48 protein-coding genes, 4 tRNA genes and 3 pseudogenes (1 of these 55 cut by a window edge) are annotated in these 57,523 nt (G+C 72.8%); 42 read left to right on the forward strand and 13 right to left on the reverse strand.

What is annotated here, in order from left to right; all coding sequences use genetic code 11:
- The first annotated feature begins 96 nt into the window (after positions 1-96).
- The 6 genes and pseudogenes from A6A27_RS26105 to A6A27_RS26130 form a co-directional block, all read left to right on the forward strand.
- On the forward strand, positions 97-2,079 hold the full coding sequence (locus A6A27_RS26105) for a hypothetical protein (RefSeq protein WP_443190003.1): 1,983 nt from the start codon (positions 97-99) through the stop codon (positions 2,077-2,079).
- 46 nt (positions 2,080-2,125) lie between these two features.
- A pseudogene (locus A6A27_RS26110) lies at positions 2,126-3,100 on the forward strand (alpha/beta fold hydrolase); the annotation flags it as partial.
- Between the two features lie 137 nt (positions 3,101-3,237).
- Positions 3,238-4,146: a DUF3152 domain-containing protein gene (locus A6A27_RS26115; protein ID WP_073837304.1), complete on the forward strand. Its 909-nt coding sequence runs from the start codon at positions 3,238-3,240 to the stop codon at positions 4,144-4,146.
- Between the two features lie 87 nt (positions 4,147-4,233).
- Positions 4,234-5,121, forward strand: coding sequence for a DUF3152 domain-containing protein (locus A6A27_RS26120; RefSeq protein WP_083672870.1), 888 nt, complete (start codon positions 4,234-4,236; stop codon positions 5,119-5,121).
- 107 nt (positions 5,122-5,228) lie between these two features.
- Entirely contained in the window at positions 5,229-6,410 is a 1,182-nt protein-coding gene (gene moeZ / locus A6A27_RS26125; RefSeq protein ID WP_073837305.1) for an adenylyltransferase/sulfurtransferase MoeZ, read from the forward strand.
- Positions 6,411-6,489: 79 nt separating this feature from the next.
- Positions 6,490-7,350 (forward strand): annotated as a pseudogene (locus A6A27_RS26130) (hypothetical protein); the annotation flags it as partial.
- A gap of 372 nt (positions 7,351-7,722) precedes the next feature.
- Here the strand turns inward: A6A27_RS26130 and A6A27_RS26135 are convergent.
- Together A6A27_RS26135 and proB are read right to left on the reverse strand one after the other, a co-directional pair.
- Complete coding sequence (locus A6A27_RS26135) at positions 7,723-8,985, reverse strand: glutamate-5-semialdehyde dehydrogenase (protein ID WP_338013311.1); 1,263 nt, start codon at positions 8,983-8,985, stop codon at positions 7,723-7,725.
- A 23-nt stretch (positions 8,986-9,008) separates the two neighbouring features.
- On the reverse strand, positions 9,009-10,166 hold the full coding sequence (gene proB / locus A6A27_RS26140) for a glutamate 5-kinase (RefSeq protein WP_073837307.1): 1,158 nt from the start codon (positions 10,164-10,166) through the stop codon (positions 9,009-9,011).
- Positions 10,167-10,179: 13 nt separating this feature from the next.
- Between proB and A6A27_RS26145 the strand changes: the two genes are divergently transcribed.
- The 3 genes from A6A27_RS26145 to A6A27_RS26155 are packed head-to-tail and all read left to right on the forward strand — an operon-like array spanning position 10,180 to position 13,410.
- The gene (locus tag A6A27_RS26145) at positions 10,180-10,491 is read left to right on the forward strand and encodes an MGMT family protein (protein WP_073837308.1); all 312 of its coding nucleotides are present in this window, start codon (positions 10,180-10,182) and stop codon (positions 10,489-10,491) included.
- 32 nt (positions 10,492-10,523) lie between these two features.
- A complete protein-coding gene (locus tag A6A27_RS26150; protein WP_073837309.1) occupies positions 10,524-11,903 on the forward strand; it encodes an MFS transporter in 1,380 nt (459 codons plus the stop codon).
- 34 nt (positions 11,904-11,937) lie between these two features.
- Positions 11,938-13,410 (forward strand): pyridoxal phosphate-dependent decarboxylase family protein, encoded by a 1,473-nt coding sequence (locus A6A27_RS26155; protein WP_073837310.1) that lies wholly within the window; start codon positions 11,938-11,940, stop codon positions 13,408-13,410.
- A gap of 53 nt (positions 13,411-13,463) precedes the next feature.
- Here the strand turns inward: A6A27_RS26155 and A6A27_RS26160 are convergent, their stop codons facing one another.
- The 4 genes from A6A27_RS26160 to A6A27_RS26175 all read right to left on the reverse strand — a co-directional run bounded on the left by A6A27_RS26160 (position 13,464) and on the right by A6A27_RS26175 (position 17,502).
- Positions 13,464-14,420 (reverse strand): hypothetical protein, encoded by a 957-nt coding sequence (locus A6A27_RS26160; protein ID WP_083672872.1) that lies wholly within the window; start codon positions 14,418-14,420, stop codon positions 13,464-13,466.
- Positions 14,421-14,586: 166 nt separating this feature from the next.
- Positions 14,587-15,540 carry a hypothetical protein gene (locus A6A27_RS26165; protein ID WP_073837311.1) on the reverse strand — a complete coding sequence of 318 codons (954 nt, stop codon included), beginning with the start codon at positions 15,538-15,540 and terminating at the stop codon, positions 14,587-14,589.
- A gap of 206 nt (positions 15,541-15,746) precedes the next feature.
- Complete coding sequence (locus A6A27_RS26170) at positions 15,747-16,949, reverse strand: hypothetical protein (RefSeq protein ID WP_073837312.1); 1,203 nt, start codon at positions 16,947-16,949, stop codon at positions 15,747-15,749.
- The gene (locus A6A27_RS26175) at positions 16,942-17,502 is read right to left on the reverse strand and encodes a SigE family RNA polymerase sigma factor (RefSeq protein ID WP_073837345.1); all 561 of its coding nucleotides are present in this window, start codon (positions 17,500-17,502) and stop codon (positions 16,942-16,944) included. Before A6A27_RS26175 ends, A6A27_RS26170 begins: the two co-directional genes overlap by 8 nt.
- Positions 17,503-17,639: 137 nt before the next feature.
- On the opposite strand from A6A27_RS26175, the gene A6A27_RS26180 reads away from it, so the two are divergent.
- Both A6A27_RS26180 and A6A27_RS26185 read left to right on the forward strand, forming a co-directional pair.
- On the forward strand, positions 17,640-18,215 hold the full coding sequence (locus A6A27_RS26180) for an NADH-quinone oxidoreductase subunit B (protein WP_073837313.1): 576 nt from the start codon (positions 17,640-17,642) through the stop codon (positions 18,213-18,215).
- Positions 18,216-18,244: 29 nt separating this feature from the next.
- The gene (locus tag A6A27_RS26185; RefSeq protein WP_073837314.1) at positions 18,245-19,561 is read left to right on the forward strand and encodes a DUF2252 domain-containing protein; all 1,317 of its coding nucleotides are present in this window, start codon (positions 18,245-18,247) and stop codon (positions 19,559-19,561) included.
- 20 nt (positions 19,562-19,581) lie between these two features.
- Here the strand turns inward: A6A27_RS26185 and A6A27_RS26190 are convergent, their stop codons facing one another.
- Complete coding sequence (locus A6A27_RS26190; protein ID WP_073837315.1) at positions 19,582-20,628, reverse strand: glucose 1-dehydrogenase; 1,047 nt, start codon at positions 20,626-20,628, stop codon at positions 19,582-19,584.
- Positions 20,629-20,842: 214 nt separating this feature from the next.
- Between A6A27_RS26190 and A6A27_RS26195 the strand changes: the two genes are divergently transcribed.
- A complete protein-coding gene (locus tag A6A27_RS26195) occupies positions 20,843-21,661 on the forward strand; it encodes an NADH-quinone oxidoreductase subunit C (RefSeq protein WP_073837316.1) in 819 nt (272 codons plus the stop codon).
- The gene (nuoH, locus tag A6A27_RS26200) at positions 21,661-22,623 is read left to right on the forward strand and encodes an NADH-quinone oxidoreductase subunit NuoH (protein WP_073837317.1); all 963 of its coding nucleotides are present in this window, start codon (positions 21,661-21,663) and stop codon (positions 22,621-22,623) included. The genes A6A27_RS26195 and nuoH overlap by 1 nt, the downstream gene beginning before the upstream one ends.
- A 36-nt stretch (positions 22,624-22,659) precedes the next feature.
- On the opposite strand, the gene A6A27_RS26205 is transcribed toward nuoH, so the two are convergent.
- Positions 22,660-23,706 (reverse strand): glutathione S-transferase family protein, encoded by a 1,047-nt coding sequence (locus A6A27_RS26205; RefSeq protein WP_073837318.1) that lies wholly within the window; start codon positions 23,704-23,706, stop codon positions 22,660-22,662.
- A 279-nt stretch (positions 23,707-23,985) separates the two neighbouring features.
- Here A6A27_RS26205 and A6A27_RS26210 point away from each other — a divergent pair, with 279 nt between their 5' ends.
- Positions 23,986-24,393, forward strand: a complete 408-nt coding sequence (locus tag A6A27_RS26210; RefSeq protein WP_073837319.1) for an ester cyclase — start codon at positions 23,986-23,988, stop codon at positions 24,391-24,393.
- A 69-nt stretch (positions 24,394-24,462) separates the two neighbouring features.
- Here the strand turns inward: A6A27_RS26210 and A6A27_RS26215 are convergent, their stop codons facing one another.
- A complete protein-coding gene (locus A6A27_RS26215) occupies positions 24,463-26,991 on the reverse strand; it encodes an MSCRAMM family protein (protein WP_073837320.1) in 2,529 nt (842 codons plus the stop codon).
- A gap of 104 nt (positions 26,992-27,095) precedes the next feature.
- Entirely contained in the window at positions 27,096-29,621 is a 2,526-nt protein-coding gene (locus A6A27_RS26220; RefSeq protein WP_073837321.1) for an MSCRAMM family protein, read from the reverse strand.
- 232 nt (positions 29,622-29,853) lie between these two features.
- Between A6A27_RS26220 and A6A27_RS26225 the strand changes: the two genes are divergently transcribed.
- The 8 genes from A6A27_RS26225 to A6A27_RS26260 all read left to right on the forward strand — a co-directional run bounded on the left by A6A27_RS26225 (position 29,854) and on the right by A6A27_RS26260 (position 38,911).
- A complete protein-coding gene (locus tag A6A27_RS26225) occupies positions 29,854-30,444 on the forward strand; it encodes a NuoI/complex I 23 kDa subunit family protein (protein ID WP_393077832.1) in 591 nt (196 codons plus the stop codon).
- Positions 30,441-31,031 (forward strand): NADH-quinone oxidoreductase subunit J family protein, encoded by a 591-nt coding sequence (locus A6A27_RS26230; RefSeq protein WP_073837323.1) that lies wholly within the window; start codon positions 30,441-30,443, stop codon positions 31,029-31,031. Before A6A27_RS26225 ends, A6A27_RS26230 begins: the two co-directional genes overlap by 4 nt.
- A complete protein-coding gene (gene nuoK, locus A6A27_RS26235) occupies positions 31,028-31,435 on the forward strand; it encodes an NADH-quinone oxidoreductase subunit NuoK (RefSeq protein ID WP_073837324.1) in 408 nt (135 codons plus the stop codon). Before A6A27_RS26230 ends, nuoK begins: the two co-directional genes overlap by 4 nt.
- A complete protein-coding gene (locus A6A27_RS26240) occupies positions 31,432-33,357 on the forward strand; it encodes an NADH-quinone oxidoreductase subunit 5 family protein (RefSeq protein WP_073837325.1) in 1,926 nt (641 codons plus the stop codon). The genes nuoK and A6A27_RS26240 overlap by 4 nt, the downstream gene beginning before the upstream one ends.
- Before the next feature lie 58 nt (positions 33,358-33,415).
- Positions 33,416-34,915 (forward strand): complex I subunit 4 family protein, encoded by a 1,500-nt coding sequence (locus tag A6A27_RS26245; protein ID WP_073837326.1) that lies wholly within the window; start codon positions 33,416-33,418, stop codon positions 34,913-34,915.
- 76 nt (positions 34,916-34,991) lie between these two features.
- A complete protein-coding gene (locus tag A6A27_RS26250; RefSeq protein WP_073837327.1) occupies positions 34,992-36,455 on the forward strand; it encodes an NADH-quinone oxidoreductase subunit N in 1,464 nt (487 codons plus the stop codon).
- A gap of 151 nt (positions 36,456-36,606) precedes the next feature.
- On the forward strand, positions 36,607-37,485 hold the full coding sequence (gene htpX, locus A6A27_RS26255) for a zinc metalloprotease HtpX (protein ID WP_073837346.1): 879 nt from the start codon (positions 36,607-36,609) through the stop codon (positions 37,483-37,485).
- 163 nt (positions 37,486-37,648) lie between these two features.
- A complete protein-coding gene (locus A6A27_RS26260; RefSeq protein ID WP_073837328.1) occupies positions 37,649-38,911 on the forward strand; it encodes an MFS transporter in 1,263 nt (420 codons plus the stop codon).
- Positions 38,912-38,963: 52 nt separating this feature from the next.
- On the opposite strand, the pseudogene A6A27_RS47185 reads toward A6A27_RS26260, so the two are convergent.
- Together A6A27_RS47185 and A6A27_RS26265 are read right to left on the reverse strand one after the other, a co-directional pair.
- Positions 38,964-39,062: pseudogene (locus tag A6A27_RS47185) on the reverse strand (DUF1275 domain-containing protein); the annotation flags it as partial.
- A gap of 149 nt (positions 39,063-39,211) precedes the next feature.
- On the reverse strand, positions 39,212-39,706 hold the full coding sequence (locus A6A27_RS26265; RefSeq protein WP_073837329.1) for a YajQ family cyclic di-GMP-binding protein: 495 nt from the start codon (positions 39,704-39,706) through the stop codon (positions 39,212-39,214).
- A gap of 148 nt (positions 39,707-39,854) precedes the next feature.
- On the opposite strand from A6A27_RS26265, the gene A6A27_RS26270 reads away from it, so the two are divergent.
- Both A6A27_RS26270 and A6A27_RS26275 read left to right on the forward strand, forming a co-directional pair.
- Positions 39,855-39,938, forward strand: a tRNA-Tyr gene (locus A6A27_RS26270).
- A gap of 201 nt (positions 39,939-40,139) precedes the next feature.
- Complete coding sequence (locus tag A6A27_RS26275; protein ID WP_073837347.1) at positions 40,140-40,790, forward strand: class I SAM-dependent methyltransferase; 651 nt, start codon at positions 40,140-40,142, stop codon at positions 40,788-40,790.
- 72 nt (positions 40,791-40,862) lie between these two features.
- Here A6A27_RS26275 and A6A27_RS26280 read toward each other — a convergent pair whose 3' ends face one another.
- Positions 40,863-41,423, reverse strand: coding sequence for a DUF3592 domain-containing protein (locus A6A27_RS26280; RefSeq protein WP_241825474.1), 561 nt, complete (start codon positions 41,421-41,423; stop codon positions 40,863-40,865).
- A gap of 407 nt (positions 41,424-41,830) precedes the next feature.
- On the opposite strand from A6A27_RS26280, the gene A6A27_RS44415 reads away from it, so the two are divergent.
- The 18 genes from A6A27_RS44415 to A6A27_RS26365 form a co-directional block, all read left to right on the forward strand.
- Positions 41,831-41,989, forward strand: a complete 159-nt coding sequence (locus A6A27_RS44415; RefSeq protein ID WP_158074047.1) for a hypothetical protein — start codon at positions 41,831-41,833, stop codon at positions 41,987-41,989.
- A gap of 62 nt (positions 41,990-42,051) precedes the next feature.
- Positions 42,052-44,580 (forward strand): putative bifunctional diguanylate cyclase/phosphodiesterase, encoded by a 2,529-nt coding sequence (locus A6A27_RS26285; RefSeq protein WP_073837330.1) that lies wholly within the window; start codon positions 42,052-42,054, stop codon positions 44,578-44,580.
- Positions 44,581-44,676: 96 nt separating this feature from the next.
- Positions 44,677-44,749, forward strand: a tRNA-Thr gene (locus tag A6A27_RS26290).
- 25 nt (positions 44,750-44,774) lie between these two features.
- Positions 44,775-44,847, forward strand: a tRNA-Met gene (locus A6A27_RS26295).
- A gap of 130 nt (positions 44,848-44,977) precedes the next feature.
- A complete protein-coding gene (gene rpmG / locus A6A27_RS26300) occupies positions 44,978-45,145 on the forward strand; it encodes a 50S ribosomal protein L33 (protein ID WP_013288652.1) in 168 nt (55 codons plus the stop codon).
- A gap of 122 nt (positions 45,146-45,267) precedes the next feature.
- Entirely contained in the window at positions 45,268-45,714 is a 447-nt protein-coding gene (locus A6A27_RS26305) for a MaoC family dehydratase N-terminal domain-containing protein (RefSeq protein ID WP_073837331.1), read from the forward strand.
- A 3-nt stretch (positions 45,715-45,717) separates the two neighbouring features.
- A complete protein-coding gene (locus A6A27_RS26310; protein ID WP_073837332.1) occupies positions 45,718-46,110 on the forward strand; it encodes a MaoC family dehydratase in 393 nt (130 codons plus the stop codon).
- 126 nt (positions 46,111-46,236) lie between these two features.
- A tRNA-Trp gene (locus A6A27_RS26315) sits at positions 46,237-46,309 on the forward strand.
- 215 nt (positions 46,310-46,524) lie between these two features.
- A complete protein-coding gene (gene secE, locus A6A27_RS26320) occupies positions 46,525-46,926 on the forward strand; it encodes a preprotein translocase subunit SecE (protein ID WP_073837333.1) in 402 nt (133 codons plus the stop codon).
- A gap of 35 nt (positions 46,927-46,961) precedes the next feature.
- Positions 46,962-47,678 carry a transcription termination/antitermination protein NusG gene (gene nusG, locus A6A27_RS26325; RefSeq protein WP_073837334.1) on the forward strand — a complete coding sequence of 239 codons (717 nt, stop codon included), beginning with the start codon at positions 46,962-46,964 and terminating at the stop codon, positions 47,676-47,678.
- A 184-nt stretch (positions 47,679-47,862) separates the two neighbouring features.
- Positions 47,863-48,294, forward strand: coding sequence for a 50S ribosomal protein L11 (gene rplK / locus A6A27_RS26330; RefSeq protein ID WP_073837335.1), 432 nt, complete (start codon positions 47,863-47,865; stop codon positions 48,292-48,294).
- Between the two features lie 83 nt (positions 48,295-48,377).
- Positions 48,378-49,094 carry a 50S ribosomal protein L1 gene (gene rplA, locus A6A27_RS26335; protein WP_073837336.1) on the forward strand — a complete coding sequence of 239 codons (717 nt, stop codon included), beginning with the start codon at positions 48,378-48,380 and terminating at the stop codon, positions 49,092-49,094.
- A gap of 77 nt (positions 49,095-49,171) precedes the next feature.
- Positions 49,172-50,104, forward strand: a complete 933-nt coding sequence (locus A6A27_RS26340) for an ATP-binding cassette domain-containing protein (protein ID WP_073837337.1) — start codon at positions 49,172-49,174, stop codon at positions 50,102-50,104.
- Complete coding sequence (locus A6A27_RS26345) at positions 50,101-50,790, forward strand: hypothetical protein (RefSeq protein ID WP_073837338.1); 690 nt, start codon at positions 50,101-50,103, stop codon at positions 50,788-50,790. The genes A6A27_RS26340 and A6A27_RS26345 overlap by 4 nt, the downstream gene beginning before the upstream one ends.
- 445 nt (positions 50,791-51,235) lie before the next feature.
- The gene (gene rplJ, locus A6A27_RS26350) at positions 51,236-51,781 is read left to right on the forward strand and encodes a 50S ribosomal protein L10 (protein WP_073837339.1); all 546 of its coding nucleotides are present in this window, start codon (positions 51,236-51,238) and stop codon (positions 51,779-51,781) included.
- 54 nt (positions 51,782-51,835) lie between these two features.
- A complete protein-coding gene (gene rplL / locus A6A27_RS26355; RefSeq protein ID WP_073837340.1) occupies positions 51,836-52,222 on the forward strand; it encodes a 50S ribosomal protein L7/L12 in 387 nt (128 codons plus the stop codon).
- A 572-nt stretch (positions 52,223-52,794) separates the two neighbouring features.
- Positions 52,795-56,226: a DNA-directed RNA polymerase subunit beta gene (rpoB, locus tag A6A27_RS26360; RefSeq protein WP_073837341.1), complete on the forward strand. Its 3,432-nt coding sequence runs from the start codon at positions 52,795-52,797 to the stop codon at positions 56,224-56,226.
- An 81-nt stretch (positions 56,227-56,307) separates the two neighbouring features.
- On the forward strand, positions 56,308-57,523 hold the beginning of the coding sequence (locus A6A27_RS26365; RefSeq protein ID WP_073837342.1) for a DNA-directed RNA polymerase subunit beta'. The gene runs 2,672 nt beyond the window's last position; only the first 1,216 of its 3,888 coding nucleotides appear in the window; its start codon is at positions 56,308-56,310; its stop codon lies beyond the right edge, outside the window.

The following is a 57,523-nucleotide window of genomic DNA, read 5'->3' on the forward strand; positions in this document are numbered from 1 at the left end:
CGCGGCTGGGCTCCGGCCGACTCGCCGGCCGAGCCGCCGTCGCTCTCCCGGGGCTGGGCCGAGCGCCCCTCGTCGGCGCCGCCGGCCGGGCCGGCCGTGGACCCGCCCGAGGAGCCGCGCACCCCGGCAGCCGACGACCGGCGCGCGCCAGCGGACGAACGCCGGCCGTCGCCGGCCGAGGAGCCGGAGTGGTCCGAGCCCGGCTGGGGCGGCGGCTGGGCGCCGGCGTGGTCGCGCGAGGCGGAACCGGCGGGCCGCCGGGCCCGGGAGGACGAGACAACGGGCCGCCGCGCCCACGAGGAGGAGCCGGTCGGCCGCCGCGCCCGCGACGAGCGCGCCGCCGAGTGGGCACCCGAGCCGGCCGAGCAGCCCACGCCCTACGAGCCGCCGCGCGGCGAGCCGACCCGCCCGCACGAGCCGGTCCGGGCCGAGCCGTCGTCCGGGTACGGGCCACCGCGCCCCGAGCCGACCCGGCCGTACGAGGTGTCCCGGAGCGACGCCGAGACCCGCCCGGCGTACGAGCCGGTGGCGCGGGAGAGCCGCGAACGGACCTCCTGGGCCGGGCCGTCGGTGCCGGTGACCCCGTTCAGCGCGCCGCCGCACGCCGCTCCGACCAGCGCCCCACCCGTGCCGCGCGCCGCTCCGACCAGCGCCCCACCGGTGCCGCGCGAGGCCCCGGCCAGCGCCCCGCCCGCCGGGTACGGCCCGCCGGCCGGCGCCCGGGCGGAGGAGCGCGAGGGCGTGTCGTACCGGCCACGCACCGACGAGACGCCGGGCCCCGTCGCCAGCGGTGGGTCCCGCGTCGACCGCGTGCCCGCCCCGGCGAGCACGCCCCCCTACGCGGCCCGCCGGTCCGCCCCCGAACCGGTGCCGACGGCCGAGCCGGCCGCCGAGACCCGGCCGGCGGACCCTACCGCGGCGATGCTGCCGCAGCGCGTCCCCGCCGAACCGGACGTGCCCGTCGTGCCGGAGCCGCCAGCCGTGGAACCGTCCGCCGAAACCCCGGAACTCGCCCGCATCGCCACCCACCTGCGCCGTGACGACGAGCCCGCGCCGCTGCGCGAGCGGCCCGAGGGCTTCGACGTCAACGCCATCCTCGACGCCGTCCGGGAGGTGGCCGGCGTCCGGGACGCGGCGCTACGCCGTACCCCGGCCGGGGCGCACAGCCTCCGGCTCGACCTCGCCGACGGCGCCGACCCGGCGGAGGTGAGCCGGATGGTGGCCCGCCTGCTCCAGGAGCGGATGGGGCTGGCCGCGGCCCCGCAGAACCTGCCCGGCGCTCCGGCCGCCGCACCGCCCCCGGTCCGTCGCCGGTCGGCCCAGACGCGCCCGGAGCGGGCCACCGGCGAGCCGCGGGTGGCCGAGGACCGACCGGGCACGCCCCGACCGGTGCCGAGCCGGTCGGAGGGCCGGTTCGGCGCGCCTGAGGCGCGGGCCGGCCGGCCCGCGGAGCTGCCGGCCGAGCGCGCCGAGCCGGCTGCCGAGCCGCCCCGCCGGCGCCGGCAGGCCGCGACCCACCGGGGCCGGGCCGCGGTGGAGGAGTCGTCGCTCGCCGCCGCCCCAGCCGGCGCGGCCACCGGAAGCCCGGTCACGCTCGGTACGTCGTACTCGGGCGGGCAGATGACCACGACGGAGACCGCACCCTCCCGACCGCTGGACACCAGCGGCGCGCCGGGGCCCCGGGTGCTGATCGACCACGTCCAGATGAGCACCTTCGGCCTCGACGCCACCGTGGAGGTACGCCTGATCGCCGGGGACCGGACGGCGGAGGGGCACGCCACCGGGCCGGCCGTCGACGGCTACTTGCTGCGGCTCTGCGCGGTGGCCGCCGCGGCGGCGCTGGACGAGCTGCTCGGCCGCGCGGCCTCGACCGGGGAGCGGGGACGCTGCTTCGTCGAGCACGCCGCGGTGGTGCCGTTCGGCAACTGCGAGGTGGCGACCGTGGTGGTGCTGCTGGTGTGCGACGGCTGGGTGGAGCAGTTGGCCGGTTCGGCGCTGGTGGCCGGCGATCCCCGGCAGGCGGCGGTCCGGGCGACCCTGGCGGCGGTGAACCGCCGGCTGGAAGCGCTGCTCGCCTGAGCCGAAGACCGGTGTCGGGCAGCCCGGGCACGGGAACGCTGGAGTTATGAAACGCGCCGTCCTCTGGCCGGATCATCTCCTGCCCGCGCACCACGTCCCGCCGCCCTGGCCGGGCCGGGGCGTACGCCTCGACGGCACGGTGACGTACGTGCGGGAGACCCCGGCCACCGGCCCCGGCGCCGAGCCGGCGCTCTACGTGCACGGCCTGGGCGGCTCGTCGCAGAACTGGACGGACCTGGCCGGCCTGCTCGCCGACCGGCTCGACGGGCAGGCGATCGACCTGCCCGGCTTCGGCCGCAGCGAGCCCGGCCGGCGATACACCGTGCCGGCCTTCACGGATCGGGTGATCCACTGGATCGAGCACAGCGGCCGGGGCCCGGTGCACCTGTTCGGCAATTCGCTCGGCGGGGCCGTCTCGGTACGGGTGGCGGCGCTGCGGCCGGACCTGGTCCGGACGCTGACCCTGGTCTCCCCGGCGTTGCCGTTCCTGGACTTCCGCCGTTCGTTGCAGGGGCGGATGCTGCCGCTACTGGCGATTCCCGGAGGGGAACGGGTGGCCGCCCGGCGGCTGACCCAGCTCGCCCCCGAGATGCTGGCCCAGGAGGTGATCGAGGCGTGCATCGCCGACCTGACCCGGATCTGTGACCAGCGCCGGCAGGAGGCGATCGAGGAGATCCGGATCCGCTACGAGGCGAACCACTACGCCGCCGTGTACGTCCGGACGTTCCGGGGCCTGGTCGCCAGCTTCCTGCGGTCGTACCTGCCGGGCACCGGTTCGTTGTGGCGGCTGGCGGCGGCGGTGCGCGCGCCCACCCTGGTGGTCGGGGGACGGCAGGACCGGCTGGTGGACGTCCGGGTGGCGCCGCAGGCTGCCCGGGCGATCCCGGACAGCCGCCTGCTGATGCTCGACGGGGTCGGGCACGTGGCCCAGTTGGAGGTGCCCCGGACCGTGGCGCGGGCCGTCCTGGCACTGCTCGCCGAGACCCGGGCCGACGCGGCGGCGGCCGGGTCGCGGGCCGGAGCACTGCCCGCCGAGCCGCGGGGCAGCGGATTGTCCGCCGAGGCCCGGGGTGGCGCGGCGCCCGCCGACCCCCGGGACGGCCTGCTCGCCGGAACGGAGGACAGCGCCCTCCACCGGGACATGGCAGGCTGAGCGGGATGTCCTCCTCCCCCCGTCCGCGTCGCGCCGCCGCGCCGGTTGCCGCCCGTCGCCCGGCAGCCCGCTGGCGGTCCGTGATCGTACTGCTCGCGTTCCTGAGCGCCGCCGGGATCGCCGTGGCCGCCGCGGTGCAACGGCCGTTGGCCTGGGCCGAGGTGCTGGTCGGCGACGAGGGGTTGATCCAGCCGCCGGCGCCGTCGAGCACCGGGTCGACGCCGTCCGCCCCGACGAGTCCGGCGCCGACGCCGTCCGCCCCGGTAAGCCCGTCGCCGACGCCGAGCCCGGTCAGCCCGGAGCCGGTGCTGAGCCTGCCCGGTCCGGTGCCCGCCCACGGGCGGGGCAGCTACGCGTACGACGACCGGCCGGGCGAGGTGCTGGGCCGGGCAGGAGTGCTGCGGCGCTTCCGGGTGGCGGTGGAGGACGGCTCCGGCGAGGAGGTGCCGGTCTTCGGCGACGCCGTGCAGCGAGCCCTGGCCGGGCCCGGGAGCTGGGTGGACAGTGGCCGGCTCCGGTTGCAGCGGGTGGCCTCCGGCGAGCGGTACGACTTCACCGTCTACCTGGCCACCCGGGACACCGCCGGCCGGCTGTGTCTCGCCGGCGGAATCGACATCCGGGTGGGCGGGCGGCCGTACACGTCCTGCCGGGTGCCCGGCAAGGTGGTCATCAACCTGGACCGCTGGCGTACCTCGGCGCCGCATCTGGTCGCGGCGAAGGTCCCGCTGGACACGTACCGGCTCTACGTGATCAACCACGAGGTCGGCCACCAGTTGGGGCACCATCACGAGGGATGCCCGGGGGCGGGGAAGGCGGCACCGGTGATGCAGCAGCAGACCCTCTTCCTCAACGGCTGCCGGCCGAACCCGTGGCCCTACCTGAACGGCAAGCGGTACACCGGCCCGTCGCTCTGAGCGCGCCCGGACAGCAATGACGAGAACTATTCGCGTGCCTTGCAGCAAAGGCGGCCGATCACCCGAATTGCATGACACGCTGGCGGTATGACCTCCCCGTCCGCTTCCGGCCCGAATGCCGAGCCCCGTCAACCGCCGCCCGGCGGTCCGGCCCGGCTCGACTTCGACCGCCCGCCGGCCCATCCGGGGACCATCGCCCCGGCTCCGTCCGGGCCGCGCCGGCTGCGGTGGCGGCGTCGCCGTACCGCCCTGCTCCTGGTCGCCCTGCTGGCGGCGGGTGGCAGCGCGGCCGGTCTGCCGGTCCTGGTCCACCGGTCCGCCGACCGGCCCCCGGTGGCCACCTCGAACCAGCGGTCGGCGAACGGCGGGCGCGACGAACCCCGGGTGGCGCCGAGCGGCTATCCGACCGTCGGCCCCGGCAGCTTCGCCGCGGCCGACGGCCGCTCACCGGTCCGGGGGTACGAGGGGCCGGTGCGCCGCTACCGGGTCGCGGTGGAGCAGGACACCGGGCAGGACGCGGACGAGTTCGCCGCCACGGTGGACGCGGTGCTCGGCGACTCCCGGAGCTGGATCGCCTCCCGGGAACTGCGGGTGCAGCGGGTGGCCGAGGCGTCCGCCGCCGACTTCACCATCTACCTGGCCACCCCGGCCACCTCCGAGCGGATCTGCGCCGACGGGGGCCTGAGCACCCAGCGGTACACCTCCTGCCGGCTGCCCGGCCGGGTCGTCATCAACCTGGCCCGCTGGATGGAGGCGGTGCCGGACTACGGTGCGCCGCTCGAGGTCTACCGGACGTACGTGATCAACCATGAGGTCGGGCACGAGTTCGGCGAGCTGCACCAGGCCTGCCCGGGGTCGGGCGATCCGGCCCCGGTGATGCAGCAGCAGACGTACGGACTGGACGGCTGCCTGCCCAACGCCTGGCCGTACGTCGACGGGGTTCGCTACGAGGGGGAGTTGACCGAGGGGGTCTGAACTATTCCCGCTCCCGCATGTCGGGCTACGTGTCGCTCATCATGGCCGATCCCTACCGCGGCGAGTGACAATTACCCGGTCCCGCCGCCGATCCCGGGGAGTCCACCGTGTCGCTGCCCCCGCTCGTCGAACCCGCCGCCGAGCTGACCGTAGACGAGATCCGTCGCTACTCACGCCACCTGATCATCCCCGACGTCGGGGTCGAGGGGCAGAAGCGGCTGAAGAACGCCCGGGTGCTCTGCGTCGGTGCCGGCGGTCTCGGCTCGCCGGCACTGCTCTACCTCGCTGCCGCCGGCGTCGGCACCCTCGGCATCATCGACTTCGACACCGTCGACGAGTCGAACCTCCAGCGGCAGGTCATCCACGGCGTCTCCGACGTCGGCCGGTCGAAGGCCGAGTCCGCCGCCGCGTCGATCCGCGAGATCAACCCGCTGGTCACCGTGGAGATCCACAACACTGCGCTGGACCGGGACAACGTCAAGGAGATCTTCTCCAAGTACGACCTGATCGTCGACGGCACCGACAACTTCGCCACCCGCTACATGGTCAACGACGCGGCGGTGCTGCTCGGCAAGCCGTACGTCTGGGGTTCGATCTACCGGTTCGACGGCCAGGCGTCGGTGTTCTGGGCCGAGCACGGCCCCTGCTACCGCTGCCTCTACCCGGAGCCGCCGCCGCCCGGCATGGTCCCGTCCTGCGCCGAGGGTGGTGTGCTGGGCGTGCTCTGCGCGTCCATCGGGTCGATCCAGGTCAACGAGGCGATCAAGCTGCTCGCCGGCATCGGCGAGCCGCTGGTCGGCCGGCTGATGGTCTACGACGCCTTGGAGATGAGCTACCGCAAGATCAAGGTCCGCAAGGACCCCAACTGCGTGCTCTGCGGCGAGAACCCCACGGTCACCGACCTGCTCGAGGACTACGAGGACTTCTGCGGCGCGGTCTCCGTCGAGGCGCAGGAGGCGGTGGTCGACGCGACCATCACCGCGCTGGAGCTGAAGGAGTGGCAGGACGCCGGCAAGGACGTCTTCCTGGTTGACGTCCGGGAGCCCGCCGAGTACGAGATCGTCCGGATCCCCGGCGCGACCCTCATCCCCAAGGGCGAGATCATCTCCGGCGAGGCGCTCGCCAAGCTCCCGCAGGACCGGCAGATCGTGCTGCACTGCAAGTCCGGCGTCCGCTCCGCCGAGGCGCTCGCCGCGCTGAAGGCGGCCGGCTTCAAGGACGCGGTGCACGTCCAGGGTGGCGTGCTCTCCTGGATCAAGCAGATCGACCCGTCGCTGCCCACCTACTGAGTCGGACCGAGCGGGCCCTTCCGCGATGCCGGTAGGGCCCGCTCGTACCCGCCGGTGAGCCGGGCCCTCCTCATCCGAGATACCGAGGCGGGAGCACGTTCCCGCAGGTAGCGTCTCCGTCGTGGTCGATCTGGACGCCGCCATCGGCTTCGTCGTGGCGCATGGGGACGCGGTGGACCGCGCCCGTCTCTCCCGGCTGCGCACCGGTGTCCCGGTGCCGGCCGAACTGCTCGACGCGGCGGAGGCCGGGCAGGCACCCGGCGGTGGTTGGCCTGCCCTGCTCGACGGCGAGGTCGCCTCGGTCGACGCGACCTGCTTCCGGCTGTCCGAGCTGGACGACCTCGGGGGGCTGAGTCGCCCCGCCGCCCGGCACGCCCTGGACTGGCTGGCCGCCCGACAGCTGCCGGACGGCGGCTGGGACGAGGACCCGTCACTGGCCGGGTTCGCCCCCGAGTGGGCCACCCCCGGTGACCCGGAGGCGCAGCTGTACCTGACCGCCAACGCCGGGTTCTGGCTGACCGTCGCCGGGCTGGACGCCCGCGCCGCCGGCCCGCTCGACCACCGGGTCGGTGGGGCGTACGCCGGGGTGGTGCAGGCGGCGGCGCAGGCGCTCGCCGCGCAGCTCGCCCCCGACGGGAGCTGGCCGTCCTTCCTTTCCGCCGGCTGGCTGGCCGCGGCCGTGCTGCACCGTCAGCAGATGTACTACGAGTCGGCCCGGATCCAGGCGGTGCTGGCCGAGCGGATCCCGCAGCTGTCCCCGGCCGATGTGGCCTGGCTGGCCGCCACGCTGCGCCGGGTCGAGGTGGGCGAGGAGCAGTGGCTGATGGTGGCGGCGCGCCAGCGGCTCGCCGAGACCCAGCGCAGTGACGGCGGCTGGGACAGCGACGACGGCCACCAGTTCGACGTGCACACCACGCTGCGCGCGATCCGGGCCTGCCGGCCGAGCACCCCCGAAGCGCTGTTGTCCGGCAGTCCGTTCGTGTCGCCGCAGCTGGCCGCGCTGCCGAGCCCGCCCGCGGTGCCGGCACCGCGCCCGGCACCCCCGGCGGACGCCGTGCCGCCGCCGGCTCTCCGGCCGCCGGCCGCGCCGGCCATCGAGCTGCCCTCGGATGTCGTGGCGCCGTCCGCCCCGCTGGCCCGGCCGTTCGTACCGCCGCCCGGCACGCCGCCGTGGTCCGCCGACCCGTCGTCAGCCGCCGGCGCGCCGGTGCCGCCGCCCGTCGTGCCGCTGTCCGGGCCGGAGCCGGCGGGGCCGCCCGCGCCGCCCGAGCCGGCCGCACCGACTGTCTGAGCGGGTCGGCGCCCAGGCGGGTCAGCGCAGGTGGCCGTCCCCGGTGACCACGTACTTGGTGCTGGTCAGCTCGGGCAGCCCCATCGGGCCCCGGGCGTGCAGCTTCTGCGTGGAGATGCCGATCTCGGCGCCGAAGCCGAACTCGCCGCCGTCGGTGAACCGGGTGGACGCGTTCACCATCACCGCCGCCGCGTCCACCCGGGCCACGAACTCCCGGGCCGCGGACTGGGAGTCGGTGACGATCGCCTCGGTGTGGCCGGTGCCGTACCGCCGGATGTGCCGGACCGCTGCGTCGAGCGAGTCGACGACGGCGACCGAGATGTCGGCGGAGAGGTACTCGGTGGCGAAGTCCTCCTCGGTGGCCGGGACCACCGCGGCGGAGTGGGCGGCGACTCGGGCGTCGCCGTGCACGGTGACCCCGGCGTCGGCGAAGGCGGCCAGCATCGCCGGCAGGAAGGCGTCCGCGACGTCCGCGTGGACCAGCAGCGACTCGGCGGTGTTGCAGGTGGAGAGGCGCTGGGTCTTGGCGTTGAGGGTGACCGCCACGGCCTTGGCGACGTCGGCGGCGGCGTCCACGTAGACGTGGCAGTTGCCCACCCCGGTCTCGATCACCGGCACGGTCGACTCCTCGACCACGGTCCGGATCAGCGAGGCTCCGCCGCGCGGGATCAGCACGTCGACCAGGCCCCGCGCACGCATCAGTTCCTTCACCGAGTCCCGCGAGGTGGCGTCGAGGAGCTGCACCGCGTCCGCCGGCAGGCCGGCCGCCGCGATCGCGTCCTGGAGCACGGCGACCAGCGCGGCGTTGGAGTGGGCCGCCGAGGAGGAGCCGCGCAGCAGCGCCGCGTTGCCGGACTTCAGGCAGATCCCGGCCGCGTCCACGGTCACGTTCGGCCGGGCCTCGTAGATGATGCCGACCACCCCGAACGGCACCCGGACCTGTCGCAGGTCCAGCCCGTTCGGCAGGGTCGAGCCGCGGACCACCTCGCCGACCGGGTCGGGCAGCGCGGCCATCTGGCGCAGCGCGTCGGCGATGCCGGCCACCCGGCCCGCGTCGAGCGCCAGCCGGTCCAGCACCGCCGCGGTCAGCCCGGCCTCGCGCCCGGCCGTCAGGTCCGTCGCGTTCGCGGCCAGGAGCTCCGGGGTACGCGCCACCAGCGCGTCGGCCATCGCGTGAAGCGCGGCGTCCTTGACCGTACGCGTGGCGACCGCGAGGGCCTCCGCCGCATCCCGGGCCCGCCGGGCCTGCTCGACGACGCTCATCCTGCACTCCTCAGTCGTCAGTGGGACGGCCACCCGTCCCGGATTCACAGCAGCACCAGGTCGTCGCGGTGGACGACCTCCCGTTCGTACGCCGGGCCCAGGGCCGCGGCGAGTTCCGAGGTCGAGCGGCCCAGCAGCCCGGGCAGCTCCACCGCGTCGTAGTTGACCAGCCCCCGGGCCACCGGCGCGCCCGCAACGTCCACCAGGTCGACCGGGTCGCCGGCGGTGAACGCGCCGTCCACGGCGGTGATCCCGGCCGGCAGGAGGGACTTGCGCCGGCCGACCACCGCCTGCACCGCGCCCGGGTCGAGATGCAGCCGGCCCCGGGGCGCGGTGGCGTGCGCCAGCCAGAACAGCCGGGCGGCCGGGCGGCGGCTGCTCGGGTGGAAGAACGTGCCGACCGGCTCGCCGGCGAGCGCCGCGGTGGCCAGCGGCGCGGCGGTGAGCACCACCGGGATGCCGAAGCCGGTGGCGATCCGGGCCGCCTCGACCTTGGTCACCATGCCCCCGGTGCCCACCCCGGCCCGGCCGGCGCCGCGGACGTCGACGCCGGCCAGGTCGCCCTCGCCGTGCACCTCGGTGATCCGGGTGCTGCCGGGACGGGTCGGGTCGCCGGTCCAGAGCGCGTCCACGTCCGAGAGCAGCACCAGCAGGTCGGCGTCGACCAGGGCGGCGACCAGGGCGGCCAGCCGGTCGTTGTCGCCGAACCGGATCTCCTCGGTGGCCACGGTGTCGTTCTCGTTGACGATCGGCACCGCCCTCAGGTCGAGCAGCTTGCGCAGGGTCCGGTACGCGTTGCGGTAGTGCGCCCGCCGGGTCACGTCGTCCACGGTGAGCAGTACCTGGCCGACGGTGCGCCCGTGTCGCGCGAAGCTGGTCGCGTACCGGCCGATGAGCAGGCCCTGCCCGACGCTGGCGGCGGCCTGCTGGGTGGCCAGGTCGCGCGGGCGTCGGGCCAGGCCGAGCGGGGCGAGACCGGCGGCGATCGCGCCGGAGGAGACCAGCACCACCTCGCGGCCGGCGCCGGCCAGTGCGCCGAGGGTGTCGACCAGGGCGTCGACCCGGGTGTCGTCCAGGCCGCCCGCCGCCGTGGTCAGCGAGGACGATCCGATCTTGACGACGATCCGGCGGGCCGAGGTGACTGCTTCGCGCACCCGACCATTCTGCGCGTCCGGGTCCCCCGGGCCCGGACGCGTTCCCATATCGTGGCCGGTCATGACGCCTGAGGAGTACGTCGAGGCGGTGCTCGACCTGGTCGAGCGGATCCCGCCGGGCCGGGTGATGTCGTACGGGGCGGTGGCCGACGCGCTCGCCGAGCGCTCGGGGCGGGCCTCGGCCCGGCTGGTCGGCTCGATCATGGCCCGGCACGGGGGCGGAGTGCCCTGGCACCGGGTGGTGAACTCGGCCGGGCGGCTGCCACCCGGGCACGAGGTGGAGGCGCGGGCCCGGCTGCGGGCCGAGGGCTGTCCGCTGCGCCCGTCGGGGGTGGACATGGCGGCGGCCTGGTCGCCGGAAGAGGGGGTGTGATCCATGTCATAACGTGAGTAGCATTCGGGCCCATGGACGGGAGGGGGTCGCAGCCGAGCGGGCGACTGCCCCGCCGGGTGCACCTCGGGTACGCGCTGGGCTCGCTGGTCACCGGGGCGTTCGGGACCGTGCCCGGGCTGCTCCTGCTGCCGTACCTCACCGACACGCTGGGCGTCGCGGCCGGGGCGGCCGCCCTGCTGGTGCTTCTGCCCAAGGCGTGGGACGTGCTGGTCAACCCGGTAGCCGGGCGGATCTCCGACCGCACCCGGTCCCGCTGGGGTGCCCGCCGGCCGTACCTGCTCGGCGGCGGGCTGGCGCTGGCCGTGCTCTTCGCCGCGATCTTCGCCGCGCCGTTCGGGGCCGGCCCGGCCGCCGGGGCGTACGTGGCGGTGGCGTTCCTGGCCACCGCGACCGCGTTCGCCTTCTTCCAGGTGCCGTACGTGGCGATGCCGGCCGAGCTGACCGGTGACCCGGCGGAGCGTACCCGGCTGATGAGCTGGCGGATCGCCGTGCTGGCGCTGGCCATCCTGGTCTCCGGCGCGGTGGCCCCGGCCGTGGTTACCGCCGGCGGCGACGGCGTGCCGGGACACCGCTGGATGGGCCTGTTCGTCGCCGCGCTGATCGTGGCCGGCGCGGTCGGCGCGTTCCTCGGCACCCGGTCCGCGCCCACCGGGACGGTGGGGGAGAGCGAACCGAGCCTGCGTGCCCAGCTCGCGGTCGCCGGCCGGAACCGGCCGTTCCGGGCCCTGCTGGTCTGCTTCGTGGTGCAGTCCGCCGGGGTGGCGGCCGTGCTGGCCGGGGTGAGCTACTTCGCCGGCCAGGTGCTCCGCGCCCCGGAGACCGGGCCGACCCTGCTCTTCGCCTGCTTCGTCGGGCCGGCGCTGCTGGTCATGCCGCTCTGGACCCGGGTGGGCGCACGGGCCGGCAAGCGGGCCGCGCTGGTTGTCGCGTCGCTGCTCTTCGCGGCCGGCGCGCTGGCCCTCGTCGCCGCGCCCGCGCTGCCGGCCGCCGGGGTCTACGCCGTGGTCGCGCTGATCGGCGTCGGGTACGCGGGCCAGCAGGTCTTCGCCCTCGCCATGCTGCCGGACTGCATCGCGTACGACACCATGCGCACCGGGCGGCGGCAGGCCGGGGTGTTCACCGGGCTGTGGACGGCCGGAGAGACGTTCGGTCTGGCCCTCGGCCCCGGTATCTACGGCCTGGTCCTCCAGCTCTCCGGCTACGTGTCGTCGTCGACCGGGGTCGCCGCCGACCAGCCCGCCGGCGCCCGCCTCGGCGTGCTGCTCGGTTTCACCATCCTCCCGGCCCTGCTGGTCGCCGCCCCGGTGCTGCTGCTGCGCGCCTACACGCTGACCCCCACCCAGCTCGCCGCCGGCCCGCCACAGCAGCCTGCCGCGACCGCGGGCGCATGAGCCGCCGAACCGCTCACCAGGAAGGGCGCCATCGATGACCGAGGAAGGGACGGGCGCGCTGCCCGTCGAGGGGGTGCCCGCGGAGCGGGTGCTGGCGGAGATCCGGACCCTGCGCGCGGCCGACCGGCCGACCCACGGCGGGCGGCTGTTCGCGTACGTCTACGACCCCGGGGTGGCCGGGCTGGACGAACTGGCCCGGGCCGCGTACGCGGAGAGCGCCCACGTCAACGGGCTCGACCCGACCGCCTTCCCGTCCCTGCTGGCGATGGAGAACGCCCTGGTCGGAGCGGCCGCCCGGTTGCTCGGCGGCGGGCCGGGCACGAGCGCCCCGGACGTGGTCGGCAGCGTCACCGGCGGCGGCACCGAGTCACTGATCCTGGCCGTCAAGGCGGCCCGGGACGACCGGCCGGATCTCGCCGAGCCGCGGCTCGTGGTGCCGGCCAGCGGGCACGCCGCGTTCGCCAAGGCGGCCCACTACCTGCGGGTGGCCCTCGACACCGTGCCCGTGGAACCGGTCACGCTGCGGCCGGCGGTGGCCGACATGGCCGCCGCGATCCGGCCGGAGACCGTGCTGGTCGCCTGCTCCGCCCCCGCGTACGCGCACGGTGTGGTCGACCCGGTCACCGAGATCGCGGCGGTGGCGGCGGCCGCCGGGGTGCGCTGCCACGTGGACGCCTGCTTCGGCGGCTGGACGCTGCCCTGGCTGCGGCGGCTCGGCGAGCCGGTGCCGGCGTTCGACTTCGCCGTCGACGGGGTCACCTCGATCTCCGTCGACCTGCACAAGTACGCGTACGCCCCGAAGGGGGTGTCGGTGCTGCTGCACCGGGATGCCGCGCTGCGGGCGCCGCAGTACTTCGGGTACGCGGACTGGCCCGGGTACACGATGGTCAACCCGGTGATCGCCTCGACCCGGTCGGGCGGCCCGATCGCCGCCGCCTACGCCACCCTGCGCCACCTCGGCGAGGCCGGCTACCTGCGGCTGGCGGCGCTGACCCGGGCGGCGGTGTCCGGGCTGGCCGACGCGGTACGCGCGGTCGACGGGCTCCGGCTGCTGGCCGAGCCGGCGTCCACCGTGGTCTGCTTCACCAGCGACGACCCGGGACTCGACCTGTTCGTGCTGGTCGACGAGCTGACCGCGCGCGGCTGGCACACCCAGTCCCAGCTCGGGTACGCCGGCCTGCCGGCCAGCGTGCACCTCACGGTGACCGCGGCGGTGGCCCCGCGGGTGGCCGAGTTCGGCCCGGCGCTGGCCGACGCGGCGGCGGCCGCGCGGGCGGCCGGTCCGGTCGCGCTGCCGCCGGAGCTGCGCGCGCTCGCGGCGTCACTGGCCCCGGAGGCGCTCACTCCGGAGCTGATCGCCGGACTGGCGGCCGGCCTGGGGCTCGGGGCCGGGTCGGCGCCGGACCGGATGGCGGCGGTGCACACCCTGCTCGACGCCGCGCCGGTGCGGCTGCGCGAGCGGCTGCTCGTGGAGTTCGTCGGGCTGCTGCAACGCCCGACCTGGTGAGCCCGTCCGGGGCCGGGAACCGATGTGGTTCCAGCCCCGGTCCGGGAGCGCGGTCAGGTCTGGTCGACGGCGGTCAGCGCGAACGACGGCGTGTTGTCGGTCGGGGAGACGTCGGCGAGTTCGTCGACGAACAACTGGGCCCGGAGGTTGAACGAGCCGGTGCCGAGGGCACCGGGCAGGGTGTCCGCCGGAGCGCTGAAGTACACGGTCAGGGTCCGCGACTCGCCCGCCATGAACTTGCGGCCGGGGACCTCGAACCAGGTGCCGGGGAAGCCGTTCGGCTCGAGCCACGGGTCCGTCCCGGTGACCAGGGCCCCGGCGGGTAGGTTCGCCTCGACCTGCAGGAAATCGTGGCCCGCGTCGCCGTTCCAGGTGACAGTGACCCGCATCTCGCCGTGGTATTCCGCACCGGGGAAGGTTCGGGTCAGCGTCACGTCATGGGCGGTGATGCTGGCGTTGCTGAGCGTGTCCTGGACGTAGGGCACCGGGTTGCGGAGCTTGCCCTTGGTGGACCGGAAGAGCGTGGCGTAGGTGGTGGTGTCGGCGGGGATGCCGCCCGTCTCCGGCAGCACCGCGATCTGGCCGCCGTCAACGATCATCGGGTAGTCCCGCGTCCTGGTGAGCACCTGGAATCCGATGCGGACCAGCTGGCTCGCGCCGGGCTCGATGACCGCGCCGCCCCCGCAGTTGATCTGGCGCACGCCGTTCACCTTCTCGAGGTAGACACAGCCGGCGAGCGGGTCGGTGGTCGTCAGCGAGCCGACCGCCGGCTCGGTGAAGGTGAGGCCGAAGGCCTGCGCGGTGGGGCTGCCGTTGGTCACGGTCACCCGCAGCGTGCCGACGTAGCCCCGGTCGGTCGGCTCCAGCACCAGCTGCTGCGCGGTGACGGACAGCGTGTCACTGGTCTGCTTCGGCGCTGCGGCGGCCGGCGCCCCGGCGGCCAGTGCCGCCAGCGCGGAGCCGAGCAGGCCGGCCGCAATCCGGCGGCCGATGGGCATGGTGATTGCCATGACGTTTCCTCCCCGTGGTCGGTGTCACGCCGCTGTGGGCGGACATCGACCAGCACCATAGCGATCGTGATCGACTGCGGATGTCCCCGGTGGACGAAACGGGCCCGGCGACCCGCATCCACGACGAGGGCCCGGAACCTGTGCGGTCCCGGGCCCTCGCGGATGGTCAACTCGCGTCGGCGGCCGTCAGGGTGAACGAGGCGAGGTTGTCCGCCGGGTCGGCGTCCGGCACCAGATCCATGCCCCACCGCGTGTCGAGCTGGAAGGTGACCTCGCCGAGGTTACCCGGGACGGTGCCCGGGTCGGCGCGGAGCAGCACGTCGAAACTCCGCTCCTCGCCGGTCATGAAGCGCCCGCCCGGCACGATGAAGCTGGTGAGGGAGCCCGGCAGGTCCTGCGGGTCGGTGCCCCAGATCTGCACGTCCGCCGGCAGGGTGGTCGCTTCGACGAAGAGGAAATCATGCGCGGCGTCGCCGGCCCACCTGACGGTCACCGGCAGTCGGCCGTGGTAGCTGCCGTCCGGCTGCCGCACCAGCGTCGCGGCACCCGCCGAGCTGATCGACGCCCGCGCCTGGCTGTCCTGGACGTAGGGCACCGGGTTGCGCAGGGAGCCCGAGGTGGAGCGGAAGAGTGCCACGAAGCTCTCCCGGTCGGCGATCGCCGGGTTGCCGTCGCCGACGTTGACCGAGATCCGGCCCCCGTCCGCGATCATCGCCACGGTCCGCGGCGTGGTGAGGGCCTCGAAGGCGACCGAGAACGCCCGCCGCTCGCCCGGCTTCAGGTTGGGACCGGGAACCGAGCAGCTGATCACCCGCCGGTTGTCCTGCGGACTCCCGTAGCCGCACGGGCTGTCCGGGGACAGGTTGCCGATGGAACCGGCGACCGGCTCGACGATCGTGACGTTGAAGTACGTCTCGGCTGACCCGCGGTTGGTCACCGTGACCGGCAGACTGCCCCGGTAGCCGCGCTCGGTCGGGTCGAGCACCAGCCGGCCCACCGAGACGTCGGCGTCGAGCCGGCCGCCGGCCGGTGCGGCTGTGGCCGGTGCGGCGAACGCCAGCAGCGCCGCGGTCGGGCCGATCAGGACGGCGGCGAGCCGGCGCCCGGTACGTGTGGTCATGTCGAAGTCCTCCCGTGATCCCCGTTGCCGCGACGGGTCGTCCGCCGCGGTGTCGCTGGTAGCACGTTCCGGACCCGGCCTGGGTTGCGACCATATTTGTCAGCAACGCGACGGCCGAGGAGCACCGGTGCCCGCCGTCGACAACGCCGGAGAACCCCGTACGGCCCGCCGGGTGGTCACCGAGCGGGCCGTACGCGCAGGTCGGGTCAGCGGTAGCGGTAGCGGTCCTCGTTGTTCTCCCAGGACGAGTCCATCAGCGGGTCAGCGTCGGTGCCGATCGGGGCCACCTCGGCGATGCCGGTGCCGGACATGACGCTCGAATCCCGGAGACCGAACCGGAAGGTGCGCGTCGCGCCCGGGCCGAGCGGCCCGAATCGGCAGCTGAGGGCATCGTCGGGTGGTGGCGGGTTCTGGCAGGCGGACCAGTCGCCGCCGTCGGCCGTCGCGCCCGGCTGCATCCGCAGATGCACCTCGACCAGGCCGGCCGGGACCCGGCTGAGGTTCCGGACGGTGACCGTGATCGTGCCGGTGCGGGTGCCGTCAGCTTCCTTCGGCCCCCAGGCCAGGTCGCTCGCGGTCACCGACAGGTCCGCCAGATGCGGGTTCGGGCCGAACGAGGGGGGCCCCTCGACCTGTGTGAACCGTTTGCCCGTCCACCGGTATCCGCGCCACTGGCGCTGTGACCAGTCCAGCGACCAGCCGCCTCCGGGGCTGATGTCCGCCATCTCCACCCGGACCGTCCCGCGGCTGGCGACCTGCGTCGCCAGCAGCCACTCCGGCGTCGGTCGGTCGGAACGGGTGACCTGGCCGAGGGTCACGATCCGCCCGGCGGTGTCCCGGTCGAACGCCACCACCTGCGACGGGCCCCCCTGGAAGACGGCGCACCGAAGCAGTGCGACGGTCTCGACCGCACCGTCGCCGTCCACGTCGCCGTAGGCGAGGTCCTCCAGTAGGACCTCGCCCTCGATCCGGTACCTGGCCGCGATCCGGGTCGGCCCCGCCTTGCACACCGGACCGGGCAGCCAGGCGGGCAGGTCGACCCGGGCGGCGAGGAGCTGTGCTCTGCTGATCCGGCCGTCCGGCGCCGCCGCGGTGGGGCCGACCGTGCTCGGCGTCGGCGACGCGCTCGGCGACGGGGCCGGTGACGGGGTGGTCGCCGACGGGGTCGGTGACCGGGTCTCGGCCGGTACGGGCGGCGGACCGGAGCGCCGGTCCAGGCCCGCGTTCGCCGCGACCGGGATCGCCACGGCGAGCACCACGGCCGCCGCGGTGGCCACGGCGGCCCGGCGCCGCCGCCGGCGTACGGTCCGGCGCACGGAGTCCGGGCCGGCCGGCTGCACCGCGGGGGCGTACGCCGCGCGGAACGCGGCGAACTCGCTGCTGACCAGGATGTCCTCGAACTCACTCATCGTCGTTCACCTCGTTCGTGCCGGCCAGTTGTGCGGCCAGCGCCGCCCGGCCCCGGTGCAGCCAGGACTTGACCGTGCCCTCCGGCACCCCCTCCTGCTGGGCGATCTGCGTGACGGAGAGGTCCGCCAGGTGGTGCAGCACCACCGCGCGCCGCTGGGTGGGCGGCAGTTGGGCCAGCGCGGCGGTCAGCGCGACCCGGTCCGGACCCGGACCGGGTACGTGCTCCTCCCGCTGCCGGCGCAGCCAGGACTGGGCGGTCCGCAGGCGCCGCCAGCGGCTGGCGGCGAGGTTCCAGGCGACCCGGCGTACCCAGGCCACCGGGTCGTCGTAGCGGGACACCCGGGACCAGCGGGCGAACGCCCGGCAGAAGGCCTCCTGGACCAGGTCCTGGGCCTGCGACAGGTCCCCGCAGTACGCGGCGAGCTGGAGCGTCAGGGACCGGAAGTGCGCATGGTAGAGCCCGTCGAAGTCGATCCCCTCGGCCCGCTCCGGGCGCTCCGCGGTCCGCTCGGGTGGCGGCTCACCGAGCCGTGGTTCCCTGGTCACCGTCATCTGGTCCTCCCCGTGCACGCCGCCGCCGGCGCGATCGACGTCGGTCACACGCATCGACGCCGGGAACGGTTGCGCGGGTTGCCACCTCCGGCGCTGTGGTTGACTGTCACATCGGGGACAGGTGAGGGAGGCTCGAGGTGCAGGTTCCGGCGGTGCTCGGCGAGCCGATCCGGTTCGTGCTGAACTGGGGCCGCCGCTACTCGCTCTGGGTGTTCAACTTCGGGCTGGCCTGCTGCGCCATCGAGTTCATCGCCACCAGCATGGGCCGGCACGACTTCATGCGGCTCGGTGTCATCCCGTTCGCCCACGGCCCCCGGCAGGCCGACCTCATGGTGGTCTCCGGCACGGTCACCGACAAGATGGCCCCGGCGGTGAAGCGGCTCTACGACCAGATGCCCGAGCCGAAGTACGTCATCTCGTTCGGCGCCTGCTCCAACTGCGGCGGGCCGTACTGGGACTCCTACTCGGTGACCAAGGGGGTCGACCAGCTCATACCGGTCGACGTCTACGTGCCCGGCTGCCCGCCGCGCCCGGAGGCGCTGCTGCACGGCATCCTCCGGCTGCAGGAGAAGATCGCCGCCGAGGAGTCCGGCGTCGGCGGGGTGGCCCGCCCCGACCGGCTCGCCCCGCCGGTCGACCCGCGGCCCGCGGAGAGCACGCCGCGCCCGGTGGAATCCCTCACCGCGCCGCCGGTCCGCCCGCCGGCCGGCTGAGGTGGCGGGGCCGGTCTAGCCTGCGGGCCATGACCCAGTCCGCGGACCAGCGCTCCGCCTTCATCGTCGACGTGCTGACCGAGGAGTTCGGCGAATCGATAGCGCTCGACCCGGCGGCGTTCCGCCGCAAGTTCCGCAAGATGGCCGCCTCCCCGTTCGCCTTCTACCGGGGCAGTGCGTCACTCTTCTACGCCGACCAGCGCGGCGACTTCGCCAGCGACCGCTACCTCGACCACCGGACCAGCCGGGTGTGGATCCACGGCGACCTGCACGCCGAGAACTTCGGCACCTACATGAACGCCTCCGGGCAGCTGGTGTTCAACGTCAACGACTTCGACGAGGCGTACGTCGGGCCGTTCTCCTGGGACCTGAAGCGCTTCGCGGCCAGTGTGGCCCTGCTCGGCTACGCGAAGGCGCTCTCCGACCGGGGGATCGGCGACCTGGTCACCGGCTTCGCCCGGTCGTACCTGACCGAGCTGCGGGCCATCGCGGCCGGCGGGGACGACGCGATCGGCTCGATCACACTGGAGAACGCCGACGGCGTGCTGCGCCGGGTGCTCCAGCAGGCCCGACTGAACACCCGGGTGGACCTGCTCGCCGAGCAGACCACCATCGACAACTACGACCGCCGGTTCTCCCTCGGCGACGGCGTCTTCGAGGTCGACGCCGCGACCCGGGAGAAGGTCTGCGCCGCGTTCCACGACTACCTGGACACCCTGCCGGCGGCGACCGCCCGGCTCCGCCCGGTCGCCGCCAACATCAAGGACGTGGTGCTGCGCAAGGGCGTCGGCATCGGCTCGGCCGGGCTGCCCTCCTACAACCTGCTGCTGGAGGGGCACACCCAGGCACTGGAAAACGACGTCGTCATCTACCTCAAGCAGGCCCAGGTGCCGGCGGTGGCGCGGCACATCGACGACGAGCGGGTCCGTTCCTACTTCCGGCACCAGGGGCACCGGACCGCCGAGTCGCAGCGGGCGCTCCAGGCGTACGCCGACCCCTGGGTGGGGTTCACCGAGCTGGACGGGGTCGGCCAGCTCGTCGCCGAGGTCTCCCCGTACGCGGCCGACCTGGACTGGGCCGACGTCAACGAGCCCGAGGAACTCGCCGGGGTGCTCACCGACCTCGGCCGGGCGGTGGCCCGGATGCACTCGGTCGCCGACGACGAGTCCAGCCACGATCTGGTCGACTACTCCACCGAGGAGGCGATCGTCGCCGCGGTCGACGCCGGCGCGGCGGGCTTCGTCCAATACCTGGTCGACTTCGCGCACGCGTACGGGATCCGAGCCCGCGAGGACCACCAGCTCTTCGTGGACCTGTTCCGCAACGGCCGGCTGCCCGGCAGCTGACCCGCAGGCCGGCCCCCGGCTCAGGCCGTGAAGTCCAGCACCACCTTGATGTCGTCCGGTCCGGAGGTGTACGCGTCGGCGTACGCCTCCACCGGCACCCGGCGGCTGATCAGCGAGTTCAGCCAGCCCTGGTCAGCCCGGGAGAGGGCCTCGGCGGCCAGTTCCCAGTGCCGCCGGTTGGCGTTCACCGAGCCGAAGACCACGTTGTTCTCCAGCACCAGGTCGCGGTTGAGGGCTCCCGCGTCGAGGTCGATGGTCCGGCCGCCGCTGGACACCCCGGTCAGGCAGACGATGCCGGTCGGCCCGGCCTGGAACATCGCGTCCAGCACCACCACCGGCGCGCCGGTGCACTCCACTACCACGTCCGGCTCGAAGTCCAGCTCGGTCACCTTGGAGGTGTGGTAGGTCGCGCCGAGCGAGCGGACCAGGTCCGGCTTCGGCCCGGTGGTGGCCCGGTCCAGCACGTGCACCGACAGCTCGCGCTGGGTGGCGAGCAGCGCGGCCAGCAGACCGATCGGCCCGGCCCCGGTCACCAGCACGGTCTGCGGCTTCCACTCGGCGCGGCGACCGATCCGCTCGATGTGGTCCCAGGCCTTCGCCACCACGCTGGTCGGTTCCAGCAGCATCCCCACTGAGGCGAGGCAGGGGTCCAGGCCAACGGCGAACTTCGGCTGCACCCGCCACCGCTCCCGGGCGTACCCGGAGAGTCCCTTGATGCCGTGCTCGGTGTACTGCCCGTTGCGGCACATGTCCCACTCGTCCACCGCGCAGTTCGGGCAGGGCACCGGGTCGGGGCGCCGGACGATACCGGCCACCAGGTCGCCGGGCTGGAGGGCGCCGGTCGGGTCCTCCACCACCCGGCCCAGTGACTCGTGGCCGAGCACCAGCCGGTCCTGTCCGGGCGGCGCCTCCCCGTATGCGCCGGAGATGATCTCGTGGTCGGTGCCGCAGATGCCCACGGCCAGCGCCTCGACCAGGATCGCGCCCTCCTCGGGGGCGGGCTCGGGCCAGTCCTCGGTCAGCTGCAGCGAGTTCGGGACGCCGGGAGTCACAGTCACAGCACGCACCGCTCAATTCTTTCCTGCGGGCGTGGTCCCGGTGTCGAAACCGCCAAGCCAGCCCGGTGCGGCCGGACGAGCCGGCGGGTGCTCGGGCGCGTGGTTGGTGGCGGGGCGGAGACCCGGCCATGCCGTGGTCGGGCGGAGGGAAGCGGCAGTGCAGTGGGTCAGCTGCCCGGCCTGAGGCGGTCCGTCCACGCCGGTGGCCCGTAGGATCGCGGGCATGACGCCGGAAGAGGTCGGTGACCGGGCGCGCAGCGTGCTCGTGCGGGCGGCCGGATTGGCCGAGGACGCGGTGACCGTGGGGCGCTCGGGTGGCGAGGCGCACGCCCGTGCGACGGTCGACGTACCGCCGGACGCCTGGCGGGACGCGGTGCGGGCCGTCCGCGACGACGCCGAGTTGGCCTGTGACTTCTTCGACTGGCTCTCGGCTGTGGACGAGCTGGCCGACGGCTTCGACGTGGTCGCCCACCTGTGGTCGACGAACCGCCGGCACGGTGTGCTGCTGCGGACGCGGGTGCCGCGAGCGGAGCCGCGGGTCGCATCGGTCGTGGGAATCTTCCCCGGCGCCTCCTGGCACGAGCGGGAGACGCACGAGATGTTCGGCATCCGGTTCGACGGGCATCCGGACCTCAAGCCGCTGCTGCTGCCGCCGGAGTTCGAAGGGCATCCGCTGCGCAAGGAGTTCGTGCTCGCCTCCCGGGTCGCCAAGCCCTGGCCGGGCGCCAAGGAACCGGGGGAGTCGGAGGCGGGCGGCGGTCGCCGGCCGATTCGCCCGCCGGGCGTACCGGCGCCGGGCGAGTGGGGGACGACGCCCACGCCCGCCGGCGCGGCCGGGGTGGGCGAGGGCCCGCGCGGGGGTACGCCCGCCCGCCCGGCCCGGGAACGCCCGCCGCGCCCCGCCCCGGGCGAGCGCCCGGCCCGGCCGACCACCGCCGAGCAACCGGCGGGTCCGGCGCGGCCGACGCCCGGGGAGCGACCGACGGGCCCGCCCCGCCAGGAGCCCGCCGCCGAGCCCGCGCCCGAGGAGGGGGACGCCTGATGCCCGCCTGGTTGGAGCTGGTCATCAGGGTGGCCGGCGTGCTGGTCGCGTTCCTCACCCTGCCGCTGATCGTCGGGCAGGCCGAGCACAAGGTCATGGCGCACATGCAGGGCCGGCTCGGCCCGATGTACGCGGGCGGCTTCCACGGCTGGGCGCAGCTCGTCGCCGACGGCATCAAGTTCGTGCAGAAGGAGGACGTCACCCCGCGCGACGCGGACCGGCCGGTGTTCCGGCTGGCCCCGGCGGTGGCCCTGGTGCCGTACCTGCTCGCCCTGCTGGTGATCCCGCTCGGCCCGGGCGACCTGGTCGGGCAGCCGCTGGACATCGGCCTGTTCTTCGTGCTGGCCGTGGTCGGCATCGGGGTGCTCGCGGTGCTGATGTCGGCCTGGGCCTCGGCCAACAAGTACAGCCTGCTCGGCGGGCTGCGCGGCGCCGCCCAACTGCTCGGCTACGAGCTGCCGCTGGTGCTGGCCGCCGCGTCGGTGGCGATGGCGGCGGGGACGCTCAGCCTGCCCGGGATCGTCGAGGCGTGGCGGCCCTGGTGGCTGCTCTGGCAGGCGCCGGCGATGGTGATCTTCTTCGTCGCCGGGCTGGCGGAGATCCGGCGGCCGCCGTTCGACATGCCGGTGGCCGACTCCGAGCTGGTCTTCGGCTACATGACCGAGTACACCGGCCTGCGCTTCGCGTTCTTCCTGCTCGCCGAGTACGTCGGCATCGTGGTGATCGCCGCGCTGACCACCGTGCTCTTCCTCGGCGGCTGGCAGGGCCCGTTCGCGGACGCCCAGTTGGGCTGGCTGTGGACCCTGCTCAAGGTCTTCGCCGTGGCGTTCGTGATCATCTGGCTCCGGGTGTCGTACCCACGGCTGCGCGAGGACCAGCTCCAGCGCCTCTGCTGGCTGGTGCTCGTCCCGCTGGCCCTCGCCCAGCTCGTCCTGACCGCGGCCGTCCGGCTGGCCATGTGAGGAAGGGCCCCCGCGTGACGCAGGGCCCTTCGACGGTCAGCCGACCCGCAGCGGGGTGTGGGCGGGGTCGACCGGCTCGGCCGGCGGCGGGGGCGGGGTGCCGTCGCCGAAGGGGCGACCGCCCAGGGCCTCCCGGCCGTGCGGGGTGAGCCAGCCCGACAGGTCCGGGCCGAGCGGCACGATCCCGGTCGGGTTGATGTCCCGGTGCACCTCGTAGTAGTGCCGCTTGATGTGGTCGAAGTCGACGGTGTCGCCGAAGCCGGGGGTCTGGAACAGGTCCCGGGTGTACGCCCAGAGCACCGGCATCTCGGTCAGCTTCTGCCGGTTGCACTTGAAGTGGCCGTGGTACACCGGGTCGAAGCGGACCAGGGTCGTGAACAGCCGCACGTCCGCCTCGGTGATGGTGTCGCCGACGAGGTAGCGCTGCCCGCTCAGCCGCTCGCTCAGCCAGTCGAGCCGGTCGAAGAGCCGGCGGTACGCGCTCTCGTACGCCTCCTGGCTGCCGGCGAAGCCGCACCGGTAGACGCCGTTGTTCACGTCCTTGAACACCACCGCGTTGACCTCGTCGATCTCGTCCCGCAGCCGCTCCGGGTAGAGCTCCGGCGCGCCCTCGCGGTGGTAGGCGGTCCACTCGGTGGACAGGTCCAGGCTCATCTGCGCGTAGTCGTTGGTGACCACCTGCCCGGTCGGCACGTCCACGATCGCCGGCACGGTGATGCCCCGCTCGTACCCGGGGAAGCGCTTGAAGTACGCCTCGGCCAGCCGCGGAATGCCGAGCACCGGGTCCATCCCGCCCGCGTCCAGGTCGAAGGTCCAGCTCCGGGCGTCGTGGGTCGGCCCGGCCACCGCCATTGAGATCGCGTCCTCCAGCCCGAGCAGCCGGCGGACGATGATCAGCCGGTTCGCCCACGGGCACGCCCGGCTCACCGCGAGCCGGTACCGGCCGGACTCCACCGGCCAGCCGTCCCGCCCGTCCGCGGTGATCCGGGTGGCGATGTAACGCTGGTCCCGGGTGAACTCGCCGCCCGGCTCGACGTACTTCCCGCCGGTCCGGTTCAGGATCTCCTCGCTGCTCTCCGTCACTGTGCCACCTCGGCTCGCGACTGCGGGGCTCGTAACCCCGGCTCACTCCTCGCGCTCACTGTGCCACCTCGGCTCGCGACTGCGGGGCTCGTAACCCCGGCTCACTCCTCGCGCTCACTGTGCCACCTCGGCTCGCGACTGCGGGGCTCGCAACCCCGGCTCACTCCTCGCGCTCACGGCGCTACCTCCGTTTTCTGTCGCTGTCGGCCCTGTCCCATCATGGCCGTTCCGGGCCGGTCCGGCAGGCTCGGCGCGGGGAGTGGGGGCTACGCTGCCGCGGTGACCGATGTGGAGGCCGTGGCCCGGCGCTTCATCGCCGACGTGTGGAACGCGACCCGCGAGGAGACCGCGTACGAGCTGGTCGCCGAGGACTGCCCGGGGCTGGGCGGGACCGGGCCGGCGGCCGCCCTGGCCTGGCACCGGGACCGCCGCGCGTCCTTCCCGGACCTGCGCTACAAGATCGTCGAGGTGGTGGCCTCCGGTGCACGGGTGGCCGTGCACCGGCGCGCCGCCGGCACCCAGGCCGGGCAGTTCGGCCCGGTGCCGCCGACCGGCCGGGTGGTCAGCTACTCGGGGGCGACCTTCCTGCGCTTCGACGACAGCGGCCGGATCGTGGACGTGTGGAGCGTCAACGAGCTCTTCCAGGTCCTCCAGCAGCTCGGCGTCGAGATGCTCCCGCCGGTGTGAGCGCGCCTCGGCCCCGAAACGGTCGGGCGGGCCGGACCGGTGGTGCCGGTCCGGCCCGCCCGGGGTCGGTCAGCGAGTGCCCGCCACCACGGCCGGACCCGTACGGATGTCGGTCCGGACCGGCTTGCAGGTCTCCCCAGGCACCAGGCTGACGGTTTCGACCACCTGTCCCGCGGTGAGGTTGACCGGCGTCGGTCCCAGCGTGCGGTGCAACCTTGCGCCGATGGGTGGCCCGACGTACCAGCACGCCGTGCCGTTGAAGGGCTGGTAGAACAGCAGCACCGGTCCGGCCGGGAGCCCGCTCTGGGACGGGTCCGTCGTGCTCAGAGAGGCCACCCGGTCCCCGGTCATCGGGTGGTAGGCCTCCACCGTTCCCTGCCCTCCCGAGGGGCCCAGGTACAGGGTCCGGATCCGGGCACCCTTCACCAGCACGATGCCCTGCGCGGTCGTCGTGGCGCCGGCCGTCACCTGGACGAGGGTCGCCGCGAACCGGTCCGTGGTGTTGCCCGACCAGGCCGGAGCGAGGGCCGGGCCGGAAACCGAGCCCGCGCCGGCGACGTGGACCGGCCACCGGTATGGCCCCAGGCCGTTGATGGTGTACCGGCCGGGAGTCTGGCCGGAGTCGTCGTAGCTGCAGCGCTGCAGCGGATTGCCGAAGGTCAGGTCCGGGTGGTTGCCGAAGACCTGTACGCAGGTGTTCACCCCGTTGCCGGACTCGTCCCGCATGCTGCCGGTGATCGAGCCGGCCCGGTCGAGCTGGATCGGCGGCGCGGTCAGGATCCGCCCGGCCCGCAGTGCGTACGCCTTCGCCAGACGCCGGTCGCCGGTGCCGCCGGTCTCGGTGTACCACTGCGCCCCATACGGCGACGGGGGCAGGACCAGCAGCTGCACCGCCCCATCCGGGAGCGGTCCGATCCGCACCTTGCCGCTCGCGTCGGAGCAGTAGCCGGTGGACTGGCTGACCTCCTGCCGCAGCGCGGAGGTGACCAGCTTGGCCGACTGGACCGGCCGGACGCAGGCCTGGGGCACCGCCGAGCCGCTGGTCGCATCCACCACCGTGGTCTCCAGCACGGCGGCCGGCTCCAGCGGGATGGTGAGCCGCGTCGTCTCGCCGCTGATCACCCGCACCGATCCGACGCCCTTCTGCCAGTGCGTGGGGCCGGGCTGGGCGGTGACTCCCTCCAGGCTCGTGCCGGTGGCCCACACCTTCGGGAAGTTGATCCGGCCCGAGCTGTCGGCGCACGCCCGCTCCGCAGCCAGCGAGAGCCGGGCGCATCCGGACACCGGTGCGCCGGTCACCGCGTCCACCAGGGTGACCTCGATGGCCCCCGGCGCGAGGAGCTGCTCGTCGACCGTGGTGACCTCGCCGTCGGTGACGTGCACGATGGCGCCTTCGTCCAGGACCGTCTTTCCCGGGTGGTACTGGATGTTGCGGTCGAGCGGCTTGACAGCGACCCGGTAGTCGCCGGGCGGCACCCGGTCGAACTGGTACCGCCCGTCGACGGCCTCTGTCCAGGCGGACCAGGAGTTGTCGACGGCGAACACCCGGACCGAGTTGGTCAGCGCGGGGGTCGCGCCCGGGTAGTCGGTGAGCTGGCCGCGTACCGTGCCGCCGCCCACCCGCAGGGCGACGTCGACCACCACGTCCTTGCCGTACTGCGCGACATACGCTTGCGCGTTGCGGCTGTCCACCGCGTTCGGCGCCCACTGTTCCGGGAAGCCGTCTGCTCGGATCCGCAGCTTGTACGGATCGTTGGTGGCGACCGTGAGTCGGTAGCGGCCGGTGGCGTCGGCGCACGCCTGCCCGGCCTCGTGCCCCTTGAGGCCGGAGATGGCGGTGACGCAGGCCCCGGCGACCGGCGCACCGGTCGCCGCCGCGGTGACCTTCCCGGTCAGCACGCCACCCTGGAACGTGCTGTTCCCCACCAGGTAGCGCTCGTCGACGGTGGTCGTCGAGCCGGCGGTCACCTCGAAGACCGTGGCAGCGGCGGGGTCGGTCTTGCCGGGCGCCCACTGCTTCGGGGGGTAACCCCGAGGGGCGATCCCGAGCCGGTAGGTGCCGACCGGCAGGTTCCCGAGCTGGTACCGACCGTCGCTGTCCGTCGGGGCCTTGGCCGTCCAGCTGCCGTCCGCGGTGCTGGCGGTGACCTCGGTGGCGTACGCGGGGCTGCCGTCGGGCTGGGTGATCCGGCCACTGAAGCCGCCCACCGCGACGGGCAGCGCGAGGTCCGCCGTCACGACGCCGTTCGTGGCATGGGAGGCGAAGATGTACGTGGCGTTGTAGTAGTCAGGCGCGGACCGCCACCACAGCTCCGCGTGACCCGTCGCCCGCGCCCGCAGCCGGGGGCTCACGCCGCTGGTCAGGCCGGCGAAGGTGTACCGGCCGCTCTCGTCCGTGCAGCGGGTGGCGAGCAACCGGTCGGGCGTCTGGTACAGGTCGAGGCAGGCACTGGGCAGCGGCGCGCCGGTTGCCCGGTCGGTCACCGTCCCGGTGACGGTGTAGGTCGGCACGGCCTGCGCGGCCGGTGCGCCCGCCAGGACGGTGGCGACGACGGCGGTCGCGGCCAGGGCCCGCGTCCACCTCTTGGTGAGTCTCATTGGGCCGTGGTCCTCCTGGGCTCGTCGGCCGGAGCAGAATCGATGATCAAGAGAAGCTCGGTGCCCGGCGGGCCGGTGGTGTCGGTCCGGCCCGCCGGGGTCGTTCAGCGGGTGCCCGCCACCACGGCCGGACCGGTGCGGATGTCGGTCCGGACCGGCTTGCAGGTCTCCCCGGGCACCAGGCGGAGGGTTTCGACCACCTGCCCGGCGGTGAGGACGATCGGGGTCGGTCCCAGGCCCCCGTGCGTCCGCGGCCCGATGGGTGGCCCGACGTACCAGCACGGGGTGCCGTTGGTGAGGACCGCGCGTAGCACGATCGGTCCGGCCGGGAGGCCGGTGAGCGTGCTGCCGGCACCGAGGGCGGCACCATAGCCGATCCGGTCACCGGTGGTCGGCTGATACACCTCCACCTGGCCGATCTGCGTGGCGGTGGTGCCGACGTCCATGGTTCGAATCCTGGCGGCGGGTGGCAGGACGATGTCCGGGACGGCCGTGGTGGTGCCGGCGGTCACCTGCACGAGGGTCGCGTCGAAACGGTTGGTGGCGTTGCCCGACCAAGCCGGGGCGAGGATGTCCGTCTCGCTGCGAGCCTGCCCGTCCACGTTCAACGGCCAGCGGTACGGGCCGAGACCCTTCAGGGTGTAGCTGCCGGAGTTGACAGCGCAGGCCCGCAGCGGGGGGTATTCGAGATCCGCGCTCCGGCCGAACGGCTGGAGGCAGCTGCTGACGGCTTTGCCGGACCGGTCGGTGATCCGGCCCGTCAGCGCACCGCCCCGGTCGAGTCGGATCGGCGGCGCGGTCATCGTCTGCCCGACCCGCAGCGGATACGTCTTCGCGGCCCGCTGGTCACCGGTGCCCCCCTGCTCGGTGTACCACTGGGCGCCGTACGGGGCGGGCGGGATGACCAGCAGCTGCACCGGACCGGACGGCAGCGGCCCGATCCGGATCTTGCCGCTGCTGTCAGAGCAGTAGCCGCCGGCGCTGGACGTGGGGTCCTGCAGGGTGGGGCTGACCAGCAGCTTCGAGGTGCTGACCGGGCGGACACAGGTCTTCGGGGGCACGGAGCCGTCCCTGGCGTCCACGACGGTGGTCTCCAGGGCGGCGCCCGGCTCCAGCGACACGGTCAGCCGGGTCGTCTCACCGCTGACCACCGCGACCGGGTCTACGACCTTGCTCCAGTGGGTCGGCTTGGGATCGACAAGGATCCGGTCGGGGGTGTCGCCGGTGGCCCACACCTTCGGGAAGGTGACGGTACCGGCGTCACCACAGGCCACCTCCTGCGCGGTGACCAGCCGGGCGCAGGCCTTGACCGGCGATCCGGTAACCGCGTCCACCAGCCTCAGCTCGACGGCACCGGGGGGCACGAGCTGCTCGTCGACCGTGGTGACCGCGCCGTCGGCGACGTGCACGATCGTGCCCTCAGCCGCGGTCGCCTTGCCGGGGTGGTACTGGAGGGTGCGCTCCAGCGGCTTGACCGCGACCCGGTAGTCGCCCGGCGGCACGTGGTCGAACTGGTACCGCCCGTCGACGGCCTCGGTCCAGGCGGACCAGGAGTTGTCGACGGCGAACACCCGGACCGAGTTGGCCAGCGCGGGCGTCGCCCCCGGGTAGTCGGTGATCTGGCCGCGTACCGTGCCGCCGCCCGCCCGCAGGGCGATGTCGACGATCTTGTCGCTGTTCCACTGCGGGAAGTACGTGGAGCCGTTGCGGCTGTCCACGGCGTTCGGCGCCCAGTGCTCGGGGAAGCCGTCGGCGCGTACCCGCAGCTTGTAGCCGAGATTGGTGGACAGACTGGCGAGCCGATAGCGGCCGGTGGCGTCGGTGCACGCCGTCGCGGCGTCCTGGCCGCTGTAGACCGAGACCGCGGTCACGCAGGCGGCCACGACCGGCGCGCCGGTCCCGGCCCTGGTCACCACGCCGGTCAGCGTGCCGCCCTCGTACGCGGTGTTCGCCGTCAGGTACCGCCCGTCCACCGTGGTCGTGGCGCCCGGGGTGACGTCGAAGACGGTGGCGACGGGCGGGTTACCAGTGCCGGGCAGCCACTGGGTCGACTCCCAGCCCCGCGGACCGATGGCGAGCCGGTATGACCCGACCGGGAGATTGTCAAGCCGGTAGCGGCCGTCGCTGTCGGTCGGCGCCTTCGCCGCCCAGTAAGCAGTCCCGACCGCGATGGCGGTGACTTCGGAGGCGTATGCCGGGCTGCCGTCCGGCTGGGTGATCCGACCGGCGAAGCCACCGACCGCCATCGTCAGCGCCAGGTCCGCCTTGATGGTGGTGCTGCCGTCGGTCGGGTAGCGCAGCTGGTCCGCGTTGTAGTAATCAGGCTCAGCGGGCCACCACAGCTCCGCGTGCCCCGCCGCCTGCCCTCGCAGGCGCGGCTGGATTGTGCGAGTCAGGCCGGAGAACGTGTAGCGCCCCTGCTCGTCCGCGCAGCGGGTGGCGAGCAGCCGGTCGGGCGCGTTGAACAGGTCGAGGCAGGCGCCGGGCAGCGGCGCGCCGGTTGCCCGGTCGGTCACCGTCCCGGTGACGGTGTAGGTCGGCACGGCCTGCGCGGCCGGTGCGCCCGCCAGGACGGTGGCGACGACGGCGGTCGCGGCCAGGGCCCGCGTCCACCTCTTGCTCAGTTTCATACCCCGTGGTCTCCCTGTACTGGTCGGCCGGAGCAGCATAGATGATCAACAAAGTCTTCGATGTTCCCGTTGAGCTGCCGTGCGGCCGGTCGAGCCGATTGGCGGACAGGTCCATCCGATCGGCGGGAGCGGCACGTCACCCGACTGGTCGACGCCGCGCTGATCACCCCCGGCGCAGCCAAGAGCCGGGTGGTGGTCGCGCGGGGCGTGGGCACAGGGCAGGATGGGCGGCATGAGCGAGCGGACCGGTGTTCCCGGCGAGGGGCTGGCGAAGGGGTTGGCGGTCACCCTGCGGACGATGACCCGCCGCTCGACCACCCAGCAGTACCCGGACGTCGCCCCCGAGCTGCCACCCCGCTCGCGCGGGGTGATCGCGCTGCTCGAGGAGAACTGCACGGTCTGCATGCTCTGCGCCCGGGAGTGCCCGGACTGGTGCATCTACATCGACTCGCACAAGGAGGAGGTGGCGGTGCCCGGCGCCGCCCGTCCCCGCCAGCGCAACGTGCTCGACCGGTTCGACATCGACTTCTCGCTCTGCATGTACTGCGGCATCTGCGTCGAGGTCTGCCCGTTCGACGCGCTCTACTGGTCGCCCGAGTTCGAGTACGCCGAGTACGACATCAAGGACCTGCTGCACGACAAGGACCACCTCGGCGAGTGGATGGGCACCGTCCCGCCACCGCCGGCCCACGACCCACGCGGCGAACCCTCGAAGGAGGAGACCACCGCCGCCCGCAAGGCCGCCGGACCCGCCCCGCGTCCGGCCCCTTCCCGGGTACGCCCGGAGCCCGGCACCGAGCAGGGCGGAGGCGCCGCGTCATGACCGGTGCGGACGTGCTGCTGCTGGCCCTCGGCGCGGTGGCGGTCGGCGCCGGCGCGCTGGTGGTAGGCACCCAGCACCTGGTCCGCGCCGGCCTCTGGCTGGTCGTCTGCCTGGGCGCGCTGGCCGGCGACTACCTGGTGCTCACCGCCGAGCTGGTGGCCTGGGTGCAGGTGCTGATCTACGTCGGCGCGGTGGTGGTGCTGCTGCTCTTCGCGGTGATGCTGACCCGGGCCCCGATCGGCGCCTCCGACGACCTGGACCGGCCGGGCTGGCCGGCCGCGCTGATCGGTGGCGGCAGCGGGTTGGGGCTGGCCGTGCTGCTGATCCACGCGTTCCGCTGGTCCCGGGTCGACCTGCCCGCCGCGGGCACCGCCGACCGCCTGGGCGAGCAGGTCTTCCGCTCGTGGGTGCTGCCCTTCGAGCTGCTCTCGGTGCTGCTGCTCGCTGCCCTGGTGGGCGCGATCGTGCTGTCCCGTACCGACATCGGCCGGCCCGGCGCGCCCGGCGCCCAACGCCGACCGGCGGATGGCCCGCCGGCCCGGCCCGAGCCGGCCGGTGCGGTGGCCGACGAGGGCGGGCGCGCGTGAGGCCGGTCATCCCGTACGTCACCGCGGCGCTGCTGTTCGGCCTCGGCGCCTACGGCGTGCTGCGCCGTCGCAACGCCGTCCTCGTGCTGATGGCCGTCGAGCTGATGCTCAACGCGGTGAACCTGATCCTGGTCACCGCCGACACCACGGTCCGGGCCCAGCTGCCGCACTCCGGCCAGGTCTTCGCGCTCTTCGTGATCGTGCTCGCCGCCGCCGAGATCGGCGTGGGGCTGGCCATCGTGCTCCAGCTCTACCGGCTGCGGGCCAGCGTGGCCGTCGACGACGTGCCGTTGACCGAGGCGTCCGCGCCGGTGCCTGCCGGGGCGACGGCGACACGTCCCGCCGGCCCCGCGTGCCCGCCGTCGGGCGGGCCGGCCACCGACGCGCCGGAGGGGGAGAAGTGACCGGACTGCTCGCGGCGGCGCTGCCGGGCGTACCCCTGCTGGTGGGTCTGGTCGGGTTGCTGCTGCCGCCGTCGCCCAGGGGCGCGGCGACCGGAGAGGACCGGGCCCGGCGGGTGGCGATCGCGCTCGGCGTGGCCGGCGCGGCGCTGGCGCTGCTGGCGGCGGTGGCCCTGCTGGTCCGGGTGGACCGCCCGGTCGAGGACGCCACCACCTGGGTCGACCTCGGCGGATTGACGGTCACCCTCGGCTACCGGCTGGACGGGGTGGCGGTGCTGGTCGCCACGGCGGTGGCCGCGGTGGCCCTGGCCGTGCAGGTCTACTCGATCGGCTACCTGAAGCGCGGGCCGCACGACGACGTCGAGGTGGACCACCGCTACCCGCCGTACGCGGCGCAGATCAGCCTGTTCACCGCCGCGATGCTGACCGTGGTGGTCTCCGGGGACCTGATCCTGCTGCTGGTCGGCTGGGAGGTGATGGGCCTCTGCTCCTACCTGCTCATCGCCCACGACCGGCGGCTGCCCGAGGCGCCGGCCGCCGCGGTGAAGGCGTTCCTGGTCACCCGGGCGGGGGACGTCGGCTTCCTGCTCGGCATCGCGCTGCTGGGCGTCGGCGCGGGCAGCTTCCGGATCGCGGACGTGCTGGCCCACGACTACTCCACCGCGACGCTCACCGCCGCGTGCCTGCTGCTGCTCGCCGGGGTGGCGGGCAAGAGCGCCCAGTTCCCGCTGCACACCTGGCTGCCGGACGCGATGGCCGGTCCCACCCCGATCTCCGCGCTGATCCACGCCGCCACCATGGTCGCCGCCGGCGTGTACGCGGTCGCCCGGCTCTTCCCGCTGTTCGAGCGCGCCCCGATCGCGCTGGCCGTGCTCGGGGTGATGGCGACGATCACGCTGCTGCTCGGCGCGTTCGCGGCCACCGCCCAGGACGACATCAAGCGGGTGCTGGCCTGGTCGACGGTCTCCCAGATCGGCTACATGACCGGGGCCCTCGCCGTCGGCGCGCCCGCGGCAGCGCTGTTCCACCTGCTCACCCACGCCGCGTTCAAGGCGCTGCTCTTCCTCGCGGCCGGCGCGGTGATCCACGCCGTCGGCACCACTCTGATGTCCCGGATGGGCGGCCTCCGGACGGCCATGCCGGTGACCTTCTGGTGCACGGTGATCGGCCTCGGCGCGCTCGCCGGGCTGCCGCCGCTGTCCGGCTTCTGGAGCAAGGACGGCGTGCTCGCCGCCGCCGAGGCCGCCGCGCTGGAAGGCGGCGGCCCGAGCTACGCCTGGGTCGGCTGGCTCGTCTGGCTGGCCGGGCTGCTCGGCGTCGTCGTCACCGCCTGGTACACCACCCGACTGCTGCTGCGCGCCTTCCTCGGTACGTCCCGACTCCCGCTGGCCCACCCGCACGACCCGCCCGCCGTGCTGCGCTGGCCGGTGCTGCTGCTCGCGGTCCCCGCCGCGCTGCTCGGCCTGGCCGCCTTCGCGCCGTGGTTCGCCGACCGCCTCCGCGAGCCGGCCGACCACAGCGGGGAGGCCGTCGAGCTGGTCCATCTCGCACCGAACCTGCTGCTGCCGCTGGTGTTGCTGCTGGTCGGGGCGGGCATCGCCTGGGCCGGCTGGCGTCGCGACCCGGCCGCCGACCCGGCCCGCTTCCTGGGGCCGCTGCGGCCGGCCTTCGCCCGGGCGTTCCGGCTCGACGACGTCCAGCACGCCCTCGTGGTACGCCCGACGACCGCGCTCGCCCAAGCCGTGCGGGCCGGGGACGAGGTCGGGGTGGACGGCCTGGTGGAGGGGAGCGGCCGGGCCGCCGTCGAGTTGGGCGGCGGGCTGGCCACCCTGCACCGGGCGGCGCTGCCGCGGGCGGCGGCCGGCGTGCTGGCCGGCGCCCTGCTCATCGGCCTCGCCGTGGCAGTGATCGGGGTGTTGCCGTGAACGCGAGGAGTGAGCCGGGTATGCGAGCCCCGCAGTCGCGAACTGAGAGGCCGCCGGCATGAGCTTCGGAGAGTTCCTGCTGGTCGCGGTCCTCGCGCTGCCCGCGCTGGGCGCGGTCGCGGCCGCCGCCAGCCCGGGCGACCGGACCGGACGCCTGGTCGGCACCGCCGCCGCGGCGTTGACGCTGCTCGCCACGCTGCCGCTGGTTGGCGGGGAGCACGGCTGGGTCGGGCCGCAGTCCGGCGTGCAGCCCTGGCATCAGCTCGACCTGCCCTGGGTGCCCGGCCTGGACCTGCGTTTCCACCTCGGGGTGGACGGGATCTCCTGGCCGCTGGTGGTGCTGACCGCGCTGCTCACCCTGCTCTGCTGCGGCTACACGCTGTGGCGCGTGCCCGCGGGCGGTGGCAGTGGCCGGACCCTGGTCGCGCTGCTGCTGGTGGTCGAGGTGGGCATCCTGGGCACCTTCCTCGCCCTCGACCTGGTGCTCTTCTTCCTCTTCTTCGAGGTCGTCCTCCTCCCGATGTACGCGATCATCGCCGGCTGGGGTGGCGCGGACCGGCGGCGGGCGGCCCGCAAGTTCGTCCTCTACACCCTCTTCGGTTCGGTGCTGCTGCTGGTCGGCGTCTACGTGGTGGTCGCCGCCGCGGGCACCGCGGACCTGGTGGCGCTGACCGGCGGATCCAGGCTCTCCCGGGGCACCCAGCTCGCCGCGTTCACCCTGCTGGCACTGGCCTTCGCGGTGAAGAGCCCGCTCTGGCCGCTGCACTCCTGGTTGCCCGACGCGCACACCCAGGCGCCCACCGTCGGCAGCGTGATCCTCGCCGGGGTGCTGCTCAAGATGGGCACGTACGGCCTGATCCGGGTGGCGGTCGGGGTGGCCCCGGAGGGCGCCCGTTGGGCCGCCCCGGTGCTCGGGGTGCTCGCCGTGGCGGCGATCCTCATCGGGTCCCTGGTCTGCCTCGCACAGGACGAGCTGAAGCGGCTGATCGCGTACTCAAGCGTGGGACACATGGGCTTCGTGCTGCTCGGCGTGGCCACGCTCACCGCCACCGGCCTGCAGGCCGCGCTGATCGGCAACATCGCGCACGGCGTGATCACCGGCCTGCTCTTCTTCCTGGCCGGGGCGATCAAGGACCGTACCCACACCGGCTCGCTCGTGGACCTGTCCGGGCTGCGCGAGACGGCGCCCCGGCTGGCCGGGCTGCTCGGCTTCGCGGCGGTCGCCTCGCTGGGCCTGCCCGGGCTGGCCGGCTTCTGGGGCGAGGCGTTCGCCGTGATCGCCGCGGTCCGGCGCGGTGGCGGGCTCTGGACCACGCTCGGGGTGCTGGCCGCGCTCGGCGGGGCGCTGACCGCCGCGTACTTCCTGCGGCTGCTACGCCGGGTCAGCCACGGGCGGCCCAGCCCGGCGGTGGGGCCGCTCGCGCCGGGGCTGGCCGGGGCGGAGCTGACCGCCTGGGCACCGCTGGTGCTGCTCGCCCTCGCCGTCGGCCTGGCGCCGGCCCTCGTGCTGTCGTACGCCAGCGGCCCGGTCAACGCCCTGCTGGGAGTTCTCCCATGAGCGAGCGTCAGCGAGTGAATCGTCAACGCAGCGCAGGGATGCCTCGTGCCGGCGCCGAGCGAAGCGAGGTGGCGGCATGAGCCTGGTGCAGAGCGTGGATCACGTGGCGCTGCTGCCGGCGTACCTGGCCGCCGGCACCGCCGTACTCGTGCTCCTGGCCGACCTGCTGGTGGCGCGGGCCGCCGTCACCGTGGCCGTCGCCGCCACCGGCGCGGCGGCCACCGCGCTCGGCGCGGCCCTCGTCGGTACGGGGGGCGAGCGGCGCACCTTCTGCGTCGGCACTGACTGCTCGTATGTGTTCGGCGGGCGGGCGGCCCTGGTCGCGGCGGTCGTCGCCCTGCTCACCCTCGGCGTGCTGGCGTTGTCGGGTCCGCTGCTGCGGGCCGGCCGGATTCCGGTGGGGGAATACTGTTTCCTGCTCGCCTGCGCGATGACCGGCGGCGTCCTGCTCGGCGCGGCGGGTGACCTGATCACCCTGGTGGTGGCGCTGGAGACGCTCACCCTGCCGCTCTACGTCCTGGTCGGGCTGCGCCGGGGCAGCCTGGCCGGTGCCGAGGCGGCGGTCACCTTCTTCGTGGTCAGCGTGGTGGCCACCGCCCTGACCCTGCTCGGCGCGGCGCTGCTCTATGCGGTGACCGGCACCCTGCACCTGGATCGGCTCGGCGCCACCCTCGCGGCCAGCGCCGAGGTGCGCGATCTGCCGCTCACCACGGTGGCCGTGGCGCTGGTGGTGGTCGGGTTGGCGTTCAAGGTCGCCGCCGTGCCGTTCCACGCCTGGGCCCCGGCCACCTACGACGGCGCGCCGCTGCCCGTCGCCGCGTACCTGTCGACGGCGTCGAAGCTGGGCGGGGTGGTGGCCCTGCTCGCGGTGGTGCAGCGCGCCCTACCGGCCACCGTCACCGGGCCGGTGCTGGCCCTGCTCGCCGTGCTCACCATGACCGTGGGCAACCTGGTGGCGCTGCGCCAGCGGCGCACGGTCCGGCTGCTCGCCTGGTCCTCGGTGGCCCAGGCCGGCTACGTCCTAGCCCCGCTGGGCGCGTTGGCGCTGGCCGCCGGCCGCACCGCCGACGCCCGCACCGCGGCGTACGCGGCGGCCGTCGCGTATCTCGTCTTCTTCGTGCTGCTGGAGCTGGCCGCCTTCGCGGCGGTGGTGGCGCTGCGACCGGCGGACGGCGACGGCGGCAGCCTCGCCGACCTGCGCGGGGCGGCCCGCCGCCACCCGTGGGTGGGTGGGGCGTTCGCGCTCGCGCTGGTCGGGCTGGCCGGACTGCCGCCGGGGCTGGCCGGTCTGTTCGCCAAGGTGACCGTGGTCCGGGCCCTGCTGGCCGGGCACGCCGGTTGGCTCGCCCTGGTGGTGGCGGTGAACGCGGTGCTCGGCCTGGCCTACTACCTGCGCCTGGTGGCCACCCTCTACGCGGCACCCGGCCCGGCCACCGCCCGGCCGGCCCGGACGGTGGTCGCGGCCATCGGGGTGGCCACCGCCCTCGCTGTGGTGGTGGGCTTCGCGCCGCAGCTCGTGCTGGACCTGGCCGCCCACTGAGCGGCGGTTTGTCCCTCGGTGCCCAAGCGGCACAGCCGCCGCACAGGAACCCTCAGCCAACTTTCAGTAATGGGCGGGATGGTTGACGGGTACCGGTGGTGTTGAACCGGTCAGCGGGCCCCGCGTGGATCCGCGCACCGAAGGAGCGATCGTGCATCACAACCGTCTCAAGACCGCAGCACTGCTCGGCCTGTTGACCTCGCTGATCCTCGCGGTCGGCTATTGGTTCGGCGGGAGCGGTGGCCTCGTCATCGCCGTCGTCGTCTCGTTGCTGATGAACGGCGTGACCTATTTCTACTCCGACAAGCTCGCACTGCGCTCGATGGGGGCGCAACCGGTCAGCGAGGCACAGTTCCCCGAGCTGTACCGGATGGTCCGTGAGCTGTCCACCCAGGCGGGCCAGCCGATGCCCCGCCTGTACGTCAGCCCCACCGCCCAGCCCAACGCCTTCGCGACCGGGCGTAACCCGCAGAACGCGGCGGTCTGCGTGACCCAGGGGATCGTGGAGATCCTCGATTACCGCGAGCTGCGCGGCGTGATCGGGCACGAGCTGTCCCACGTCTACAACCGGGACATCCTGATCTCCAGCGTGGCGGCCGGTCTGGCCGGCATCATCACCATGCTGGCCAACATCGCCTGGTTCATCCCGCTGGGCTCCTCCGACGACGAGGACGGCCCGAACCCGGCGGTGCTGCTGCTCACCCTGATCCTCGGCCCGATCGCGGCCACCCTGATCCAGTTGGCGATCAGCCGGAGCCGTGAGTTCCAGGCCGACCAGTCCGGTGCGGAGCTGAGCCGGGACCCGCTGGCCCTGGCCAGCGCCCTGCGCAAGATCCACATGGGTACGCAGATGCGCCCGCTGCCGCCGCAGGGCCAGCTCACCAGCACCGCCCACCTGATGATCGACAACCCGTTCAAGCGGGGTGGCGGCATCGCCGCCATGTTCGCCACCCACCCGCCGATGGAGCAGCGGGTGGCCCGCCTGGAGCAGATGGCCCGCAGCGCCGGGCCGGTGCAGTTCCAGCGCTGACCGCGCTCGTCTCCGCCCGCGTCCCCGCCGGGACGCGGGCGGAGTCGTCTTCGGCCCCGCCCTGCCGGGCGGTGTGAGCGAACCGACCATTCCCACGGCGAGTCGCGGCGTTAGGGTCAAAGGGGCTTCCGCCCATTACCTGTCTCCCCCCGGAGGTGCCTCCTTGGCCGCACTGCGCCAGTACCTGGGCGTCTGGCGGATCCCCGGCGCGCCGATGCTGCTGGTCCTCGGCATCATCGGCCGCCTGGGGATCGGCATGACCCCGCTCGCGCTGCTGCTCGTGGTCGAGGCGGTGACCCACCGTTACTCCCTCGCCGCGGTCGCAGGCGGCATCTACGCGCTCGCCGGCGCCGCGCTCAGCCCGATCGCCGGGCGGATCGCCGACCGGGTCGGCCCCACGCCGGTGCTGCTCGCCACCGCGGTCGCCCACCCGCTCGCCCTCTTCGGCCTGCTCCTGGCCAGCCGGTCCGGGGCCGGCAACCTCGCCCTGATCTACCTGGCCGCCGGCATCGCGGGGGCCACCTACCCGCCGCTGACCGCTGCCATCCGGGGCGCCTGGAACGACCTCACCGCCCCCGCCACCGGCCGGGCCCACCTGCGCAACACCGCACTCGCCGCGGAGACCTCACTCTTCGAGATCGTCTTCGTGCTCGGCCCGCTGCTGGTGGCCGGGTTCGTGCTGGCCGCCGACGCCGCCGCCGCGCTGGTCGGGTCCGCCGTGGTCACCCTGGTCGGGACCACCGCCGTCGCGCTCGGCCGGGTGATGCGCGGCTGGCGCCCGCACCCGCACGAGCACCAGGCGAAGGGCCTCGGCCCGCTGCGGGTCGGTGGCTTCCCGGCCCTGCTGCTCTGCGTCGCCAGCCTGGGCATCGCGTTCGGTGCCGCCGGCGTGATCGTCCCGGCCTTCGCCGGGCAGGCCACCGCCGACGACCCGGAGAGCCTGGCCGGGGTGCTGCTCGCCGTCTGGGGCATCGGCAGCGCGGTCGGGGGCTTCTGGTTCGGGGTACGCCGGCCGGCCGTCAACATGACCCGCCAGTTCGCCTGGCTGCTCGGCGCGGTGGCGGCCGGCTTCGCCGTGTACGCGGTGATGCCGACCCCGCTGGCGCTCGGCATCGCGCTGGTGCTCGGCGGGGCCACCATCGCCCCGGCGCTGACCCTGGAGAACACCCTGGTCGGCCGGATCGCCCCGGCCGGCATGCTGAACGAGGCGTACACCTGGGTGGTCACCATGTCGGTGGCGGCGAGCGCGGCCGGGGGATCGGTGGCCGGGCTGATCGTCGACCACGCCGGCGGCGTGCCCTGGGCCTTCCTGTTCGCCGGGGCCGCCGTCGCTGTCGGGGCCGCCGTCGCCGCACTGCCCGCCGGCCCCATCGCCCGCGCCGAGGCCACGGCCATACGCGCCGAGCACGCGGCGGTCGCCGCCTGAGCGGTCGACCCTCGCGCGGATCGAAGCGGCGCCAGGCGGGTACAGCGCTGGCATGTTCGTCTTCTTCTCGAACCGGATCGGCTGCGTCGGCTCGATCCTGATCAGCGCGGTCGTGACGGTGATCCTGCTGCTGATCTTCACCCGCTGAGCGGATCCGTTCCGCCGCTGTTTGCCTGATATGGGGTGGGTTGCGGCATTCCGTCGGGTTGGACGCGCGACATCCGGGATATGGTGCCGCCGACTCGGGCGGGGCGGTGTACGGCGGGCCGGCCGGCCCCGGAGCGGGGCCGGCCGGGACGCTCAGCGGTAGTTGGTGAACTGGAGGGCGACCCCGAAGTCCTCGCCCTTGAGCAGCGCGATGACGGCCTGGAGGTCGTCCTTCTTCTTGCCGGTGACCCGCAGCTGGTCACCCTGGATCTGCGCCTGGACGCCCTTCGGGCCGTCCTCCCGGATCTTCTTGCTGATCGCCTTGGCCTTGTCCGAGTCGATGCCCTGGATCACCTTGGCGTCGATCTTGAAAACCTTGCCCGAGGAACGCGCGTCGCCGGCGTCCAGCGACTTGAGCGAGATGTTCCGCTTGACCAGCTTCTCCTTGAAGACGTCCAGGGCGGCCTGGACCCGCTCCTCGGTCTCCGCCTGGAGGCTGATCGCCTCCTCGCCCGACCAGGAGATCTCCGCCCCGGTGCCGCGGAAGTCGAACCGCGTCGCGAGCTCCTTCTCCGCCTGGCGGAGGGCGTTGTCGACCTCCTGCCGGTCGACCTTGCTCACGATGTCGAACGACGGGTTCGCTGCCATGCTCATGCTCCTGCTGTCCGGCGGTCTGTCAGGTTCCGTCCCCCGCTGACCAGCGGTGGGACCCCCTGACGGTACCCGGTTGCGGCGGCCCCGGGGGCAACCGCTATCCTTGCTACCGCTGCCGCGCGATAGCGTGGTGGTACGCCCTGGCGGGTTGCCCGAGCGGCCAATGGGAGCGGACTGTAAATCCGTCGCGAAAGCTACAGAGGTTCGAATCCTCTACCCGCCACCAGGGATCGGCAAGGCCCTTGACCTACGGAAACGTCGGTTGGGGGCCTTCGTCGTCTCCTGCCCGTGATGATCGCTGTTGCCCTTGGTCATCCGTCTGATCGGGCACGTACGGAGGCTAGGGTGGGCGACCAACACGGTTGAGGCCCTTCGCGCCGACTCGAAGCCACGGATCCAGGGCTTCCCCGAAGGCGAGGAGGCGTCCGTGCACGACAACGAGCTGACCGATCGGTTGTCCTCCCCGGCCACCGAGGGCGATCCGGCCGGCTGGTTCGAGCGGCTCTACGCCGACGCCGAGCGGGGCGAGGCGGTCGTCCCGTGGGACCTCGACCGGGCGCATTCCCTGCTCAGCGAGTGGACCGACCGGACCCGGCCGGACGGATCTGGTCGGCGCGCGCTGGTCGTCGGGTGCGGCTTCGGCCGCGACGCCGAACATCTGGCCCGCCTCGACTTCGCCACCGTCGCCTTCGACATCTCTCCCACGGCGGTACGGGAGGCCCGCCGCCGCCACCCGGACTCCCCGGTCCGGTACGAGGCCGCCGACCTGCTCGACCCGCCGCACGACTGGCTGGGCGGGTTCGATTTCGTGCTGGAGAGCATGAACGTGCAGGCGCTGCCGGTCGAGCTGCGGCAGCGGGCGATCCCGGCGGTCGGCCGGCTGGTCGCGCCGGGCGGGACGCTGCTGATGATCGCGGCCGGCCGGCGGGACGACGAGGTCGTCGAGGGCCCGCCCTGGCCTTTGGCCCGGGCGGAGGTCGACGCCTTCGCGGCCGGCCCGCTGACCCCGGCCCGGGTCGAGGAGATCGTCGCCCCCGACGGTGGGATCCGTTGGTGCGCGGAGTTCCGCCGCGCCTGAGGTGGGCAAAGGTCAAGGGCCTTCGTCCGGTCGGTGACCTGCCGAGGCCTTGGCGCCACGTGCCGGGGCCGGTCAGCGTCGGCTGCTCCGCTTGTGATTGGAACGGCCGGTGAACCTGCCACTGCCCTCGATCCGGGCACTGGACCGGCGTGGCGGCGTACGCCGCGGGAACCAGCGGTCGAACGGGATGCGGGAGAGCAGCAGCGGCACCGCCACGACCAGGATCCCGAACCCGACCACGCCCAGCCCGCCCTGAATGCGGCCCCGGTGTCCGCTGAGTTGGTCGAAGTCGGTGACGAAGTCTCCCGGATCATTGGGATTCACCCAGATCCTTACCTCGTCGCCGGGCCACCGGCACACCTCGACGCAGCCGACCTCCTGTTCGTACGTCCGGCCGGCCAGCTCGTATCGGAAGTACATGGTGGTCGACGCGCTCGTCCGGTTGCCGCCGGACTTGGTGACCCGGTCGTAGACCTTCGCGGTTGCCGGTGTGCCGGTGCCCCGCAGTTCCTTCTCCCAGTCGTCGAGCGCGTGCTGGGTGTGGAGCGGCAGCCAGAGCAGCGCGCCGCCGGCCACGACCAGCAGGGAGGCGCCGAGGGTCGGCCACACCGACGAGGGGCGTTGCGCGATCACGCGATTATCGTGGCGTGCCGGCGCAATTCTCGCCGGGCCGAGCGGGGTGACGGAAAGATGACGTCAGGGGTCTGGATTTCGACTCCACGCATGTATGGTGACCTATGGCCGGCGGTCCGGGGTGGCACTAGGGGGACGGGGCTGCCGACCTGCCGGGGGAGGCTACGGGCGATGACCTCGGGGGCCGATGATCGATTTGCGGTTTAGGTCGGAATCCACAGTGAGCGAAGCGTTTCACCGGTCCAGGGCCGTCCTGATCTGGCCGGGTGTGCCGTAGGGCGGGGGCCGAACGGCGGAAGGAGTCCACCACACGGGGCCAGCCCGGCTGCCGGCGCTTTCCTATGTGCGAGCCCTGTGGCACGATCGTGGAACCCTAACCCCTGTGACGCCCCCCGACAGGAGTAATCATGTCTGGTCAACGGTTGGGCCGACTGCTTGGCTCGGTCCTCGCGATCGCCGCCGCTGCGGCCATCGGGTTCAGCTTCGGGCACTACAGCGACACCGCTGGCGACCACGCGAATGCGGACATCATCTGGACCGTCGCCCCCACCGACGGTGGTTACTGACTGACACGGGAAACATCTGACGGGCGAGGAGCCTGGGCAGCCCGAAGCTCGTAGGGAGTGCCATGGCTGGCCGTGAACGGTCGCGACGGAGATCTATCGATCACGCCTGGCTCATCACCGGACCGCTGGCTCTGTTCGCGGTAGTCTGCGCCACGATCACCGGCTTGGTTTCAGACGAGCCTTCCGGCGAGTGGGGGCTGGCTGCCGCGTTGCTGGCGATCATGATCGCCGTTGGCATTCCGGTGCTCAACTTCGTGGTCCGGCGCCAATCGTTCGGCATGACGCTGACCGAGATCCCACTCGTCGTGGCGCTCTTCCTGCTGCCGCCGCTGACGGTTGTGGTGATCTACACCGTCGCGTCGATGGTCACCCAGACGCGGCATCGCCTGCCGCCAGCAAAGTTCTGGTTCAACGTGGCCAAGGCGGCCGCCGGCACCTCCCTGGCCGTGCTCGTCCTCCAGGCCCTACCGCCCATGCGGGGGGTGGGGCCTGGCACGTGGATGATCCTGTTCACCGCCGTCGCCTCGGTCATCGTCGTCAGCTTCGCCGCCGTCGCCGGTGTGCACACCCTTCTCCAGGGGTGGCAGGCCGGGCGAGACGCGCTCCGTAGTGCCCCGGCCCCGTTGCTCACCGCCGCGATCAACACCTCGATGGGTCTGATGATCCTGATCGCGGTCAGAACCACGTGGTGGTCGGTGCTGTTGCAGGTGGCGCTGGCGGCGGCGCTGGTCCTGGTATACCGGTCCTACGCGCGGTTCTTCCGGCAGCACCGCACCCTCGCCCAGATGTACGACCTGACCCGGGCCACCGCCGAGCGCGGTCAGGACGGCACGCTCGCGGACGCCCTCCTCGGCCGGGTGCGCGCACTGATGCAGGCCGAGTACGCCACGCTCTGGTTGCCCGCGCAGGGTCGGCATCCCGAGTTGCTGCTCACCGCCCGGGTCGACGACCAGGGTCTGCTCGACGTGGTCTACACCCCTGCGGTGCTGCGGGAGCGGGCCGCAACGGAAGGCCGCACGGTGGCGGTCGGCCGTGCTTTCGGTGCGGAGCAGGAGGCCCGCCGGGCGGCAAGTGACGCCAAGGTCAAGGACGTCATCGTGGTGCCCCTGCGTTCTGGTCAGGCGGTCATCGGCACGCTTGAGGTCGTCAACCGGCTGAGCGACGTGGGCCACTTCACCCAGAGCGACATACCGGTCTTCGAGACGGTCGCCGCGCACGCCGCGGTCGCCCTGGAAAACTCCCGCCTGGTCGACCGGCTGCGGCACGACGCCAACCACGACGCGCTGACCAAGCTCGCCAACCGGCGCCGGGTCACCGCAGCGGTGGCCGAGGCGGTCAAGATCGCCGCACCGGGCGAGGTGGTGGCGCTGCTGCTGTTCGATGTCGACCGGCTGCGCCAGGTCAACGAGTCGCTCGGCCACGCGGCCGGCGACAAGGTCCTCGTCGAGGTCGCCGAGCGGCTGCGCGCCTGCGCGCCCTCGTCGGCCCTGGTCGGTCGCGCCGGCGGCGACGAGTTCCTGGTGACCCTGCGGCTGGAGAGCGCCGAGGCGGCGCTGGAGCTGGCCGGGCAGTTGCGGGAGCAGATCCGCGACGAGATGGTCTTCGACGCGCTCACCCTGGACGTGGACACCGCGGTCGGGGTGGCTGTGCACCCGGACCACGGCAGCGACGCGGTGACCCTGCTCCAGCGGGTGGACCTGGCGGCGACGGCGGCGAAATCCGTGCCGGGCAGCGTGCAGCTCTACAACCCGGCGCTGGAGTCCCGGTCGTTGCGCCGGCTCGGTCTCGCCAGCGACCTGCGTCGCGCGCTGGACGCCGGTGCGCTGGAGGTCTATTTCCAGCCCAAGGTGACGCTGCGGGACCGGCGCCTGGTCGGGGTGGAGTGCCTGGCCCGCTGGGAGCACCCGGCGCACGGCACGGTGGCGCCGGACGACTTCGTGGCGGTGGCCGAGCACACCGGCCAGCTGGGCCGGCTCACCGAGTTCGTGCTCCGGGAGAGCCTGCGCCGCAGCCGGGACTGGAGCCACGGCGAGCGGGCGCTCGCCGTGTCGGTCAACCTCGCCGCCCGTACCCTCACCGACCAGCATTTCCCCACCCTGGTACGCGAGCTGCTGGACGAGTACGGTGTGCCGCCGCAGCGGCTCACCCTGGAGATCACCGAGGCCGGGGTGCTGGACGGCACCGAACGTCCGATACCTACCCTGCGGCGGCTACGTGATCTCGGCGTCCGGCTCTCGGTGGACGACTTCGGCACCGGCAACTCGTCCCTGGCCCAACTGCGCCGGCTGCCGGTGCACGAGGTGAAGGTCGACCGTTCCTTCGTGCAGGGGATGGCGACCGATCCGGGTGACCTGGCGATCGTGAACGCCGTCGTGACGCTCTCCCAGCAGTTCGGCCTGGCTGTGGTGGCCGAGGGGGTGGAGAGCGAGCTGACCCTGGAGCTGCTCCAGGACATCGGCTGCGAGATCGGCCAGGGCTTCCTGTTCAGCCGGCCCCTGCCGTACGAGCGGCTGGAGGCCTGGTTCGGTGCCCAGGTCGAGCCCGAGACGATCACCGTCGGTGACCTGCCCCGCCTGCGGGCAGTGCCCTGAGCTGCGGAAACGCGGCAACGGAGGATCCGATTTCACCTCGCGGGCGGGGTCGTGTACTGTTTCCCCTGCGCGGCACCCCACGGGGTGCTCGGGTAGGCCCCCTTAGCTCAGTCGGCAGAGCGTCTCCATGGTAAGGAGAAGGTCTACGGTTCGATTCCGTAAGGGGGCTCAAAGGGTCCGGCTGGACCCGCCACGGCGGTGTAGCTCAGATGGCAGAGCAAGCGGCTCATAATCGCTGTGTCGCCGGTTCAAGTCCGGCCACCGCTACTCTCGTCCTCCGGGTCACCCGGTGGTCGGTGGGATGGGCGCCGCAGGCGCCCACTTTGCATGTCTGCGCCGTCAACGCGTAGGCTGATGCGCTGTAGTTGTTACCCGTTAGCGAGGAAGGCACTCCGCCGTGGCGAAGGCGACCGATGTCCGGCCGAAGATCACTTTGGCGTGTGTGGAGTGCAAGGAGCGCAACTACATCACGCGCAAGAACCGTCGTAACGACCCGGACCGCATCGAGCTGAAGAAGTTCTGCCCCCGGGACGGCAAGCACACGGTCCACCGCGAGACCCGCTGACCCACGGCCGGCTCCGCCGGCCCGGTCCCGCAGCATTTCCGAACGCCGATCCGCACGGACGGCGGCCCCGAGCCGCCAGCCCGCGCGGATCGGCGTTCGTGCTTTCCGTGTAGGTTCGCGACATGTCCCTGGACCCGTCCTTCGTCGGCCGGAGCTACCCGCCGACCGCCCCCTATCAGGTGGGCCGAGAAAAGATCCGCGAGTTCGCCACCGCCATCGGCGCCACTGACCCGGCGTACCACGACCCCGAGGCCGCCCGGGCGCTCGGCCACCCCGACGTGGTGGCGCCGCCGACCTTCCCGGTGCTCGTGACCATGGCCGCCAGCCGGCAGATCATCGAGGACCCGGCGCTGGGCGTCGACTACAGCCGGGTCGTGCACGGGGACCAGCGGTTCGCGTACACCCGGCCGGTGGTGGCCGGCGACGAGCTGGTCTGCGTGAACATCATCGAGGAGATCACCAACCGGGGCGGGCACGGCTTCCTGACCACCCGTACCGACGTGAGCACCGCCGACGGCGAGCCGGTGGTCGCTGCCTGGTCCAAGATCGTCGTACGCGGGGAGGCCTGAACCGTGGAGCTGCCCACCCAGACGTTCCGGGTGACCCGTGCGGACCTGGTCCGCTACGCGGGCGCCTCGGGCGACTTCAACCCGATCCACTGGAGCGACCGGACCGCCACCAAGGTGGGCCTGCCCGGCGTGATCGCCCACGGCATGTTCACCATGGCGCTGGTCGGCCGGGCGGTCACCACCTGGGCCGGCGCGCCGGACGCGGTGGTCGACTTCGGCGTCCGGTTCACCCGGCCAGTGGTCGTGCCGGACACCGACGAGGGCACCGAGATCGAGGTCAGCGCGGTCGTCAAGGAGGTCACCGAGGACGGCCTGACCAGGCTCGACGTCACCGCGACGTGCCTGGGAGAGAAAGTCCTGTCGCAGGCTCGGGCGACCGTCCGGACGCCCCGCTGAGGGGTCTGTCGACGCGCGAGGGGCAGACCGGTTGGGAAAGTCGCACGACTACCCGTACACTGGTCCGCCGTGGGGCAAGTGACCCCTGCCCGGCACTGCGTGTCCGGGTGGGGTGAGTTGCCGCACAGGGGTGTAGCTCAATTGGCAGAGCAGCGGTCTCCAAAACCGCAGGCTGCAGGTTCAAGTCCTGTCACCCCTGCGCCTCAGGCCTGACCGTTCCCGTGGGTCGCGCCGTCCGCAGGGCGGCGTCCGGCCCGTGGTGGTGGCATCGGCGGGGTTGGTTCCGAGGCATTCGGGGCCCTCCCGGTCGGTCCGCCGGCCGCGGCCCGTCGCGGGACGGTTGGTCCGGCCGGCGTGAGCACACGCCGCGCACGCCCATCAGCGTGCGACCCGACATCCCGCACGGAGGGCGAAGTGGCCGAGAACAAGCGGCGCGGCGAGGACGCCGACGACGAGCGTCTGCGTGACGACGCGGTCGTCGACGAGGCCGACGGCGAGGCCGAGGACGACGCCACCGACGCGGAGGAGCCGGTCTCCAGGGGCGGCACCGCCACCCGCAAGCGGGCCCGCGCCGAGTCGACCGAGGGCCGGAAGACCCGGAAGGACACCGAACGGATCGGGCTCTTCGCCCGCATCGCGCGGTTCTTCCGCGAGGTCGTGGCCGAGCTGCGTAAGGTCATCTGGCCGACCCGCAAGGAGCTGCTGACCTACACGGCTGTGGTGGTCACCTTCGTCGCGGTGATGCTGGCGATCGTGGCCGGCCTGGACTACGGCTTCGCGAAGGCGGTGCTGTGGGTCTTCGGCAACCCCAGCTGACCGGCTACCAGCGAGACAGACGGAAGTGAGCGAGCGTGCCTGAGTACGACGAGACCGCCGAGACCCGGGACGAGCAGTCTCCGGTGGCGACGGCGGCCAACGATGAGTCGGTCGAGGCCGCCAGCGCGCCGGAATTTCCGACCACCGAGCCGGAGCAGGAGTTCGACCCGGTCGCCGAGCTGCGCCAGAAGCTGCGCTACGCCCCTGGCGACTGGTACGTGGTGCACTCGTACGCCGGCTACGAGAACAAGGTCAAGACCAACCTCGAGACCCGGATCACGTCCCTCGACATGGAGGACTACATCTACCAGGTCGAGGTGCCGACCCGGGAAGAGGTCGAGGTCAAGAACGGCAAGCGGTCCCAGGTCCAGGCGAAGGTCTTCCCGGGCTACATCCTGGTCCGGATGGAGCTGACCGCGGAGTCCTACTCCTGCGTCCGGAACACTCCGGGGGTGACCGGCTTCGTCGGCGCGACCGACCGGGCCGACCGGCCGGCGCCGCTGAGCCTCGACGAGGTGCTGAAGTGGCTGGCCCCGGCGGTCGAGACCGAGCAGAAGAAGGCCAAGCCCGAGGTCAAGGTCCTCGACTTCGAGGTCGGCGACTCGGTCACCGTCACCGACGGCGCCTTCGCTTCGCTGCCGGCGACGATCAGCGAGATCAATGCCGACCAGCAGAAGCTCAAGGTGCTGGTGTCGATCTTCGGCCGGGAGACTCCGGTCGAGCTCAACTTCAACCAGGTCGCCAAGATCTGACGTACGTCGGCACCGGCGGGGGCCCCTGGGCCTGCCGCCGGTGCGTCGTTTCGCCGCCCCGCCGCACCTCGGCGGAGGGGCGACGGACGTCTGCGCTACCCTAGAACGTCGCCGCTGTCGCACCGCGCTGACCGTGCGCTCCCGCGGCCGGCGAGAATCCCAGTTCCAAGCCCCAGGAAGAGACATGCCTCCGAAGAAGAAGCTCGTCAAGACGTTCACGCTTCAGCTGCCGGCGGGCCAGGCCACCCCGGCGCCGCCGGTCGGCCCCGCGCTCGGCCAGCACGGCGTGAACATCATGGAGTTCTGCAAGTCCTACAACGCGCAGACCGAGTCGCAGCGGGGCGACATCGTCCCCGCCGAGATCAGCGTCTACGAGGACCGGACCTTCACCTTCGTGCTGAAGACCCCGCCCGCCGCCCGGCTGCTGATCAAGGCCGCCGGCGTGCCGAAGGGCTCGGGCGTCCCGCACAAGGAGAAGGTCGGCAGCGTGACCCGCGCCCAGGTGCGGGAGATCGCGGAGAAGAAGATGGCGGACCTCAACGCCAACGACCTCGACCAGGCTGAGAAGATCATCGCCGGCACCGCCCGGTCGATGGGCCTGAACGTCACCGACTGACCTCGGTCACCGCCCCACCCGATCAGTTCGTGGGAGGGCCTGCGGACGCCGCGGCCCGCCATAGACCACAGGAGTTACGAGAAATGCAGCGCAGCAAGAGCTACCGCAAGGCCGCCGAGGTCATCGACCGGTCGAAGCTCTACTCTCCCGCCGAGGCCGTCAAGCTGGCCAAGGAGTCCACCTCCGTCAAGTTCGACGCCACGGTCGAGGTCGCGATGCGCCTCGGCGTCGACCCCCGTAAGGCGGACCAGATGGTCCGCGGCACGGTCAACCTGCCGCACGGCACCGGTAAGACCGCCCGCGTGATCGTCTTCGCCGCCGGCGCGAAGGCCGAGGAGGCCGCCGCTGCGGGTGCGGACGAGGTGGGCACCGACGAGCTGGTCGCCCGTATCCAGGGCGGTTGGCTGGACTTCGACGCGGCGATCGCCACCCCGGACCAGATGGCCAAGATCGGCCGGATCGCGCGGATCCTGGGCCCGCGCGGCCTGATGCCGAACCCGAAGACCGGCACGGTGACCATGGACGTCGCCAAGGCCGTCTCGGACATCAAGGGCGGTAAGATCACCTTCCGGGTGGACAAGCACTCCAACCTGCACCTGATCATCGGCAAGGCCTCGTTCACCGAGTCCCAGCTGATCGACAACTACGCAGCGGTGCTGGACGAGGTGCTGCGGTCGAAGCCGTCTGCGGCCAAGGGCAAGTACCTGAAGAAGGTCACCCTCACCACCACCATGGGCCCGGGCGTCCCGGTCGACCCGAACGCGGTGAAGAACCTGACCGAGGCTCCGGCCGAGGCCTGAGCACGACAGCCCTGACGGGGTCCCGCCACTCACGTGGCGGGGCCCCGTTCGTCATTGCCGTGTGGCAGGCTCGCCACATGCGGCTGGAGGACGTCTGGTTGCGCTACCACCGGCGCGGCCCGTGGGTGCTGCGCGGCGCTGAGGTGCGGTTCGGCCCGGGCGAGGTGGCGGTGGTCCTCGGGCGCAACGGCGTCGGCAAGTCCACCCTGCTCCAGCTCGCCGCAGGCGTGCTCCGGCCGACCCGGGGTCGGGTGGTCGACCGCCCCGCGGCCGTCGGCTGGGTCCCGGAGCGGTTCCCCGCCGACCAGCCGTTCACCGTGGGTGGGTACCTCACCGGGATGGGGCGGCTGGCCGGTCTCTCCGGTCCGGCGGTCGACCGGGCGGTGCGGCACTGGGTCGACCGGCTCGGCCTGGCCCGGTTCCACGGGGTCCGGCTGCCCGAGCTGTCGAAGGGCACCGCCCAGAAGGTCGGGCTGGCCCAGGCGATGCTGCGCCCGCCCGGCCTGCTCGTCCTCGACGAGCCCTGGGAGGGGCTGGATGCCGCCGCCCGCGAGCTGGTGCCGGAGCTGATCGGCGAGGTGCTGGCCGGCGGCGGCGCGGCGCTGGTCAGTGACCACCGCGGCGAGACGGTGCGGCTGCCCGGCGCATCGCGCTGGACGGTCGCCGACGGCACGGTCACCGCGCAGGCGCCGACCGAGAGTGCGGGCATAGCGGTGGTCGAGCTGGCGGTACCGGCCGCGGGGGTGGCGGACGCCGTCGCCCGGTTGCGCGCCGCCGGCCACCACGTTCTCCGGGTACGCGACCACGTCGCCCCGCCTCCCGCCACGCGCCCCGCCGAGGCTGGCCCGCCTCCTGTCGCGCGCCCCGATCCCGGGCCGCCCGCCGTGGCCGGCACGGATCCGGATGCCGCCCCGGTGGCGGGCGCCGCCATCCCGGCCTCGCCCGCTCCGGCCGGGCTCGACGCTGGTGTGCCGGCCCGCCCCGGCCCGCCTGCGGAGGCGGCCCGGTGACCGCGCTGGTCCGGCTGCGGCTGGCCGGCTTCCTGCGTACCGGACGGGCGCTGGCGCCGGTGCTGGCCGGCCTGCTGGCCCTCGGCGTCCTCTACGGCGGCGGCCGGGCCCGGCCGGCGGAGGCGTACGGCGTCTCGGCAGTGGTGCTGTTCCCGGTGCTGGCCTGGCAGACCAAGATCCTGCTGGACGTCGAGCCGGACGTGCAGCGCCGGCTGGCCCGGGTGGTCGTGGGCCCGGTCCGGGAGCGGGCCGCCGGCCTGCTGGCGGCGGCCGTGGCCGGGCTCGGCACGGTGGCCGTCGCGCTGGTCTTCCCCTGGTTGGTCGGCGGGGTGACCGGCGAGACCGGGCCGGGGGACCGGTCAGTGGCCGCCGGAGTGGCCCTCGGCCTCTGGGCCCATCTGCTCGCCCTGCCGGCGGCCGTGGCGCTGGGCGCCCTGGCCAGCCGGGCGATCACCCGCAGCGCCGGGTACGGCGTGGCGGTGCTCTCGGTCGGCGCGGTCGGTGCCCTGGTCCTGGGGCTGAGCGACTCGGTGCTGCCGTGGCTGGCGCCGCCGGTGATGCCGACCGCCCGGGCGCTGACCGGCGACCTGACCGCCTCGGCGGCACTGCTCCTGAGCGCCTGGGCGCTGGTCTGGGTGGTGGTGGCCCTGGCCGGCTACGCCTGGGGCCGCCGTACCCGCGCCTGATTCGCCCGCCCGAGCGGGCCCCGGCCGGGCATGCTCGCCCTGATTGACTCGGTGTGCCGCACACCGGCCTGTCCCGCCCGGGCGATGGCGCAATGTGCCGTACCTCGGGGTGGGTCATCAACCCGGGTGAGGGTGACCGAGGGCACTCCGGGGGCGATTTGGAAGTAGCGGGACACGTCGCGTAACCTTGTCGCGTAGTTCCACCCAGAGACCGCTGGTCACCGTGCCCTGGCACGGTCGAAGGTCCCGCGATGACGGGCGACCCGCGCAGGGCGGCAAGCGAAAATCGGTGCTGTGCGTGGTCCGCCGACTGCGCCCGTTGTGCCGGCCCTCGCCCCGTGCGCCCTGCGCCGGGGCTTTTCTCGTTGTCGTGATGCCTCCGCCGCCGTCGCGAGCGTCCGCTCGTCGCCGGCGTACCAGCTCCGAGCAACGAGAGAGGAGGGACATGGCGGACAAGCCGATCCGGGCCGACAAGGCCACGGCCGTCGCCGAGCTGACCGAGAGCTTCCGCAACGCGGGGGCGACCGTGCTGACCGAGTACCGCGGGCTCACGGTTTCCCAGCTCACCCAGCTGCGGCGCTCGCTCGGCAAGGAGACCAGCTACACGGTCGCGAAGAACACGCTGGCCAAGCGTGCGGCGACCGAGGCGGGCATCTCCGGCCTCGACGAGCTGTTCTCCGGTCCTACCGCGCTGACTTTCGTTTCGGGCGACGTCGTCGAGGCGGCGAAGGGGCTTCGCGACTTCGCGAAGGCCAACCCGAAGCTCGTCATCAAGGGCGGTGTCTTCGAGGGCAAGGCCATCTCCGCGGCCGAGGTCACGAAGCTCGCCGACCTGGAGTCCCGCGAGGTGCTGCTGGCGAAGCTGGCCGGCGCCATGAAGGGCAACCTGAGCAAGGCTGCGGCCCTGTTCCAGGCTCCGCTCGCCAAGACCGCGCGTCTGGCGGCCGCCCTGCAGGACAAGCGCGAGAAGGAGGGCGCCGAGGCGGCCTGAGGCCCCGCGGCGCACCCACGTTCTTAGTCAAACCCTTAGGAAAGGACGCCAGACATGGCGAAGCTCAGCACCGACGAGCTGCTCGACGCGTTCAAGGAGATGACGCTGATCGAGCTCTCCGAGTTCGTGAAGCAGTTCGAGGAGACCTTCGAGGTCACCGCCGCCGCTCCGGTCGCCGTGGCCGCGGGCCCGGTTGCCGGTGGCCCGGCCGCCCCGGCCGAGGAGGAGAAGGACGAGTTCGACGTCATCCTCGACGCCGACGGTGGCAAGAAGATCCAGGTCATCAAGGTCGTGCGTGAGCTGACCGGCCTGGGCCTGAAGGAGGCCAAGGACCTGGTCGAGGCCGCGCCGAAGCCGGTCCTGGAGAAGGTCAACAAGGAGACCGCCGAGAAGGCCAAGGCCAAGCTCGAGGGCGAGGGCGCCAAGGTCACCCTCAAGTGACCTTGCGTTGACCTGACGCGCGTCCGGCTCACGTGAGCCGGGGCACACCGCGTCGCGGCGGGCGGTGATCCGGAAACGGATCGCCGCCCGCTGTGCATGGTGGCACCCGGTGGCAGCGGCGTGAGCAGGGCGTACAGGTCGTTCGCGCCGGTTTCACAGTGGCGCCTGCCGGTAGCCCGTCGGAGGGAAAGACACCCCGAGCAGTAACCGGCCCTTGACGCGGCACCGGGCTGCCAGGCACGCTGACACCAGCAAGACCTTCCGCGCTTGCAACGGCCACCTCTCGGGTAATGGCGGCGGCAGCACCATCGCCGTGACACCCGAGCGGCCCGGCAGGAGCGTCGCGTTCCGAGCGGCCCGGTAGACCTGGTTTTCGAGGTCCCGAGGCAAGTTCCGCGACGACCTGCGGGGTGGGCTGGACAGCGGTTAGCCTCTCGGCTACACTGCTAGTTTGCGCTGCCTTCCGAATTGACCCCTGCTCGGAAATGTCCGTTTGCGGATATTTCTGGTGGGGTCATTGGAGTGCACGCGTACCAGCCGTTCTGCAGCACCGGTCCTCGGAAGGACGCATCTTGGCAGCTTCCCGCCCTGCGAAGACCAGTCGTACGTCGAGCGCTTTTGCGCCCCGCCGAGTTTCTTTCGGCAGGATCACCGAACACCTCGAGGTCCCCAACCTCCTCGCCATCCAGAACGAGTCCTTCGACTGGCTCGTCGGCAACGAGGCTTGGCAGGGCCGGTCGGCGGACGACCCGCACGCACGCTCGGGTCTCGCGGAGATCCTCGACGAGATCAGTCCCATTGAGGACTTCTCCGGCACCATGTCGCTCTCCTTCTCGGCTCCGCGCTTCGACGAGGTCAAGGCCTCGATCGAGGAGTGCAAGGAGAAGGACCTGACCTACTGCGCCCCGCTGTTCGTGACCGCGGAGTTCACCAACAACACCACCGGCGAGATCAAGAGCCAGACGGTGTTCATGGGTGACTTCCCGATGATGACGCCGAAGGGCACCTTCATCATCAACGGCACCGAGCGCGTCGTGGTCAGCCAGCTCGTCCGTTCGCCGGGCGTCTACTTCGACAAGCAGCCGGACAAGACCTCCGACCGCGACCTCTCCAGCGTCAAGGTCATCCCGAGCCGGGGTGCCTGGCTGGAGTTCGACATCGACAAGCGCGACACGGTCGGCGTCCGCATCGACCGCAAGCGCCGGCAGGCCGTCACCGTCCTGCTCAAGGCCATCGGGTGGTCCGCGGAGCAGATCCGCGAGAAGTTCGGCTGGTCCGAGCTGATGATGACCACGCTCGAGAAGGACCACATCGCCGGCCAGGACGAGGCGCTGCTCGACATCTACCGGAAGCTCCGCCCGGGCGAGCCGCCGACCCGCGAGAACGCCCAGACCCTGCTGGACAACCTCTTCTTCAACCCGAAGCGGTACGACGTCGCCAAGGTCGGTCGTTACAAGTTCAACAAGAAGCTCGAGTTGGACGTGCCGATCACCACCGGCACGCTGACCGAGGACGACATCGTCGCCACCGTGGAATACCTCTGCCGGCTGCACGCCGGTGAGGAGGGCTACGAGGCCGACGACATCGACCACTTCGGCAACCGTCGCCTGCGTACGGTGGGTGAGCTGATCCAGAACCAGGTCCGGGTCGGCCTGTCCCGGATGGAGCGGGTCGTTCGTGAGCGGATGACCACCCAGGACGTCGAGGCGATCACGCCGCAGACCCTGATCAACATCCGCCCGGTGGTGGCGGCGATCAAGGAGTTCTTCGGTACGTCGCAGCTGTCCCAGTTCATGGACCAGACCAACCCGCTGGCGGGCCTGACCCACCGGCGCCGGCTGAGCGCGCTCGGCCCGGGTGGTCTGTCCCGGGAGCGGGCCGGCTTCGAGGTCCGCGACGTGCACCCGTCCCACTACGGCCGGATGTGCCCGATCGAGACGCCGGAAGGCCCGAACATCGGTCTGATCGGCGCCCTGTCCACCTTCGCCCGGGTCAACCCGTTCGGCTTCATCGAGACGCCGTACCGGAAGGTCGTCAACGGTCGGGTCACCGACCAGATCGACTACCTGACCGCGGACGAGGAGGACCGGTTCGTCAAGGCGCAGGCCAACGCCCCGCTGAAGTCCGACGGGTCGTTCGCCGAGGACCGCGTCCTGGTCCGCCGTAAGGGCGGCGAGACCGAGGACGTGCCGCCGGAGGCCGTGGACTACATGGACGTGTCGCCGCGGCAGATGACCTCCGTGGCGACCGCGATGATCCCGTTCCTCGAGCACGACGACGCCAACCGTGCGCTCATGGGCGCGAACATGCAGCGCCAGGCGGTGCCGCTGGTCAAGGCCGAGTCGCCGCTGGTCGGTACGGGCATGGAGTACCGCGCGGCCGTGGACGCCGGTGACGTCGTCGTCGCCGAGGTCGGCGGTGTGATCGAGGACCTCTGCGCCGACTACATCACCGTCCACCAGGACGACGGCCACCGCCGGACGTACCTGCTGCACAAGTTCCGCCGCTCCAACGCCGGCTCCTGCGTCAACCAGAAGCCGGTCGTCTTCGAGGGCGACCGCGTCGAGGCCGGTCAGGTCATCGCCGACGGTCCGTGCACCGACGAGGGCGAGATGGCGCTCGGGCGCAACCTGCTCGTGGCGTTCATGACCTGGGAGGGCCACAACTACGAGGACGCGATCATCCTGTCGCAGCGCCTCGTGCAGCAGGACGTGCTCACCTCGATCCACATCGAGGAGCACGAGGTCGACGCCCGGGACACCAAGCTCGGCCCGGAGGAGATCACCCGCGACATCCCGAACGTCAGCGAGGAGATGCTCGCCGACCTCGACGAGCGCGGGATCATCCGGATCGGCGCCGAGGTCGTCCCCGGCGACATCCTGGTCGGCAAGGTCACCCCGAAGGGTGAGACCGAGCTGACCCCGGAGGAGCGGCTGCTCCGCGCGATCTTCGGCGAGAAGGCGCGCGAGGTCCGGGACACCTCGCTGAAGGTGCCGCACGGTGAGACCGGCACGGTCATCGGCGTGCGCACCTTCTCCCGCGAGGACGGCGACGAGCTGCCCCCGGGCGTCAACGAGCTGGTCCGGGTATACGTGGCCCAGAAGCGCAAGATCCAGGACGGTGACAAGCTCGCGGGCCGCCACGGCAACAAGGGTGTCATCTCCAAGATCCTGCCGATCGAGGACATGCCGTTCTTGGAGGACGGCACCCCGGTCGACATCGTGCTGAACCCGCTCGGCGTGCCGTCCCGGATGAACATCGGCCAGGTCCTGGAGACCCACCTCGGGTGGGTGGCCAAGACCGGCTGGAGCGTCCAGGGCGACGACGAGGAGTGGAAGCGCCAGCTCCGTTCGATCGACGCGCACGAGTCCGAGCCGGACACCAACGTGGCCACCCCGGTCTTCGACGGTGCCCGCGAGGAGGAGATCGCCGGCCTGCTCGAGTCGACCCTGCCCAACCGGGACGGCGACCAGCTGATCGGGCGTACCGGCAAGGCGCGGCTGTTCGACGGTCGCTCCGGCGAGCCGCTGCCGGACCCGATCGCGGTCGGCTACATCTACATCCTGAAGCTCAACCACCTGGTCGACGACAAGATCCACGCCCGGTCGACCGGCCCGTACTCGATGATCACGCAGCAGCCGCTGGGTGGTAAGGCGCAGTTCGGTGGCCAGCGCTTCGGTGAGATGGAGTGCTGGGCGATGCAGGCGTACGGCGCCGCGTACGCCCTGCAGGAGCTGCTGACGATCAAGTCCGACGACGTCCTCGGCCGGGTGAAGGTCTACGAGGCGATCGTCAAGGGCGAGAACATCCCCGAGCCGGGCATCCCCGAGTCGTTCAAGGTGCTGCTCAAGGAGCTGCAGTCGCTGTGCCTCAACGTCGAGGTGCTGTCCAGCGACGGCGTGGCCCTGGAGATGCGCGAGACCGACGACGAGGTGTTCCGGGCCGCGGAGGAGCTGGGCATCGACCTGTCCCGGCGCGAGCCGAGCTCGGTCGAAGAGGTCTGAGGTGATGGTTCGGGGGCCGGTTCGCCGGCCCCCGAACCTGCCCGTTAGCTAGGCAGTACAGACGACGACATAGGGGACATAGTGCTCGACGTCAACTTCTTCGACGAGCTGCGCATCGGCCTCGCCACCGCCGACGACATCCGTCAGTGGTCCCACGGCGAGGTCAAGAAGCCCGAGACCATCAACTACCGCACCCTGAAGCCGGAGAAGGACGGGCTCTTCTGCGAGAAGATCTTCGGTCCGCAGCGGGACTGGGAGTGCTACTGCGGTAAGTACAAGCGGGTCCGCTTCAAGGGCATCATCTGCGAGCGCTGCGGCGTCGAGGTGACCCGCTCCAAGGTTCGCCGGGAGCGGATGGGTCACATCGAGCTGGCCGCTCCGGTGACCCACATCTGGTACTTCAAGGGCGTGCCGAGCCGGCTGGGCTACCTGCTGGACCTCGCCCCGAAGGACCTCGAGAAGATCATCTACTTCGCCTCGTACGTCGTGACGAGCGTGGACGCCGAGGCGCGTCACCGTGACCTCTCGACGATCGAGAACGAGATCCTGGCCGAGAAGCGGCAGGCCGAGAACAGCCGCGACTCGGAGATCGAGAAGCGGGCCGCCAAGCTCGAGGCCGACCTGGCCGAGCTGGAGGCCGAGGGCGCGAAGGCGGACGTCCGGCGCAAGGTCAAGGAGGGCGGCGAGCGCGAGATGCGCCAGATCCGCGACCGGGCCCAGCGCGAGATCGACCGCCTCGACGAGGTCCTCGACACCTTCCGCAAGCTCGAGCCCAAGCAGCTGGTCACCGACGAGCTGCTCTACCGCGAGCTGCGCGACCGCTTCGGCGAGTACTTCACCGGTGCCATGGGCGCCGAGGCCATCAAGGCGCTGGTCCAGAACATGGACCTCGACGCCGAGGCCGAGAGCCTGCGCGAGACCATCCGCACCGGCAAGGGCCAGCGGAAGATCCGGGCGCTCAAGCGGCTGAAGGTCGTCGCGGCGTTCCAGAACACCCGCAACTCGCCGCTCGGCATGGTGCTGGACTGCGTCCCGGTCATCCCGCCGGACCTGCGTCCGATGGTGCAGCTGGACGGTGGCCGCTTCGCGACCTCCGACCTGAACGACCTGTACCGCCGGGTGATCAACCGGAACAACCGCCTCAAGCGGCTGATCGACCTCGGCGCGCCCGAGATCATCGTCAACAACGAGAAGCGGATGCTCCAGGAGGCCGTCGACGCGCTGTTCGACAACGGTCGCCGCGGCCGGCCGGTCACCGGTCCGGGTAACCGCCCGCTGAAGTCGCTGTCCGACATGC

Origin of the sequence: Micromonospora sp. CB01531, from assembly GCF_001905095.1 — a bacterium.
GTDB lineage: Bacteria > Actinomycetota > Actinomycetes > Mycobacteriales > Micromonosporaceae > Micromonospora.

Bases quoted from the DNA above. Each gene is read 5' to 3' on its own strand.
- rplK (WP_073837335.1), top strand. From the start codon at position 47,863: ATGCCTCCGAAGAAGAAGCTCGTCAAGACGTTCACGCTTCAGCTGCCG.
- A6A27_RS26120 (WP_083672870.1), top strand. From the start codon at position 4,234: ATGACCTCCCCGTCCGCTTCCGGCCCGAATGCCGAGCCCCGTCAACCG.
- A6A27_RS26215 (WP_073837320.1), bottom strand. From the start codon at position 26,991: ATGAGACTCACCAAGAGGTGGACGCGGGCCCTGGCCGCGACCGCCGTC.
- A6A27_RS26230 (WP_073837323.1), top strand. From the start codon at position 30,441: ATGACCGGTGCGGACGTGCTGCTGCTGGCCCTCGGCGCGGTGGCGGTC.
- A6A27_RS26220 (WP_073837321.1), bottom strand. From the start codon at position 29,621: ATGAAACTGAGCAAGAGGTGGACGCGGGCCCTGGCCGCGACCGCCGTC.
- A6A27_RS26250 (WP_073837327.1), top strand. From the start codon at position 34,992: ATGAGCCTGGTGCAGAGCGTGGATCACGTGGCGCTGCTGCCGGCGTAC.
- A6A27_RS26175 (WP_073837345.1), bottom strand. From the start codon at position 17,502: ATGACGGTGACCAGGGAACCACGGCTCGGTGAGCCGCCACCCGAGCGG.
- A6A27_RS26165 (WP_073837311.1), bottom strand. From the start codon at position 15,540: ATGACCACACGTACCGGGCGCCGGCTCGCCGCCGTCCTGATCGGCCCG.
- A6A27_RS26285 (WP_073837330.1), top strand. From the start codon at position 42,052: ATGGCTGGCCGTGAACGGTCGCGACGGAGATCTATCGATCACGCCTGG.
- A6A27_RS26245 (WP_073837326.1), top strand. From the start codon at position 33,416: ATGAGCTTCGGAGAGTTCCTGCTGGTCGCGGTCCTCGCGCTGCCCGCG.
- proB (WP_073837307.1), bottom strand. From the start codon at position 10,166: ATGGGAACGCGTCCGGGCCCGGGGGACCCGGACGCGCAGAATGGTCGG.
- A6A27_RS26340 (WP_073837337.1), top strand. From the start codon at position 49,172: ATGCGGCTGGAGGACGTCTGGTTGCGCTACCACCGGCGCGGCCCGTGG.
- A6A27_RS26195 (WP_073837316.1), top strand. From the start codon at position 20,843: ATGACGCCGGAAGAGGTCGGTGACCGGGCGCGCAGCGTGCTCGTGCGG.
- A6A27_RS26185 (WP_073837314.1), top strand. From the start codon at position 18,245: ATGACCCAGTCCGCGGACCAGCGCTCCGCCTTCATCGTCGACGTGCTG.
- A6A27_RS26160 (WP_083672872.1), bottom strand. From the start codon at position 14,420: ATGGCAATCACCATGCCCATCGGCCGCCGGATTGCGGCCGGCCTGCTC.
- A6A27_RS26145 (WP_073837308.1), top strand. From the start codon at position 10,180: ATGACGCCTGAGGAGTACGTCGAGGCGGTGCTCGACCTGGTCGAGCGG.
- A6A27_RS26265 (WP_073837329.1), bottom strand. From the start codon at position 39,706: ATGGCAGCGAACCCGTCGTTCGACATCGTGAGCAAGGTCGACCGGCAG.
- A6A27_RS26115 (WP_073837304.1), top strand. From the start codon at position 3,238: ATGTCCTCCTCCCCCCGTCCGCGTCGCGCCGCCGCGCCGGTTGCCGCC.
- A6A27_RS26225 (WP_393077832.1), top strand. From the start codon at position 29,854: ATGAGCGAGCGGACCGGTGTTCCCGGCGAGGGGCTGGCGAAGGGGTTG.
- A6A27_RS26170 (WP_073837312.1), bottom strand. From the start codon at position 16,949: ATGAGTGAGTTCGAGGACATCCTGGTCAGCAGCGAGTTCGCCGCGTTC.
- rplL (WP_073837340.1), top strand. From the start codon at position 51,836: ATGGCGAAGCTCAGCACCGACGAGCTGCTCGACGCGTTCAAGGAGATG.
- A6A27_RS26150 (WP_073837309.1), top strand. From the start codon at position 10,524: ATGGACGGGAGGGGGTCGCAGCCGAGCGGGCGACTGCCCCGCCGGGTG.
- A6A27_RS44415 (WP_158074047.1), top strand. From the start codon at position 41,831: ATGTCTGGTCAACGGTTGGGCCGACTGCTTGGCTCGGTCCTCGCGATC.
- nuoH (WP_073837317.1), top strand. From the start codon at position 21,661: ATGCCCGCCTGGTTGGAGCTGGTCATCAGGGTGGCCGGCGTGCTGGTC.
- rplA (WP_073837336.1), top strand. From the start codon at position 48,378: ATGCAGCGCAGCAAGAGCTACCGCAAGGCCGCCGAGGTCATCGACCGG.
- rplJ (WP_073837339.1), top strand. From the start codon at position 51,236: ATGGCGGACAAGCCGATCCGGGCCGACAAGGCCACGGCCGTCGCCGAG.
- A6A27_RS26155 (WP_073837310.1), top strand. From the start codon at position 11,938: ATGACCGAGGAAGGGACGGGCGCGCTGCCCGTCGAGGGGGTGCCCGCG.
- A6A27_RS26305 (WP_073837331.1), top strand. From the start codon at position 45,268: ATGTCCCTGGACCCGTCCTTCGTCGGCCGGAGCTACCCGCCGACCGCC.